The 57,671-nt window shown below is 70.1% G+C and carries 51 protein-coding genes (1 of these 51 running past the window's edge); 27 read left to right on the forward strand and 24 right to left on the reverse strand.

Features of this window, described 5'->3' with window-relative positions; translation table 11 throughout:
- The 4 genes from NS3_RS20200 to NS3_RS20215 form a co-directional block, all read left to right on the forward strand.
- Nucleotides 1-711, forward strand: a 711-nt coding sequence (locus NS3_RS20200; protein ID WP_067862104.1) for an SDR family NAD(P)-dependent oxidoreductase, incomplete at its 5' end; no start/stop codon positions are given.
- A 25-nt stretch (nt 712-736) separates the two neighbouring features.
- A complete protein-coding gene (locus NS3_RS20205; protein ID WP_067862106.1) occupies nt 737-1,825 on the forward strand; it encodes a phosphotransferase family protein in 1,089 nt (362 codons plus the stop codon).
- A 1-nt stretch (nt 1,826) separates the two neighbouring features.
- Nucleotides 1,827-2,237 carry a hypothetical protein gene (locus NS3_RS20210; protein WP_067862109.1) on the forward strand — a complete coding sequence of 137 codons (411 nt, stop codon included), beginning with the start codon at nt 1,827-1,829 and terminating at the stop codon, nt 2,235-2,237.
- 147 nt (nt 2,238-2,384) lie between these two features.
- Entirely contained in the window at nt 2,385-3,920 is a 1,536-nt protein-coding gene (locus NS3_RS20215) for a long-chain-fatty-acid--CoA ligase (protein ID WP_067862111.1), read from the forward strand.
- A gap of 108 nt (nt 3,921-4,028) precedes the next feature.
- On the opposite strand, the gene NS3_RS20220 is transcribed toward NS3_RS20215, so the two are convergent.
- On the reverse strand, nt 4,029-5,963 hold the full coding sequence (locus NS3_RS20220; protein WP_067862113.1) for a flavin-containing monooxygenase: 1,935 nt from the start codon (nt 5,961-5,963) through the stop codon (nt 4,029-4,031).
- 29 nt (nt 5,964-5,992) lie between these two features.
- Nucleotides 5,993-7,033 carry an LLM class F420-dependent oxidoreductase gene (locus tag NS3_RS20225; protein WP_067862115.1) on the reverse strand — a complete coding sequence of 347 codons (1,041 nt, stop codon included), beginning with the start codon at nt 7,031-7,033 and terminating at the stop codon, nt 5,993-5,995.
- Between the two features lie 639 nt (nt 7,034-7,672).
- Here NS3_RS20225 and NS3_RS20230 point away from each other — a divergent pair.
- Both NS3_RS20230 and NS3_RS20235 read left to right on the forward strand, forming a co-directional pair.
- Nucleotides 7,673-8,872 (forward strand): acyl-CoA dehydrogenase family protein, encoded by a 1,200-nt coding sequence (locus tag NS3_RS20230; RefSeq protein WP_067862258.1) that lies wholly within the window; start codon nt 7,673-7,675, stop codon nt 8,870-8,872.
- Between the two features lie 178 nt (nt 8,873-9,050).
- The gene (locus NS3_RS20235) at nt 9,051-10,913 is read left to right on the forward strand and encodes an acyl-CoA dehydrogenase (protein WP_067862117.1); all 1,863 of its coding nucleotides are present in this window, start codon (nt 9,051-9,053) and stop codon (nt 10,911-10,913) included.
- A gap of 254 nt (nt 10,914-11,167) precedes the next feature.
- On the opposite strand, the gene NS3_RS20240 is transcribed toward NS3_RS20235, so the two are convergent.
- Complete coding sequence (locus NS3_RS20240) at nt 11,168-13,318, reverse strand: acetate--CoA ligase family protein (protein WP_067862119.1); 2,151 nt, start codon at nt 13,316-13,318, stop codon at nt 11,168-11,170.
- A gap of 318 nt (nt 13,319-13,636) precedes the next feature.
- Between NS3_RS20240 and NS3_RS20245 the strand changes: the two genes are divergently transcribed.
- The 7 genes from NS3_RS20245 to NS3_RS20275 all read left to right on the forward strand — a co-directional run bounded on the left by NS3_RS20245 (nt 13,637) and on the right by NS3_RS20275 (nt 20,485).
- Nucleotides 13,637-14,533 (forward strand): alpha/beta hydrolase fold domain-containing protein, encoded by an 897-nt coding sequence (locus NS3_RS20245; protein WP_067862122.1) that lies wholly within the window; start codon nt 13,637-13,639, stop codon nt 14,531-14,533.
- A gap of 104 nt (nt 14,534-14,637) precedes the next feature.
- Nucleotides 14,638-15,126 carry a flavin reductase family protein gene (locus NS3_RS20250; protein ID WP_067862123.1) on the forward strand — a complete coding sequence of 163 codons (489 nt, stop codon included), beginning with the start codon at nt 14,638-14,640 and terminating at the stop codon, nt 15,124-15,126.
- Nucleotides 15,127-15,162: 36 nt separating this feature from the next.
- Nucleotides 15,163-16,083 (forward strand): alpha/beta hydrolase fold domain-containing protein, encoded by a 921-nt coding sequence (locus NS3_RS20255; protein WP_157101441.1) that lies wholly within the window; start codon nt 15,163-15,165, stop codon nt 16,081-16,083.
- Complete coding sequence (locus tag NS3_RS20260) at nt 16,080-16,877, forward strand: enoyl-CoA hydratase (RefSeq protein ID WP_067862126.1); 798 nt, start codon at nt 16,080-16,082, stop codon at nt 16,875-16,877. Before NS3_RS20255 ends, NS3_RS20260 begins: the two co-directional genes overlap by 4 nt.
- Nucleotides 16,864-17,502, forward strand: a complete 639-nt coding sequence (locus tag NS3_RS20265; protein WP_084495771.1) for a 3,4-dihydroxy-2-butanone-4-phosphate synthase — start codon at nt 16,864-16,866, stop codon at nt 17,500-17,502. The genes NS3_RS20260 and NS3_RS20265 overlap by 14 nt, the downstream gene beginning before the upstream one ends.
- Before the next feature lie 63 nt (nt 17,503-17,565).
- A complete protein-coding gene (locus NS3_RS20270; protein ID WP_084495772.1) occupies nt 17,566-19,260 on the forward strand; it encodes an FAD-dependent oxidoreductase in 1,695 nt (564 codons plus the stop codon).
- A gap of 187 nt (nt 19,261-19,447) precedes the next feature.
- Nucleotides 19,448-20,485, forward strand: a complete 1,038-nt coding sequence (locus tag NS3_RS20275; RefSeq protein ID WP_084495780.1) for a porin PorA family protein — start codon at nt 19,448-19,450, stop codon at nt 20,483-20,485.
- 79 nt (nt 20,486-20,564) lie between these two features.
- Here NS3_RS20275 and NS3_RS29210 read toward each other — a convergent pair whose 3' ends face one another.
- From NS3_RS29210 to NS3_RS20320, 10 genes are all read right to left on the reverse strand, one after another.
- Nucleotides 20,565-20,702: a hypothetical protein gene (locus NS3_RS29210; protein WP_157101442.1), complete on the reverse strand. Its 138-nt coding sequence runs from the start codon at nt 20,700-20,702 to the stop codon at nt 20,565-20,567.
- A 379-nt stretch (nt 20,703-21,081) separates the two neighbouring features.
- The gene (locus NS3_RS20280; RefSeq protein WP_245649713.1) at nt 21,082-21,849 is read right to left on the reverse strand and encodes a PaaI family thioesterase; all 768 of its coding nucleotides are present in this window, start codon (nt 21,847-21,849) and stop codon (nt 21,082-21,084) included.
- A 103-nt stretch (nt 21,850-21,952) separates the two neighbouring features.
- Nucleotides 21,953-22,585 (reverse strand): DUF305 domain-containing protein, encoded by a 633-nt coding sequence (locus NS3_RS20285; protein WP_373865328.1) that lies wholly within the window; start codon nt 22,583-22,585, stop codon nt 21,953-21,955.
- Nucleotides 22,582-24,156, reverse strand: coding sequence for an LVIVD repeat-containing protein (locus NS3_RS20290; RefSeq protein WP_067862262.1), 1,575 nt, complete (start codon nt 24,154-24,156; stop codon nt 22,582-22,584). The genes NS3_RS20285 and NS3_RS20290 overlap by 4 nt, the downstream gene beginning before the upstream one ends.
- Before the next feature lie 83 nt (nt 24,157-24,239).
- Nucleotides 24,240-25,226 carry a 3-methyladenine DNA glycosylase gene (locus tag NS3_RS20295; RefSeq protein ID WP_245649714.1) on the reverse strand — a complete coding sequence of 329 codons (987 nt, stop codon included), beginning with the start codon at nt 25,224-25,226 and terminating at the stop codon, nt 24,240-24,242.
- A 90-nt stretch (nt 25,227-25,316) separates the two neighbouring features.
- On the reverse strand, nt 25,317-26,381 hold the full coding sequence (locus tag NS3_RS20300; protein ID WP_067862136.1) for a hemolysin family protein: 1,065 nt from the start codon (nt 26,379-26,381) through the stop codon (nt 25,317-25,319).
- Nucleotides 26,374-27,768 (reverse strand): hemolysin family protein, encoded by a 1,395-nt coding sequence (locus NS3_RS20305; protein WP_067862266.1) that lies wholly within the window; start codon nt 27,766-27,768, stop codon nt 26,374-26,376. Before NS3_RS20305 ends, NS3_RS20300 begins: the two co-directional genes overlap by 8 nt.
- A 229-nt stretch (nt 27,769-27,997) precedes the next feature.
- Entirely contained in the window at nt 27,998-29,434 is a 1,437-nt protein-coding gene (locus NS3_RS20310) for a GuaB1 family IMP dehydrogenase-related protein (protein WP_067862138.1), read from the reverse strand.
- Between the two features lie 86 nt (nt 29,435-29,520).
- The gene (locus NS3_RS20315) at nt 29,521-30,381 is read right to left on the reverse strand and encodes a DMT family transporter (protein ID WP_169811664.1); all 861 of its coding nucleotides are present in this window, start codon (nt 30,379-30,381) and stop codon (nt 29,521-29,523) included.
- A gap of 16 nt (nt 30,382-30,397) precedes the next feature.
- Complete coding sequence (locus NS3_RS20320) at nt 30,398-31,882, reverse strand: FAD-dependent oxidoreductase (RefSeq protein WP_067862140.1); 1,485 nt, start codon at nt 31,880-31,882, stop codon at nt 30,398-30,400.
- Between the two features lie 145 nt (nt 31,883-32,027).
- Between NS3_RS20320 and NS3_RS20325 the strand changes: the two genes are divergently transcribed.
- Nucleotides 32,028-36,659, forward strand: a complete 4,632-nt coding sequence (locus NS3_RS20325; RefSeq protein ID WP_067862142.1) for a cation-translocating P-type ATPase — start codon at nt 32,028-32,030, stop codon at nt 36,657-36,659.
- Nucleotides 36,660-36,670: 11 nt separating this feature from the next.
- On the opposite strand, the gene NS3_RS20330 is transcribed toward NS3_RS20325, so the two are convergent.
- The 6 genes from NS3_RS20330 to NS3_RS20355 form a co-directional block, all read right to left on the reverse strand.
- Nucleotides 36,671-38,188: a DEAD/DEAH box helicase gene (locus tag NS3_RS20330; RefSeq protein WP_245649715.1), complete on the reverse strand. Its 1,518-nt coding sequence runs from the start codon at nt 38,186-38,188 to the stop codon at nt 36,671-36,673.
- 297 nt (nt 38,189-38,485) lie between these two features.
- Entirely contained in the window at nt 38,486-39,430 is a 945-nt protein-coding gene (locus NS3_RS20335) for a M56 family metallopeptidase (RefSeq protein WP_067862146.1), read from the reverse strand.
- Nucleotides 39,431-39,527: 97 nt separating this feature from the next.
- A complete protein-coding gene (locus NS3_RS20340) occupies nt 39,528-39,920 on the reverse strand; it encodes a BlaI/MecI/CopY family transcriptional regulator (protein ID WP_067862148.1) in 393 nt (130 codons plus the stop codon).
- A 52-nt stretch (nt 39,921-39,972) separates the two neighbouring features.
- Nucleotides 39,973-40,896 carry an ABC transporter ATP-binding protein gene (locus NS3_RS20345; RefSeq protein ID WP_084495773.1) on the reverse strand — a complete coding sequence of 308 codons (924 nt, stop codon included), beginning with the start codon at nt 40,894-40,896 and terminating at the stop codon, nt 39,973-39,975.
- Nucleotides 40,893-42,020, reverse strand: coding sequence for a FecCD family ABC transporter permease (locus tag NS3_RS20350; protein ID WP_373865329.1), 1,128 nt, complete (start codon nt 42,018-42,020; stop codon nt 40,893-40,895). The genes NS3_RS20345 and NS3_RS20350 overlap by 4 nt, the downstream gene beginning before the upstream one ends.
- Nucleotides 42,017-43,063, reverse strand: coding sequence for a FecCD family ABC transporter permease (locus NS3_RS20355; RefSeq protein WP_067862150.1), 1,047 nt, complete (start codon nt 43,061-43,063; stop codon nt 42,017-42,019). Before NS3_RS20355 ends, NS3_RS20350 begins: the two co-directional genes overlap by 4 nt.
- Nucleotides 43,064-43,192: 129 nt before the next feature.
- Between NS3_RS20355 and NS3_RS20360 the strand changes: the two genes are divergently transcribed.
- The 7 genes from NS3_RS20360 to NS3_RS20390 all read left to right on the forward strand — a co-directional run bounded on the left by NS3_RS20360 (nt 43,193) and on the right by NS3_RS20390 (nt 48,709).
- Nucleotides 43,193-43,906 (forward strand): hypothetical protein, encoded by a 714-nt coding sequence (locus NS3_RS20360; protein WP_067862152.1) that lies wholly within the window; start codon nt 43,193-43,195, stop codon nt 43,904-43,906.
- Nucleotides 43,907-44,089: 183 nt separating this feature from the next.
- Nucleotides 44,090-44,524, forward strand: a complete 435-nt coding sequence (locus tag NS3_RS20365) for a PaaI family thioesterase (RefSeq protein ID WP_067862154.1) — start codon at nt 44,090-44,092, stop codon at nt 44,522-44,524.
- Between the two features lie 81 nt (nt 44,525-44,605).
- On the forward strand, nt 44,606-44,908 hold the full coding sequence (locus NS3_RS20370; protein ID WP_067862156.1) for an urease subunit gamma: 303 nt from the start codon (nt 44,606-44,608) through the stop codon (nt 44,906-44,908).
- Between the two features lie 13 nt (nt 44,909-44,921).
- Nucleotides 44,922-45,260: an urease subunit beta gene (locus NS3_RS20375; RefSeq protein ID WP_067862158.1), complete on the forward strand. Its 339-nt coding sequence runs from the start codon at nt 44,922-44,924 to the stop codon at nt 45,258-45,260.
- Entirely contained in the window at nt 45,257-46,978 is a 1,722-nt protein-coding gene (locus tag NS3_RS20380; protein WP_067862160.1) for an urease subunit alpha, read from the forward strand. Before NS3_RS20375 ends, NS3_RS20380 begins: the two co-directional genes overlap by 4 nt.
- Before the next feature lie 64 nt (nt 46,979-47,042).
- On the forward strand, nt 47,043-47,831 hold the full coding sequence (locus NS3_RS20385) for a MerR family transcriptional regulator (RefSeq protein WP_067862163.1): 789 nt from the start codon (nt 47,043-47,045) through the stop codon (nt 47,829-47,831).
- The gene (locus NS3_RS20390) at nt 47,831-48,709 is read left to right on the forward strand and encodes a hypothetical protein (protein ID WP_174550496.1); all 879 of its coding nucleotides are present in this window, start codon (nt 47,831-47,833) and stop codon (nt 48,707-48,709) included. The genes NS3_RS20385 and NS3_RS20390 overlap by 1 nt, the downstream gene beginning before the upstream one ends.
- A 102-nt stretch (nt 48,710-48,811) precedes the next feature.
- Here NS3_RS20390 and NS3_RS20395 read toward each other — a convergent pair whose 3' ends face one another.
- The 3 genes from NS3_RS20395 to NS3_RS20405 all read right to left on the reverse strand — a co-directional run bounded on the left by NS3_RS20395 (nt 48,812) and on the right by NS3_RS20405 (nt 51,103).
- Nucleotides 48,812-49,825, reverse strand: coding sequence for an aldo/keto reductase (locus NS3_RS20395; protein ID WP_067862165.1), 1,014 nt, complete (start codon nt 49,823-49,825; stop codon nt 48,812-48,814).
- A gap of 28 nt (nt 49,826-49,853) precedes the next feature.
- Nucleotides 49,854-50,255: a MerR family transcriptional regulator gene (locus NS3_RS20400; RefSeq protein ID WP_067862166.1), complete on the reverse strand. Its 402-nt coding sequence runs from the start codon at nt 50,253-50,255 to the stop codon at nt 49,854-49,856.
- A 68-nt stretch (nt 50,256-50,323) separates the two neighbouring features.
- Complete coding sequence (locus tag NS3_RS20405; RefSeq protein ID WP_067862168.1) at nt 50,324-51,103, reverse strand: VOC family protein; 780 nt, start codon at nt 51,101-51,103, stop codon at nt 50,324-50,326.
- Between the two features lie 58 nt (nt 51,104-51,161).
- On the opposite strand from NS3_RS20405, the gene NS3_RS20410 reads away from it, so the two are divergent.
- Together NS3_RS20410 and NS3_RS20415 are read left to right on the forward strand one after the other, a co-directional pair.
- The gene (locus tag NS3_RS20410) at nt 51,162-51,533 is read left to right on the forward strand and encodes a hypothetical protein (protein ID WP_067862170.1); all 372 of its coding nucleotides are present in this window, start codon (nt 51,162-51,164) and stop codon (nt 51,531-51,533) included.
- 61 nt (nt 51,534-51,594) lie between these two features.
- On the forward strand, nt 51,595-52,257 hold the full coding sequence (locus tag NS3_RS20415; protein ID WP_067862172.1) for an O-methyltransferase: 663 nt from the start codon (nt 51,595-51,597) through the stop codon (nt 52,255-52,257).
- Between the two features lie 82 nt (nt 52,258-52,339).
- Here NS3_RS20415 and NS3_RS20420 read toward each other — a convergent pair whose 3' ends face one another.
- Nucleotides 52,340-53,041 (reverse strand): TetR/AcrR family transcriptional regulator, encoded by a 702-nt coding sequence (locus tag NS3_RS20420; protein WP_067862174.1) that lies wholly within the window; start codon nt 53,039-53,041, stop codon nt 52,340-52,342.
- Nucleotides 53,042-53,125: 84 nt separating this feature from the next.
- Between NS3_RS20420 and NS3_RS20425 the strand changes: the two genes are divergently transcribed.
- Complete coding sequence (locus NS3_RS20425) at nt 53,126-54,634, forward strand: MFS transporter (protein ID WP_067862176.1); 1,509 nt, start codon at nt 53,126-53,128, stop codon at nt 54,632-54,634.
- A 170-nt stretch (nt 54,635-54,804) separates the two neighbouring features.
- On the opposite strand, the gene NS3_RS20430 is transcribed toward NS3_RS20425, so the two are convergent.
- Entirely contained in the window at nt 54,805-55,581 is a 777-nt protein-coding gene (locus NS3_RS20430) for a hypothetical protein (RefSeq protein ID WP_157101443.1), read from the reverse strand.
- 154 nt (nt 55,582-55,735) lie between these two features.
- On the opposite strand from NS3_RS20430, the gene NS3_RS20435 reads away from it, so the two are divergent.
- The 3 genes from NS3_RS20435 to NS3_RS20445 form a co-directional block, all read left to right on the forward strand.
- Nucleotides 55,736-56,413, forward strand: coding sequence for an urease accessory protein UreF (locus NS3_RS20435; RefSeq protein WP_067862180.1), 678 nt, complete (start codon nt 55,736-55,738; stop codon nt 56,411-56,413).
- 27 nt (nt 56,414-56,440) lie between these two features.
- Nucleotides 56,441-57,160, forward strand: coding sequence for an urease accessory protein UreG (ureG, locus tag NS3_RS20440; protein WP_067862182.1), 720 nt, complete (start codon nt 56,441-56,443; stop codon nt 57,158-57,160).
- Between the two features lie 193 nt (nt 57,161-57,353).
- Nucleotides 57,354-57,671: the beginning of an urease accessory protein UreD gene (locus NS3_RS20445; protein ID WP_067862275.1), read on the forward strand. It continues 345 nt past the right edge of the window; the window shows 318 of its 663 coding nt (coding positions 1-318); its start codon is at nt 57,354-57,356; the stop codon falls past the right edge of the window.

Genomic DNA, 57,671 nt, shown 5'->3' on the forward strand with positions numbered 1-57,671 from the left:
GCCCGCGACGGCGCCGCGGTGGCCGTGAATTACCGGCGCGACGCGGCGGCCGCCGACGAGGTGGTCGAGCAGATCGTCGCCGCAGGTGGTCGCGCGGCGGCCTATTGCGCCTCGATCGACGACGAGGCGGCGGTCGCTCAGATGGTGACCGCGATCCGGGCCGAGCTGGGCCCGGTGGATCTGATCGTCAGCAATGCCGGCTCGGCCAGTCGCGGTCAGGACGTCGCCTCGACGCCGCGCGCCGACTACCTGCAGCTGATGCAGGTGCACGCCTTCGGCCCGATCGCGCTCATCCAGCAAGTGCTGCCGGACATGCGCAAGGCCGCGGCGGGGGAGGCGGGCCGCGGTGACATCGTGATGATCTCCTCCAACACCACGCTGTCCGCGCCCCCGAATTCCGCGCCCTACACCATGGCCAAGGCTGCGATGGAGACCTGCGTGCGCACCATCGCGCGCGAGGAGCGCCGCTACGGCATCCATGCCAATATCGTCGCGCCCGGTCTGATCGCCACCGAGATGGGTAAACGACTCGTCTCCGCGGCGCGCGGCGCCGACATCGGCGATCTCGACGCCGACTCGCCGTTCGGGCGGGTCTGCCGTCCGGAGGATGTCGCGGGCACCGTGGCGTTCCTGGTCTCGCCGGACTCCGGCTACGTGACCGGACAGCGGCTGGTCGTCGACGGCGGCGGCCCGAACCCGACGATTTTCTGACGACCGAGAAACAAGGGAGGCTTCCGTGACGACCGTGGCCGAGGCAGACACCCCAGGCACCACCGGCACCATCGCTACCGAGCACGACGATTTCTTCGCCGAGCTGACCGCATCGCTGGACACCGCGCTGTCCGCGGACGGGACACTGCGTTTGATCGACATCGACCAGCGCGGGGAGGGCAACTCCTGGGAGACCTACCTGGTCACCGCCGAGTGGACCAGGGGCGCCGATCGACGCACCGCGACGTACGCGGTCAAGCGCCAGCCGGTCAGCGGCATCACCGGCGACTACGACGTGAGCCGTGAAGTCGCGCTGCTGACCGCCGCCGACCGGGCCGGAATGCGGGTCCCCGCCGTGCTCGCACACCGCGGCGAGCACGACGGCGCACGCGGGTTCTTCGTGATGGAGAAGGTGCCGGGCTTCATCCCGATGCCGGGCACCGTCTCCCGCCTGATCCCCGACGCCGACCTGCGCGCGGAGCTCGGGCGGCAGGTCGCCAGGGAGATGGCCCGCCTGCACAGCGTCGATCCGGCCTCGATGGGATTGGACATGCTCGGGCCGGTGCCCGACGGCGCCGACACCGGCCGGATCGAGAACGACAAGTGGGCCGGCGCGTACCGCGAGGTCGCCGACATCCCGATCCCCGTGCTCGACCTGGCCTGCGCCTGGCTCGACCACCGCGCCGACGCCGTCTCCGGACGGGTGAGCCTGGTGCACAACGATTTCCGGATCGGCAATCTGGTGATCGAGGACGGATCCATCTCCGGCGTGCTGGATTGGGAGACCGCGCACTTCTCCGATCCGGTGGCCGATATCGCCTGGTTCGCGCAGCGCACCTCGCGTGGCCGGTCGCCGCTGCTGTGCAAGCTGATCGAGCTCGAGCCGTTCCTCGACGAGTACGAGCGGGCAGGCGGCTGGCGGCCGAGCCCCGAAACGCTCACCTGGTGGTCGGTCCAATCCCTGGTCAAGACCGCTGTGGGCTGTCTGCAGGCCGTGGATGTCTACAAACGCGGGGACCGCGACGAACTGCGGTACTCCAACATGGCCCACAGCGTCTACTACAGCGTCGGCTGGCTGACGAAGATGCTCCGCGACAGAGAATGGGGACTCTGACATGACCGTCTACTCGACCGACCTCACCGGCCTGCTGAACACGATCAAGGACACGCTGGGCCACCGCGTCGCGCCCGCGCTGCCGGACGGCACCGCCCGCCAGGAACTCGCCGCGGTGCTCGAGCAGCTCGACAACCTCACCCAGCGGGTCGCTTGGGACCAGGCGCGGCTCGCCCAGGACTGCGCACGCACCGAGGAACTGGCGATGCGCCTCGGGCTCGCGCCCGCCGCCGACAGCAGTGCCGATGTCGACACCCTTCGCACTCGCCGACGCGAAATCTCCGAGCTCCTTCATGAGGCCTATCGCGACGGCGCGCCGCGCGCCGGGCTCGTCGACTCGGTTCTGGAGTTCTCGGGAACGGATGTCGCCGAACAGATCTCGGTGGGCCTGCGCGCCGGACTACCGATCTGACCCGGAATATCCGGCGCGCAGAGCCCAGCCCTTCATGGCCGGGCCGACGCATCGACGGTTGGGTGTCAAACCCCACGTGATCTGATCACCTACCGCCGGGCCACCCCACGGGGCGGCCCGGCTTTCGACTATCGGAGGAGGGCGCAGATGCGCGTCCACGAACTACTGGACCACTGGGCCGACCGCTTCCCGGACGAGATCTATCTGACCGACGGCAGCCGCAGTCTCACCTGGGACGAGATGCGCCGGTGGACACACCGGGTCGGCAACTGGCTGGCGGGCACACTCCAGCCCGGCGAGCGCTTCTGCATGCTCGACCGCAACTCGCTGGAGATGATCGCGCTGTACTTCGGCGCGTCGCGGGCCGGTGTGGTGCCGGTGCCGCTCAACTTCCGTCTGGCACCCCAGGAATGGAAATACATCGCCGAGGACGCGGGTTGCCGCCTGGCCGTCGTCCACGAGGACTACGCGCAGGCACTGACCTCGACCGTCCCCGGCATCACAGCGTCGGTCATCCGCGACGGCAGCGCATCGCGTCTGAGATTCGCCGACGAGGTGGCGGCGACCTCCGCCGACGCGATCGACCGGGACGTCCCCGCCGACGCGATCTACCACCAGATGTACACCAGCGGCACCACCGGAAAGCCCAAGGGCGCGATGGTGTCCCACCGGTCGGCCTGCGCGAACGCCCTACAGATCCAGCTGGCGCTGGGTTCGGTGCGCCGCGCCACGCTATGCGTCATGCCCCTGTTCCACGCCGGCGCCGCGCTACAGATCTTGGCGTACACCTCGGGCGGGTGTTCGGTGCACGTGGTCCGGGATTTCGACCGGACCGATGTGCTGCGGGAGATGTCCGAGCGCGGAATCCAGCTCCTCACGCTTGCCCCGGCGATGATCCAGAGCATGATCGACGACCCACTGGCCGCCGAACTGGACTTCTCTGCCCTGGAGCTGATGGTCTACGGCTCGGCGCCGATGGCGGTCGAGCTCGTGAAGAGAGCGATGGACGTGTTCGGCTGCGACTTCGCGCAGGCGTATGGGATGACCGAAACCTGCGCGGTGGCCACCATTCTCACCCCGGAGGACCATCACCGGGCGCTGGCGGGCCGTCCGGAGATCCTGGCCTCGGCGGGACGTCCGGTCCTCGGATCCTCGGTGCACGTGGTCGGACGCGACGGCGCGACGCTTCCGAGCGGCGCCGTCGGCGAGATCGTGGTCCGCGGACCGCAACTCATGGATGGCTACTGGGGACTCCCGGACGCGACCCGAGCCGCGCTCGAGGGCGGGTGGATGCACACCGGCGACGCCGGTTACCTCGATGCCGAGGGCTTCCTGTTCATCTCCGATCGCGTCAAGGACATGATCGTCTCGGGCGGCGAGAACATCTACCCGCGGGAGATCGAGGAGATCCTGTTCGAGATGGCAGGTATCGCCGACGTGGCGGTCATCGGCGTGCCGAGCGAACGGTGGGGTGAGAGTCCCATCGCCGTGGTCGTGCCCGCCGCGGGTGCGACGGTCACCGAGCAGATGGTTCTGGACCACTGCCGGGCTCACCTCGCGAAGTTCAAATGCCCTGTGTCCGTGACATTTGTCGACGCGCTGCCGCGCAGCGCGGTCGGTAAGGTCCTCAAACGCGATCTGCGCGAACCCTATTGGCAGGGCCGGGATCGTCGCATCAACTGAGCGCAGCCGCCGCCGTCGACCGCGCCTCGGCAGTCCTCGCAAACGAGTTCGCCGGATCCCGTAGGACCCGGCGAACTCGTCTGGCGTTCCGGCGGCTCGCCGCGAGCGTCAGCCCGTCTTCTGCGGCGTCGCCACGAAGTCGGCGGGTTCGGGCTGCTGTGTCCGCGTCCAGTATTCGATCACCGGCCACGGCGAATTGGTCACCACTCGTCCGCTGGAGTTGCGGTAGTAGCTGGTCACGCCGTCCATGGCGTACACCATGCGGGAGTTCGCCTCGTCGAGTTCGTCGTTGTACCGGTCGTAGGCTTCCTGGCGGCATTCCAGGGTCGCCAGGTCGTCGGTCACCAGGCGGCTGATCGCCTCGACGACATAACGGACCTGCGCCTCGCCGATAGTGATGAAACTTCCGCCCGGCGGATTGGTGTTCGGGCCGTAGAGGAAGAACAGGTTCGGATAGCCCGGCGTGGTGATGCCCAGATGGGCGCGCCCGTTGTCGTCGTCCCAGTGCTCGCGCAGCGCGATGCCGTCACGGCCGCGGATGTCCATCGGGTACAGGTAGCGCTGCTGCTGGAAGCCCGTGCACAGGATCAGCACGTCGATCTCGCGTTCCTCACCGCCCGCGGTGACGAGCCCGGCCGGCGTCAGCCGCTCGACACTGTCGGTGAGCAGTTCGACATGCGGCTTCACCAGCGTGGTGAACCAGCCGTTGTCGATCAGCAGCCGCTTGCCGAACGGCGGGTAGGTGGGCAGCGTCTGCTCACGCAGCTGCTCGTGCCCGGCCAGCTGCTGTTCCAGATACTGGGTGAGGTAAGCGCGGTACGCGTCGTTGAGCGAGCTGACGAGCTTGCCCTTCGCCTCGCGCTGCGGGTCGACCGGCAGGGCGGCGTAGGTGCGTTCGGTGTAGAGCCAGTACAGCCGGAACCGGTACCAGCCGCGGTAGAAGGGAATGTTGTCGAACAGCCAGTGCTTGGACTGCGGCGAGGGCTGGAAATAGTTCTCGTTGGGCGCGATCCATTGCGGCTGACGCTGCAGCACGACCATGCTCTGCACCTGGTCGGCGATGGCCACGACCAGCTGCATGGCGGCGGCGCCGCTGCCCACGACCGCCACCCGCTTGCCGGTGAGGTCGATGTCCTCGGGCCAGCGCGCCGCATGCACGATTCGGCCGCGGAAATCCTCCGTGCCGGGGAACTCCGGGACATTGGGGGTGCTGTGCAGGCCGGCCGCGGTCACCAGCGCGGTGGCGCGCAGTTCCTGTCGCTCGCCGTCGGGTCCGGTCACCGAGATCACCCACTGCCGGGCCTGGTCGTCCCAGACCGCGCTGTCGACGGAGTGGCGCAGCCGGATCTTGTCGAGCACGCCGGATTCGCGGGCGACATCCTCGAGGTAGGCGAAGATCTCGTCGCGGCGGGCGAAGTTTTCGGTCCAGTTCTTGGGCCGGAACGAGTAGGAGTACAGATCGCTGGGGATGTCGACGCGCGCGCCGGGATAGGTGTTCTCCCACCAGGTGCCGCCGATGCGGTCGTTGCGCTCGAACACGGTGTAGGGAATGCCCGCCTTGTCGAGGTGGATGGCGCAGGCCAGGCCGGAGATACCCGCGCCGACGATGACGACGCCGAAGCCGGGCCGGTCGTGTTCGATGAGCGCCCCGATGTCGGCGGGTTCGAACGGGGTGAAGCCGAGTTGTTCGGCGATCATGGGGGAGTAGGTCTCCGGAATCGGCTCGCCCATGACGGTGCTCATCAGGCGAGCGAGTTCGCCACCGGTCGGTGCGGGCCGCGCGATCGGCTTGCCCTTGCTCCAATCGAGGATGGCGTCGGTGGCCGCGTCGTGGATCTCGGCTTGGATGGCCGGATCGAGTCCGCCCGAGTTCAGTTCCTCGTACCCCTTGGGGGCGGCGGGGAGGTAGGGCGCCGACAGCCACTTCTCCTCGCCGGTCAGCTGGTAGATCACCGGCAGCAGGCAGGGGATGTTGGCCGCGGTGACGGCGGCGTGCACGGTGGCGCGGTCGAGATGGGGGTTCGGTGGGATGGTCGGGCTCATATCGTGTCCTTCGGGAGTGGATCGGATGGTCAGTCGGTCAGTGAGCGCAGGAGTTCGATCGTCGAGAGCCGCTCGGCGTGGGTCGGGGCCATCGGGCTGACATCGAGCAGCCCGACGCCGATCTCGCGGAGCATCGCGACCCGCTCGGCGACATAGGAGGCCGGACCGATCAGCGAGGTCGCGCGCACGAGCTCGTCGGGGACGGCGGCGGCCGCCTCACGGTGCTTGCCCGAGAGGAACAAGTCCTGGATCGCCTCGGCCTCCTCGACGAATCCGTATCGCTTGGCCAGGTCGTTGTAGAAGTTGCGGGTGCGCGAACCCATGCCGCCGATGTAGAGGGCGAGCTGGGGACGGGCCCGGTCGAGCCACGGCGCGGGATCCTCGACGACAGCCAGGGGAACCCGCACGATGATGTTCAGCTCGCCCAGTTCGGGGGCGCGCTTGGCCTTGCCGCGGCGCAGCGCCTCGCCCCACACCGCTTCCAGCTTCTCCGGGTGGAAGAAGATGGGCTCCCACCCCTCGGCGACTTCGGCGGTGAGTTCGACCATCTTCTCGCCCAGGGCGGCGATGGAGACCGGAATCCGGTCGCGCACCGGATGGTTGATCAGCTTCAGCGGCTTGCCCAGTCCGGTTCCGCGACCGGCGGGCAGGGGGATCTGGAAGTGCCTGCCCTCGTGACGCAGCGCTTCACGCCGCCACACGGTCCGGCAGATCTCGATGGTCTCCCTGGTCTTGCCCAGCGTGTGCCCGAAGGCGACGCCGTGGAAGCCCTCGACCACCTGCGGTCCCGAGGCGCCGAGGCCGAGCCGGAATCTTCCCTTCGACACATAGTCGAGGCCGGCGGCGGTCATGGCCAGGGTGGTCGGGGTGCGGGAGTCGATCGGGAGGATGCCGGTGGCGAGTTCGATCGTGGAGGTCCTGGCCGCGAGATAGCCGAGCTGGCTGACCGCGTCGAACGTGTAGGCCTCGCCCATCGTCACCGAGTCGAGCCCGGCGGCTTCGTAATCGACTATCTGTGCGGCGATCTCGTCGAACGGTGGACCGAAGTCCAGCACGGTGCCGATACGCATGTGCTTTCCTGCTTTCCGCAAGTCGCAGCCCGCGCTGCGATCGGATGATGTTGCGGCCGACCGTGCCGATCGGCCACGGAAGCCGCGGCCGAGGCTCGCCGTCGATGTGTTGTTAATGCTAACTATGGCTTTGATTGCCAGTCAATGGCGCATAAAGTCGTAAATTAGGGCACAAAGTTAGTTACTACTATGGTCTGACGAGAGTCCTCAATCGGCGAGAGGTCGAGATCGTAGGTGGCGATCCGTCGACCTGGACCTCCGCGAGCCCCATGGTTGTGATGCTCGGGTTCGCGACAACGTGCAGTGCCTGCCCCTTCCGGCGCGAACGCGGCAACGCGAGAGGCGGCCGGCCCGCCGGGCGTCTCGCTCGCGGGGTGCGCGAGCCGTGGAGGCAGCGCGCGAAGCCGGCCGATCGAACCGAGTGTGAACGAGCATTTCGGATTGACACTGAACGAAACACTACTCTGGCCTGCGGGATTTAGTCTTGACATTAGTAGTAACTATGTTACGTTGCTCACAACAGCGCCTATTCGAGCCGGCCTTGGCGGGCGCTGCAGGGGGCAGGGAAGACCGGATGCGTGGGAGCCACTCGACTGCCGAGCGCGCCTCCGGATGGACATCCGTACGAAAGGCATGAACATGACTGAGACGCTGACCCGTGAGGCAGCTACCGGCAGCGACCGGGTGACCGACTATGTGCAGCGCGCTCGTTCGATCGCGCCGCTGATCAGGGAGGAGGCCGCCGCCATCGAGCGTGATCGCACGATCACGAAGCCGGTCGCGGACGCGCTGGTCGAACTGGGTCTGCACCGGATGCTGGAGCCCGAGGAACTCGGCGGCGGCGGTCTCCTGCCCAGCGAGGGCATGCGGGTGTACGAAGAGCTCGCCAAGGCCGACGGCTCGACCGGATGGGCCGTGATGGCCAGTACCTGGGGCACCGCAGGCGTGATCGGCCATCTCGCGCCCGAGGTCATGGACGCGTTGCTGAGCAAGGACGAACCCTTCATCGCCGCGGGGCAGCTTCTCCCGAGGCATCCCGGTGTCCAGGTCGAGGGTGGATACATCATCGACGGCGGCTACTCCTTCGCGAGCGGTTCGGATCACGCGACCTGGATCGGTGCGGGTTTCTACGTCGCCGACGAACAGGGCAATCCGATCCTGGGCGCCAACGGTCAGCCGCAGGCACGTATCGCCTTGCTGCCCAAGGATCAGGTCGAGTTCAAGAACAACTGGGATGTCTGGGGGCTGGCAGGCACCGGCAGCCACGACTACACGGTCTCGAAGAAGTTCGTGCCCGCGGAGTACACCACGCAGACCTTCGGCGGCACGCCGACGCGCTCCGAGACCCTGTACAAGCTGGGCAACGAGTTCGTCGGCGGCATCTGCCACGCGCCGATCGTGCTCGGAATCGCCACTCGCGCCCTGGAACTGGTAGCGAAGATCACCGACGGCAAAGTCCGTCCCACCTATTCGGTTCCGGTCGGCGAGGCCGATATCTTCCGGGTCGATTTCGCTCGCAAGGAAGCCGAGCTGCAGGCCGCACGCCTCTACTGCTACGACGTCGTCGAGTCGGCCGAAGCCGCGGTGAACGCCGGGCAGCCGGTGACCCCCGAACAGATCGCCCGCGCGGCGCAGATGCTGTCGTGGGTGCACGAGGTCACCGCCGACATCGTGATGTTCGCGCATCGCTGGGGCGGCAGCCAGAGCATCGGCCGGACCAGCACGCTGGGCCGCTTCGTGCGGGACATGAACGTGGCGACTCAGCACCTGCTCGTCGACCCGAAGATGTTCGTCGACGCCGCCGCGGTCCTGCTGCCGATCTACGCCGCCGAGGCGTGAACATCTGACGAGGCCGGACCCGGTCGCCGCACATCGCACGATGGGCATGCCGCGTGAGCGCGGCATGCCCTTCGGCCGTGGCCGACGCCTCCCGTAGATCCCGCCGTCGAGCCACGAAGTGCACGAAACAGTTCTCGACCTGCCGTGGGTGGGTCGACAAGCGTGAGAGGCACCCACGATGGGCCATTACAAGAGCAATCTCCGCGATGTGGAGTTCAATCTGTTCGAGCTGCTCGAACGCGACCGGGTGCTGGGGACCGGGCCGTTCGAGGAAGTCGACGTGGACACCGCGAAGATCGCACTGCGCGAGGTCGACCGCCTCGCCCGCGAGGACCTCGCCGAATCCTTCGAAGAGGCGGACCGCCATCCGCCCGTCTTCGACGCCGCCGCGCACACGGTCGTGATCCCGCCCGCGTATGCGGCCATGTACAAGACCTGGATGGACGCCGAGTGGTGGCGGCTGCGGGTCCTGCCGGAACTCGGCGGGACGAACGCGCCGAGCTCGCTGAACTGGGCGCTCGCCGAATTCGTGCTCGGAGCCAACCCCACGCTGTGGACCTACGTCGGATTCCCGACGGCGACCAGGGTCGTGTACCGCAACGGCACCGAACGGGACAAGAGGATCGCGCAGATCGCCGCCGAGAAGCAGTGGGGCGCGACGATGATGCTCACCGAACCCGACGCCGGCTCCGATGTCGGCGCGGGCCGCACCAAGGCGATCTCGAACGAGGACGGCACCTGGAACATCGTCGGCGTCAAGCGCTTCATCACCGCCGGAGAGCACGATCTGTCCGACAACATCATCCATCTCGTGCTCGCCCGGCCGGTGGGCGTCGAAGGCGCGGGCGGGCCGGGTACCAAGGGGCTCAGCCTCTTCCTGGTCCCGAAGTTCCACTTCGACCTCGAGACCGGTGAACTCACCGGCGAGCGCAACGGCGTCTACGTCACCAATGTCGAGAAGAAGATGGGCGTGAAGGTCTCGGCGACCTGCGAGATGACCCTCGGCGAGAACGAGCCCGCCCGCGGCTGGCTGCTCGGCGAGGTGCACGACGGCATCAACCAGATGTTCGAGGTCATCGAGGACGCTCGAATGATGGTGGGCTCCAAAGCGATCGCGACCCTGTCCAGCGGATACCTCAACGCCCTCGACTACGCCAAGATGCGCGTGCAGGGCGCCGATCTGACCCGCTCCGCCGACAAATCCGCGCCCCGGGTCACCATCACCGCCCATCCGGACATCCGCAGGTCGCTGCTCACCCAGAAGTCCTACGCCGAAGGGCTGCGCTCGCTGGTCCTCTACACCGCCTCCTGGCAGGACGAGATCGCCCTCGGCGGTGCGACGGGTGCGGACACGGCGCTTGCCGAGGCCGTCAACGAACTGCTGCTGCCCGTGGTCAAGGGCTACGGGTCCGAGCGCTCGTGGACGGTGCTGGGCACCGAATCCCTGCAGACCTTCGGCGGCTCGGGCTACCTCCAGGACTATCCGCTCGAGCAGTACGTGCGCGACGCGAAGATCGACACCGTCTACGAGGGCACGACCGCCATCCAGGCCCAGGACCTGTTCTTCCGCAAGATCGCCAGAAACTCCGGGGCCGCCTTCGGGCATCTCGTCCGGGAGATCTCGTCGTTCGCCGATGATCCGGCCGCGGGCGCCGAGCTGGCGTTCGAGCGCGATCTGCTGCTCGAGGCGGTCGGCAGCGTCTCGGCGGTCGTGGAGAAGATGACCGCCGACCTCCTCGCCGCGCACCCGAAGGCCGAGGGCGGCGACGAGAAGAACATCTACAAGGTGGGGTTGAACGCGACGCGCCTGCTCTACATCCTGGGTGACGTCCTGGTGGCCTGGTTGCTGCTGCGCAGCGCCGCGATCGCCCTGCGCGCCCTGGATTCCGATATCCCGACCGACGACAAGGCGTTCTACGAGGGCAAGGTCGCCGCGGCACGGTTCTTCGCCCGCAATGTGCTGCCGGGAGTCGCCGCCGAGAGCGCAATCGCCATTGCGGTGGACGATTCCGTCATGGACCTGGACGAAGCGGCCTTCTGAGGCCTGCCGCACTGCCGCACAACCAACGGCGCGCTCGACCTTCGAGGTCGAGCGCGCCGTTGTCGTTTCCGCCTACACCCGCCTTGCGCGCTGCCTGCTGTCCGGCGGCGGCGACCCGACCGGCATCCAGCACGGCCGTGAACTCGCGCCGCGCGGTCGGGGCGAGCGGCGATCGCCGACGCCGCGCGGCGGAGACGACCAGCGGTCGCACCCCACGAGCCGGCGAACTCGCCGCCGACCGTGCGGCGCGCAACTCATCCGCGCACGTCGTCGATCCCGTCGCGTACGATGAACAGCGCGTCGACCGCCAGAAGACCGTCGGCGGTGACCAGCAGTGGATTGACGTCCAGCGACTCGAGCCAGTCGTGGCAGGCAGCGGCAAGTCGTCCCAACCCGACGAGGAGCTCGGTGAGCTGCGCCAAGTGCCATGGCTCGGAACCCCGGTAGCCGTGCATGATCCGCAGCTCGCGGAACTCCTCGATGAGCGCCTCGGCGTCGGCACCGGTCAGCGGCGCCGGACGGCCACCGACGCGTTCGAGGACCTCGACGAGGATGCCGCCGATGCCGAGGACCACCATCGGCCCGAGCTCGCTGCCGCCCTCGACGCCGACGAGCAGCTCACCGCGCGCGGACGCCATCGGCTGCACGGCGACGGCCTCGGACAAACCGTGCCGGGTCGCGAGCGCGCGCATATCGGCCACCGCGCGGTCGAGGTCCGCCCGTGCGACGTTCAGCGCGACCGCGCCGAGTTCGGTGCGGTGCGGCACGTCGGCGAGTTTCACCGCGTACGGGCCGTCGAAGTCCGGTGTCGCCCGCTCGTCCGCGCCGACGACGCAGTGCGGCGCGGTGGGAATGCCGAACTGCGCCAACAGGTCCATGGCCTGCGCGAACGGCAGGAACCGGCGACCGTCGGAGGTGCGGGTGACCGGTCCGGCCGGGCAGGGCAGGGCCGCCACGGGTTCGGCCTGCGGTCGTGGCCTGGCGCGGTCCCGGACGAAGGCCCCCATCGTCCGGAGTCCGCGCAGGGTTCCGCGCAGTCCGTGTCCGAGCGCCACACTGCCGTCCGTGCCGATCACCTCCTGTGCGTAGGAGCCGACCGGGCCCGCGCCCGCGGCGATCGCGACCGGCTTGCCGAACCGGCGCGCGGCGGCGGCGACATCGTCGATGAGGCGGCGGTACACGGGGGAGTCGTCGCCCTCGCCCCACATGTTGACGAACACGACCGCGTCGAGGTCGGGCGAACCGACGTAGCGGTCGACGATGTCGGTCCAGAAACTCGCGCCGAATCCGGTGGTGTCCAAGGGGTTCGGGACCGTGATACCGGGGATGGTCGAGGCGACCCAGTCGGCGAGGGCGTCCAGCGGCGGCAGGGTGAGCCCTTCGGCCTCGGCGATGTCGTAGGCCAGGGAGGCGAAGCCGCCGGTTCCGGCGACCACGCCGAGCCGCTCGACGGAGTTCCACTTCGCCGGGTCGAGCTGATCGACGACCGAGAGCCGGTCGACGAGTTCCTCGAGGTCGTGGGCGAGCTGGATGCCCGCGTGCCGGAAGGCGACGTCGTAGGCCCAGGAATTCCCGGCCAGTGCGCCGGTGTGGGAGGCCGCCATCTGCTGGGTGCGGCTGTTGCGCGCCAGTTTGACCGCGACGATCGGCTTACCCGCGTCGAGACAGCGGCGCGCCGCGAGGAAGAAGGACTCGGGCCTGCGGATGCCCTCGATGATCAGGCCGACGGCGGTGGTTTCCGGGTCCTCGGCCAGGAAGTCCAGGTAGTCGGCGATGTCGGTGACGGCTTCGTTGCCCGCCGAGATCAGCCGTGAGATGCCCACCCCGGTTCGCCTGGCCGCGGTGATGGCGACGCCGCCGATCATGGCGCCGCTGTGGGAGACGATGGACACCCCGCCCGCGGGCGGGTGGTAGTTCGCCGACGCGGTCAGATTGAGGCTGCGGGGAACGCTGATGTAGCCCAGGCTGTTCGGGCCGACCACTGCCATCCCGCCTCGCTGTGCCGCAGCCGTCAGTCTGCGCTGCAACCCCTCGCCGTCCGCGCCGAGTTCGGAGAAGCCCGCGGCGTAGATGATCAGTCCGCCGCAGCCCAGCGTCGCGCATTCCTCGGCCAGCGCCACGGTCCGTTCGGCGGACATCACCGACAGCACGGCGTCGATCGGACCGGGAACCTCGGAGATCGAGGGGTAGGTCGCGGCGCCGAAGACGGTGGCCGCGGTGGGGTGGACGAAGTGCACCCGCGCGCCGCTGTCGAGGGTCGGCCGGATGAACGGCGCGACGGGGGACTTGTCGCTCAGTCCGACGATGGCGATCGTCGACGGGTTCAGCACGCGGTCGAGGGCGGACCTCGGGTTCGCGTGGGATTCCTGCGTGCGCGGGGAGCCGTCGTCCGCTAGGAGGGTCATGAGTTGTCCTTCTGGTCGATGGTCGGGCGCCCGTCGAGCGCCTGTGCGGTATTGCGAGCTGGGGGATCGGGTGCAGAGCAGGGGACCGAGCCGTGCCTGCGGAGGTGTGCTTGCGCTCGCGGTGCGATCCACCGGGCGCCGAGCCGCTGATCGAATGCGTCGAAATCTACCACCGTGAACAGCGGTTATGGTCTGTTCTGTGGCTAAATCGGAAAAACTCCTGAGAAACTGGTTCAAAAGTTAGTGGTAACTATGTAAGCTCGCTCACATGCCCCGGCGAAGAGGTTGCGCCGGGATTCGAAGACCCCCGGAGGACCCATGGCCAGGACCGACGCACTCGTACGCGCCGAGAAGATGTATCTCGAAGGTTTTCCCGACCCGGCGACGGCGACGATCGAGGATCTGCGCGAGGCGTACGACCAGCTGATGCTGCAGTTCGCCCTGCCCGAGAACATCGAGCCGGTGGAAGGCGAGGCAGGCGGCGTTCCCGTGCTGTTCGTCACCGCGGAGGGCGCCACGCGCGACAAGGTGTTCGTGTGGTTCCACGGCGGCGGCTACTCGATGGGTAGCGCCCGGGGCTTCCAGGACCTCGGCCACACCCTCTCGCGTGCCGCCGGCGTGACCGTCGTGCTGCCCGATTACCGGCGCTCGCCGGAGCACAAGTTCCCCGCCGCTGTCGACGACGGCGCCGCTGTCCTGTCTGCCCTGGTGTCGCAGTACGGTGCGGGCAACACCGCCGTCGGAGGCGACTCCGCGGGCGGCGGCCTCGCCCTCGCCGCGCTCACCATCCTGCGCGACAGGGGCGAATCACTGCCCACCTCGGCGGTTTTCATCTCCCCGCTGCTCGACCTCACGGCCAGTGGCGCCAGTGTGGACGAGTTCGACGGCAAGGACATCGCCGTCTCCCGGGGATCGATCCTCAACATCGGCGGCGCCTACCTACAGGGACACGACCCGAAGGACCCGCTGGTGTCGCCGTTGTTCGGCACACTCGGTGACTTGCCGCCCGCGCTGTTCATGGTCGGGTCCGGCGAGGTGCTCCTCGACGACTCCCGCCGTGCGGCGGCCGCGATCACCGCCGCGGGCGGGTCGGCGACGGTGTCGGTCTACGACGACATGGTCCACGTGTGGCCGTTGTTCTCCGCGTTCCTGCCGGAGGGCATCCAGGCCGCCGACGAGGCCGGATCGTTCGTTCGCAAGAACCTGGGGCTCTGAACGTGGGGGCCCGTAGCCCCCACGAAGCGAGCCACCGCGGGCGTCACGTGCATTCGCGACGCGACGCCCGCGGTCAGACCTCCACGCACGGAAGGAAACCCGAGATGTCCGATCAGCAGTCGGCCGACATCACCGCACGATTCCGCGACGCGATGGCCACGGTGTGCACGCCGGTCGCGGTCGTGACCGCCATGGACGGCCGACGCCCGCACGGCACGACCGTGAGCGCCTTCGCCTCCCTGTCGATGTCACCACCTTCCCTGCTGGTGTCACTGGACCAGGGCTCGGAACTGTTGGGCCTGATCGTGGAATCGGGGATCTTCGGCATCAATGTCCTCGGCAGCGTGCAGTCCGCGCTCGCCGCGCAGTTCGCGCGCAAGGGCAAGGACAAATTCGGCGATGTCGCCTGGCAGCTCGACCACGGCGTGCCCCGCATCGCGGGCGTCCCGCACTGGGTGGCCGCCGAGGTGATGGACACCGCGACGGCTGCCGACCACACGATCGTGTTCGGCCGCGCACTCGCCGTGGAGAGCGAGATCGTGCCGCCGCTGACCTATCACGACCGGGTGTTCGGCACCCATGCCGCACTGTAGGCGCGGTCGACGCTTTCCGACGAAGGACGCATGGACATGACATACGTGGAACACCAGGGAACCGAGCTCCGTCGTGGCGAAGCCCTGACCCGGGCTCGGGAGTCGTTCGCCTCGGTGTTCGGCGACGGCAAACTGTCGCTGGCGCAGTTGCGCGGCAACCTCGACGCGATGATGCTCGAACCCCCACTGGCCGAGGATGTTTCGGTGCGGCAGGCCCGCATCGATGGGGTCCCTGCGCTCCGTGTCTCGGCGGGCCCGGACATCGGCGAGGACGTGCTGGTGTGGTTGCACGGCGGCGGATACGTGATGGGCAGCGCCTACGGGTATCGGCACGCCGCAGCGGCGCTGTCGCGAGCCATGGGTGCCCTGGTCATCGTGCCCGACTATCGGCTCGCCCCCGAGTTCCCGTTCCCCGCGGCGCTGGATGACTCGACCCGGGTACTGGGCGCTGTCATCGCGGAGTTCGGCGCCGAGCACACCGTTCTCGGTGGTGACTCCGCCGGCGGCGGTCTGACCGTCGCCACTCTGATGGCGTCACGTGACAGCGGTAGCCCCTTGCCCGCGGCTGCGGCTGTCGTCTCACCCCTCGCGGACTTCACGGTGTCCGGAGCCAGCGTCGTGGCCAATCGCGACACCGACCCGATCATCACCGAACGCGACCTCGGATTGCTGGCAGCCACCTATCTCCAGGGCCACGACCGGCTCGACCCGTTCGCCTCCCCGGTCTTCGGCGAGCTGGGCGGGCTGCCGCCGATCCTGCTGCTGGCCAGCGACAGCGAGATCCTGCTCGACGACGCCGTGCGCATCCACGAGGCGGTGCAGGCCGCGGGCGGATCGAGCACGCTGTCCATACATCCCGAGACCTGCCACGCCTGGACGCTGTTCACCGACTTCCTCCCGCAGGCGCGCGAAGGCGTCGCCGAAATCTCCGACTTCTTCGGGAAGGTTCTCCCATGAGCGTGCGCATCACCGACGACGCCGCGGTGCGGCACATCCTCATCGATCGTCCCGACCGCATGAACGCGGTCGACAAGGACACACTGCGCCGACTCGCCGACGCGATCGAAAGCGCGGGCGCGGACCCCGACGTGCGGACGATCGTGCTCTCGGGAACGGGTCGAGCCTTCTGCGCCGGTGGCGACCTCGATGTCGAGGACCCGCTGTCGGTCGAGAACACCGCGAACACCTCCGACGCCGCAACCCGCTGCGTTTCGGCGATCGTCGGCGTGCCTCGTCCGGTCGTCGCCGCGGTGCGCGGGCCGGCTGTGGGGGTGGGCGTATCACTCGCGCTGGCAGCCGATCTCACCGTCGTCCGTTCGGACGCCTTCTTCTCCATGCCGTTCACCTCGATCGGTTTGATGCCCGACGGCGGCGCCACGGCACTGGTCGCGGCCTCTGTCGGGCGCGCGGTGGCGATGCGGATGTCGCTGCTCGGCGAGCGCTTGAGCGCGGCCGACGCGGCGCGGATGGGCCTGGTGGCGGCGATGCACGAACCCGATGTCTTCGAAACCGAACTCGCGAAGCTCACCGCACGACTGAGCAGGATCTCCGCCGAATCGCTCGCCGTGACCAAACGCGCGGTCAACGATTCGAGCCTGACCGAACTCGACGACGCCTTCGCCCGCGAGCGCGCCGGCCAGATCCGGCTGACGACGACGGACAGCTTCCGCGACGCCATCGCCGCATTCACCGCAAAACGCACCCGGCCGGAGACCGGAGAAAGAACTGGGAGTGACCATGTCGGTAGCTGAGATCAAGCCCATGTCCCCGATCGATGCACGACAGACCGGGCGCGCTCGCCTCGAGCAGGCCGCGGCCGATCTCGCCGCGGGCCGGTCGATCGTGTTGTTCGACCCCGCCTGCGGGGAGGCGAGTTTGGTCGCCGCCGCCGAATTCGTCACCACCGATTCGGTGTCGTTCATGGTCCGGCACACCTCGGGCTTCGTGAAAGTCGCCGTCCCGGAGGAAGACTGCGTGCGGCTGCTGCTTCCGCCGATGTGGCAGTTCGGCGGCTTCGACGCCAGTTCTGTTCCCGCCGTGACCGTGGACGCCGTGGAAGGCACCGGCACCGGCATCTCCGCGGCCGACCGCGCGCGGACGATCAGGACCATCGCCGACCCGCGCACCGTCCCGACCGCCCTGTCCAGGCCGGGACACGTCGCTCCGATCATCGCCCGGCGCGGCGGTAGCGGCGTGGCCGAATCGGTCGTGCGACTGATGCGCGTCGCCGGACTGCGCCCGATGGCAGCCCTGTGCGAACTGGTCTCCCCGACGGACCCGACCAGGATGGCCGACGAGCAGGAGAGCGTCGATTTCGCGCGTGATCACGCGCTGACCTTCGTCTCGGTATTCGATGCGGTGATCTTCACGCATTGATTCCGGATTCCGAACCGCCGACCGCCGGATGCGGCCGGGCGGCACTCGTCCGAGGAGTTTGCTTTGTCTTTCGTGGTGACCCAACCATGCTGTAACGACGCCGCCTGCGTGCAGGTGTGCCCCGTGAACTGCATCCGCCCGACCCCGGACGACCCGGATTTCCGCTCCACCGAGATGCTCTACATCGATCCGCAGACCTGCATCGACTGTGGCGCCTGCATGGAGGCCTGCCCTGTCGAGGCCATCCACCCCGAGGACGAACTGCCCGACGATCAACTGCGCTATCGAGAGATCAACGCGGAGTATTTCCGCCGCCATCCACTCGACGCGGGCACGGTGCCGGATCACCGGCCCCCGGTGAAGGTGCCCAAGCCCGATTCGCCCCTGCGGGTCGCGGTGGTCGGCTCCGGCCCCGCCGGTGTCTACGCCGCGGCCGAACTGATGGCCCGGATGCCCAGCGGCGGAATCGACATCGAGATGTTCGACCGGCTGCCCACCCCGTGGGGGCTCGTGCGCGCCGGGGTCGCCCCCGACCACCTCGGGACGAAAGCCATCACCGAGGTGTTCCGCCGGATCGCCGCCAAACCCGGATTCCGGTTCCACCTGAATGTCGAGATCGGCCGCCACCTCACCCACGACGAACTGCTCGCGCACCACCACGCCGTGATCTACGCCGTCGGCGCGCTCGAGGATCGCAAACTCGACATCCCCGGCGCGGACCTGCCCGGCAGCGTGGCCGCCACCGAGTTCGTCGCCTGGTACAACGGCCACCCCGACTACGCGAACCGCGCCTTCGACCTGACCGGTGAGCGCGCGGTGATCGTCGGCAACGGCAATGTCGCCCTCGACGTCGCCCGGCTGCTCGTCTCCGACCCGGACGGTCTCGTGCGCAGCGACATGGCCGAGCACGCACTGGACGCGCTGCGGCAGAGCAATATTCGCGAGGTGGTCGTCCTCGGGCGCCGCGGTGTGGCGCAAGCCGCCTACACGACACCCGAACTGCTGGCGCTCGGCCGCCTTCCGGGAGTCGATGTGGTCGTCGACCCACGCGAACTCGATCTCGGCCTCGGGGGCGAGGACCTGCCCTTCTCGACCGATCTGAAGACACGGGTCGCCCTCGAATACGCCGACAGCACACCGACTCCGGGCGACAAGCGCATCGTCCTGCGGTACCTGGCCTCACCGGTCCGGCTGCTCGGCGCCGATCGCGTCCAGGGCGTGGAAATCGTCCACAACGAACTGGTCCGCACCGAGCACGGCACGCTCGAGGCCCGCCCCACCGGCACGACCGAGATCCTCGACGCCGGTCTCGTCCTGCGCTCGATCGGATACCGCGGCACGGCGGTCCCGGGTGTGCCCTTCGACGCGTCCGCGGGCCGGATTCCCAACATCGACGGCCGGGTCCTCGATCCCGACACCGGCGCGGCACTCGTCGGCGTCTACACGACCGGCTGGGTCAAACGCGGTCCCTCCGGCGTGATCGGCACCAACAAACTGTGCGCCCAGAACACCGTCGCCGCACTGATCGACGACATGCTCGCAGACCGCCTGCCGCAGCCGGAGTCCGGCCGCGATCGGGATGCGCTGTCCGCCTTGGTCGTCGAGCGCTGCCCCGAGGTCGTGGACGGGAAGGGCTGGCTGGCCATCGACGCGGCCGAGCGCAAGGGTGGCCGCGACCGCGGGCGTCCCCGCGTGAAGATCACCGATACCGCAGAGATGGTCGACATCGCCAGGGCCGCGATGCACCCGGTGGGATAGAAGCCCGGCCGAGCAGTGCCGATCGCTGTCGGCACTCGCCCGTCTGTTCGTCCCGACGCAATCGGCGCTGCGATCTCGCAGGCCCGATGGCAGGGCCTGAACAGCGATTTCGTCGTAGCGCGTGGCCCCCTCGTGGCCCGCGCGACTCGATGCTGTCCGTTCGTCATCCAAAGCAAAGGAGCTCGTGATGTCTGTTCGCAAGTCGTCGGTGGTGTGGACGGTATCGGGGGTCGTGCTGATAGTCGGCGCGGTGATCATCAGGTTCGCGGTGCTGCCCGCCATGACGAAACTGCCGGACGATCTCAGTCAGTCGCAGCGGTACGACGGCACGATGCAGGCACTGAACTCGCAGGCCTTCGCGGCAGGTGACTTCGCCGCCCTGCTGACTCCTCAGATGCCGATCACCGCCGACCGCAGCCTCACTGTCGATGCGGTCGACGGCGACACCGCCGTCGTGACCAGCAACTCCGTGGTCACCCTGCCGGATTCCTCGACCCAGGACGACGTGCACACCTACGCGGTCGACCGCGTCGACTACTCACCCGTCGAACTCACCGATCCACAGAGGGACTCACTGGTCCCGGCCGCCAGGCAGGCCACCTTCGAGGCCCACAGCGGTCTCACCTTCAGCTGGCCGATGGACCCGGCCGCATCCGACACCATGCTCTACGACCCGGTGACCCGTACCGCCCAGCGGGCGACCTTCGTCGACGAGAGCGAAGTGCAGGGCCGAAAGGTCTACAACTACCGCGTCGACGCCGCGGGCCCGATCGGCAACCCGGCGCTGCTCGCCGGCTTCCAGGACTTCCCGGCGCAACTGCCCAAGGCCATGCTCGAGGGACTGCTGCAGGCCGGCGTCGTCCCGGAGAAGTCACGCGAGGCCCTCACGGCCGCCCTGCCATCGCTGGCCGACCCGGTCAGCATCGGATTCGGCAGCATCAACGAGGTCGCCGCCGCCGTCGACGCGGAGTTCGGCGCACCGCTGAAGGTCGAGCAGACCCAGGGCATGTATGTCACCGTCTCCGCCGACGGCCGCGACATCCCGGCCCTGCCGCTGTCGATCGTGAGCATCCACACCGCCGACAACGAGGTGGTCTCCAGCGCGGACACCCTCTCGAAGAACTCGACGATGCTGTCGATCCTCGGCCTGTGGCTGCCGGTGGCCATGGTCGTGATCGGCATCGCGCTCCTGGCGCTCGGCATCGTCCGGCGCCGGGCCGCCTGAGCTGAACGATGAAGCCGGTTCCGCCTTTCGGGAGGCGGAACCGGCTTCGGTCGTGCTACGCGCGGGTGCGCCCCCCCGCTCACAAGGTCGGCAGCGGTGGTGAAGGCGCGTCGAGCAGGATCGGCTGCTTCGGGTAGGCGACACTGGCATTCGGCGAAGGCGGATCGCGGAACAGCACTTCGTCGATCGCGTCCCGGGTCGTGAGTGTGCCGCCCACGATCTCACCGACAGAGTCATGAGGCTACACCGAGCCGATCTGCACCGCCGTCGCCGCGAGGCCAAGGCGCTCGCGCGGGGCTGCCCGGGTTTTGGAGGGGCCTGATCCGGATACCGGACTCGACCGTACGTGCGAGGCCGGGGCGCGGTGGTACGACTGGTGCCGCTACCCTTGGCCTCGCACGTGCACAATCGAGAGTTAGGTATTCATGGGAAGCGTCGTCCTCGACATCGTCGCCTTGGTCACCAACCGCGCCGCTGAGTTCTGGAACTGGCTCGCGACCGGATCCGCGGGTTTCCCGCCGGTGTAACCATCGCTGATTCCAGCGAGATCAACCCCCGCCCTTTCCGGCCGGGGGTTGATTCGTTTTCGGGGAGCTCTATACGAGAGTGGGCGACACGGGTTCGCGCGGCTCGATCCACAGTGCCTCGGCGACCGCGCACAGCTCACCGGCGGCGGTGGCCAGGGCGACTCCGACGGTGTGCTTGCGACCTTCCGCCGAGCGTGGCCAGGCGTAACTGATGTGCGCGACACCGGCTTCCACCGGCGCCAGCACCGTCGTGGTGAGGGCGGCGGTCACCGCGCCCGTCGCCATCCGGTGGTAGGCGAAGCCTGCTACGCCGCCGGGGCAGTCCAGCGCCGACCAGACGTTCTCGATCGAGAGGGTGCCGTCGGGTCCGGCCAGTGCCGGGTCGGGGGTCCACGCCGAGACGATCAGGCCGCGCTCCCGCAGGGTGCAGGGAAACAGCCGGAGACCCTTTCCGGGCTCGCAGCCCTGGCCGCAGCCGTAGCAGCGGGTGACCTCGCGCTTGCCGGATCGCAGTCCCCGTTCGGTGGCGGTCTGGACCTGCGCCCATTCCGGGCATTGCGGGACATCGAGATCCAGCGTCGCCGAGTGCGCCTCGGTGAGGATCCTGCCCGCGGCATCGGTGAGCGCGACGCCGCCTCGCTCGGTCCGCGCGATCGTCAGGGGCGTGCCGACGGGCACCGTGCCGCGGAAGTCGACGCGCTGGGTCACGGCGGGCGAGCGTCCGGCCAGCGCGCCGGCGACATACCCGCCGAAGGCGACCTCCGGGTAACCGAACACGTGCTCGGGGATGGTGATCTCGTCCAGCCGGATCATCTGCGCCTCGTCGTCCTTCCACACCGGCGGGTGAGCGCGCCGCTCGGTCCGACAATACCGCTCGGCCGGTTCGGGCCCGATCCGGCGTGCGCGACAGCCACGGATCCTCCGGGGCGCCTCCCGGATCTCACGACAGCGGCTGTCCGCCCCGCTGGGCCAGCAGCACGCCGAGCACGCCGATCTCCTGGCCCTGCTGCTGCACCATCGACCGCGCCGACTCCTTCACCGGCCCGTTGGTGAGCAGCGCGTCGGCGGCCCGCGCCATCGCCACACCGCCCTGGTGGTGACGAATCATCAACTGCAGAAACAGGATTTCGGCGTCCTTGCCGCGCGCGGCGGACAGTGCGTCGAGTTCCGCGACGGTCGCCGTGCCCGGCATGAGGGCCGAAGCGTGTGACGGCTGGTCATGATGAGGACCGGCGGGTAGCCACGTCATGTGCTGAGCGGGCATCGGTGTCGCGCCTGCCATCCGCAGCCAGCCCAGCAGGGTGCCGATCTCCATCCGCTGCGTGTCGGCCATCCGGTCGGCGAGCCCGCGCACCGCGGGCGCGGCCCCGGGATCGAGGCGCTCCGCCATGGTCAACGCCTGTTGATGGTGCACGCTCATGTCCTGGGCGAAGCCGATCTCGACCGCGTTCAGCACCGGCGCGTCGCTGTGCCGCTCGGGCAGCAGAGCCGGCCGCAACGCCGCCCCGAGCACCAGCAGCGTCAGCGCGGCCGAGGCGAACCCGGCGATCCGCATCCACGCCGGCATGGTCACGATCCGACGATCGAATGCTGGTCGGCCGGTGGGGTGTACACCCCGTTCTCGAGTCGCAGCACCATGAAGCCGTTGTCCGAGCAGGCCACATACAGTTGGTCGCCGCGCCACTCCGGCGGGGACAGGCACCAGTCGGTGGAGAGGTCGCCGAACGCGAGTCTGCCGGTGCGTGGGGTCAACGCGTCCATCGGATCGAACTCGCCCTCGAGCGCCGCGCGCAATGCCGTCGGCGCGCTCATCAGCGGCACGCCGATGATCGAGGCCAGGGCATGCGCCGAGTTCCACAGCTCGAGATTGCGACCGGTGCGCGCCGGCGGATTGAAGTAGGCGATCTCACGCATCGCGAGCGGGTCGCGCACGTCGAACACCCGGATGCCCGACGAGATCCAGCCGCAGGCCAGCGCTGTCGGATTCTGCTGCCGGTCGGCGGCGCAGTAGTGCGATTCGTAGGCGAATGCCGAACCGCCCATCGACGAGCCGATATTGCTGTCGATATGGTGCGGCAGGTTGATCTCCAGCTTCAGCTTCGCGGCCACCTTCGGCGCGGTGTCGTCGGAGATGTCGATGAGCTTCACCCCGCCCGAGCCGCCCTCGTCCACTGTGAACAGGTAGGGCGCGCCGTCGTAGCTGACCGGGATGCTGTGCTGGGTGGCCCAGCCGTCGGTCCAGAAGGTGCGCCCGATGTGGTGCACCGCCGGGTTCGGTTCGCGGCGCTGGACGGCGCTGACGTCGAGCACGGTGAACCCGCCCAATGCCGACAGGTACAGCCGGGTGCCGTCGGGACTGACGCCGAAACCGTGCGCCTCGATGCCTGTCAGGCCCTGCCAGATCACCCTCGGGGCGGCCGGATCGGTCAGGTCGACCGCGCTCAGGAAGCCGGGCGTGATGCCCGAGGCCCAGTAGGTGCGGCCGTCGGGGGAGAAGCCGCCTTCGTGGGTGGTGATCGGTAGCGGCATCAGCGGATTCGTGCCGGGGCCCGGGTTGAGCAGCCGCGGGTGCGCGCAGTCGGAGATGTCGTACACCGACAGGAAACCGGCGCCGGTCAACGCGGGTACACCGGTGCCGACCAGCAACTTGCGTTCGGTGTTGACCTTCAGGCTCTCCCACGTGCCCGCCATCATCGCGGGCTCGGTGAGGTTCGCGGTCGGGCGCGGGGCGGCCGGATCGGATACGTCGAGCACCTGCACGCCTCGACCCTCGCCGAACAGACTGCTCGGAAAAGTGGAGCCGAGGTACGCGCAGTGCTCGAAACTGGTGGAGGTGATGCCCGCACCGCGTCCGGGGAACTGGCCGACCAGCGAGATGTTGCAGCTGTACCCGAGGGTGCTGCGGCCGCTGTCGCGGTCGGCGGCGGTCACGTCGCCCTGCAGTCCGGGTTCGGGCATGGACCCGGGCCCACAATCGGCCCGTGGCACCGAATTGCGCCCCACCTCGAAGAATTCGTGTACCGCGGTCTCGATGTCCGAGCGCAGGTCCGCGGCGGCCCCGACCGGCACCATCATCGCGGCGGCGACCCCCGCGGTCAACAGCGCCAGCGGCCTGGCACGGGATATCCGGGTCAGAGAACGCATCATCGCATCCCCCCAACTTCTCTGTCAGGTTCCGCCTGCGACAGCGGCGTGAACTGACTGAATGGTAGGGCGACGGGGTTGTCTCAGAAGACGGTTTCCGGGGATTCGACCGCGCCCGCCCGCCGGGCGTGCCGGGACGGTCGGGCGGCCGGTGCGGCGTCGGAAGTGCCGACGGGGCGCTCCAGGAGCCGTTCGCACACCTCCAGCAGCCGGGCGCGAAGCCCGTCCGCGCGGTCGGCGATCGCGGCTTGGGCCCGGACGTATTCCGCACGGCCCGCTGCTGTTTCGACGGGCACCGGCGGATAGCCGTAGTCGCTCAGGTCGTAGGGACTCGCGCGCATATCCAGCTCGCGTGCGGTGCAGGCAGATTCGAAGCAATCCAGCAGCAGGTCGGAGCCGACGAGCGGGACCAGTTTGCCACCCCACTTGTAGAGGTCCATGTTCGCGTGCAGGCAGCCGGGCTGCTCGGCGGCGATCTGGTCCTCGCGGGTGAGGACGGCGGCGTTGCGGCCGACCGCGTCAGGGGTGAAGAACCGGTAGGCGTCGAAATGCGTGCAACGCAGCGACTGGGACTCCACCACCGCGTCGGTGGCCGCGCGGCCGAGCCGCAGCGGCACCCGACTGTGCCGGATGTCGTCGGTGCGGTAGACCATCGCCCATTCGTGCAGGCCGAAGCAGGACAGCTGCGCGGGCCGGGCGGCGGTGGCGCGCAGCAGTCGCGCGACGAAGGCCACGGTGTCGCGGCGACGAGCCAGGAACGCGGGATCGGCCGTGAACACCGGGCCGTCGGCGCCGTCGACCCGGTGGTAGCCGCGGGATCCGTGGTACTCGTGCGCCGCGGCCATGCCGATCCCGAAACCCGGATGCCAGCGCCGCAATTGCCCGGGCTTCTGGCCGTAGTAGGTGAACAGGAAGTCGATGACGGGGTGGGATTCCCCGGCCGCGCGCCGTTCGAGGTACGGCCCGGCGAGCTCGTCGAACCGCGCGCGATGCGCGGCCGCCCGCGCGCGCCATTCCGTTTCGGGCAGCACGATCACCGCGCCCTGCTCCCTTCCCTCACTGCTGGACATCCTGTCGATCATCTCGCACCCGCGCGGGTCGAACTCCTCGCCCTCCGCCGGGCGGGCAGCACAGTCTCGACCCGCGCGGATGCCGTCGGATCACTCCGCGTTGCGGTGGGTGGTGTCGCGGACGGTGCCGACGAATTCCTCCACCAGATCCTCCAGCGCGACGATGCCGCAGGTGTTGCCCCGGCTGTCGACCACTCGGCCCAGGTGACTGTTGGTGCGGCGCAGCCGGGCCAGCGCCTCGACCAGCGGGGTGCCGATGGTCAGGGCGGGCAACGGACGGATGTCGGTGCGCGGGATCGGTGTGCCCGGCCCGGCGGATTCGTCGGCGACCTTGTCCAGCACGTCCTTGACGTGCAGGTAGCCGACCAGCGAGCCGTCGCCCGCGCGGACCGGGTAGCGCGAGTACCCGGTCTCGGCGACCGCGGTCTCGATATCGCCGAGGGTGCTGCCGCTGCCGCGCAACGGGATCGACCTGGTGGCGGCCAGCGGCACCATGACGTCGGCGACGGTGCGCTCGGAGGTGCCCAGCGCCTGGGTCAGCCGCCGGTGCTCCTCCTCGTCGAGCAGGCCCTCCGACCGCGACTCGCCGATCATCTCGGCCAGTTCGACACTGGACACCGTGGCGTCCAGCTCGTCCTTCGGCTCGATGCGCAGCATCCGCAGCGTCAGGTTGGCGGCCAGGTTGTAGAGCGCGATGAGCGGGCGGGCCAGCCGCAGGAACACCAGGTGGATCGGCACCAGTAGCAGCGCGCTGCGTTCCGGGCCTGCCAGCGCGATGTTCTTCGGGATCATCTCGCCGAGCAGGATGTGCAGGACCACCACGATGGCCAGCGCGATCGCGAAGGACACCGGATGCAGCAGCTGATCGGGCATGCCCAGCGCGTGGAACGGTTTCTCCAGCAGATGCGCGACCGCCGGTTCGCCGACCCGGCCGAGCAGGATCGAGCAGATCGTGATGCCCAGCTGCGCCGCGGCCAGCATCATCGACAGGTTCTCACCGGCCTTGATGACGGTCGTGGCGTTGCGCTTGCCCTGGGCGACCATCGCCTCGAGCCGGTCCCGGCGCGCCGAGATCAGCGCGAATTCGGCGGCGACGAAGAAGGCGTTGCCCGCCAGCAGCACGAAGGTCAGCACCACTCCGAACAGATCACCCATGGTTGTTCTCCTGGAGTGTGCGCGGCAGCAGGTCTTCGGCGGGCACCGGGATGAGGCGGACGCGGTCGATGCGCCTGCCGTCCATCCGTTCCACCCGGGCGATCCAGCCGCCGTGGCCCGATTCCTCGTCGGCCGGTCGATGATGCGCGGCGCCCGCGTTCGGCAGCACGACTTGGTCGTCGACCTCGGGCATGCGGCCGAGCATGGTCAGCACCAGCCCGCCGAGCGTCTCGTACTCGCCTTCGGGCGCCTCGTAGCCGGTGGCCCGGCCGATCTCGTCGATGCGCAGCAGGCCCGAGCAGTCCCAGCCGTCGGAGGTGCGGCGCACGTCGAGTTCCTCCTCGTCGTGCTCGTCGCGCACGTCGCCAAGGATCTCCTCGATCAGATCCTCCATCGAGACCAGGCCCGCGGTGCCGCCGTACTCGTCGACGACCAGCGCCACCTGCATACCGTGCGCGCGCACCCGCTCGAGCAGTTCGTCACCGTCGAGACTGGCGGGCACGGCGGGCACCGGCGTGGCCAGCTGGTGCAGCGGAATGGTTCGCCGCCGGCTCGCCGGATGGGTGAACGCCTGCTTGACGTGCACGACGCCGAGGGTGTTGTCCAGGTCGCCGTCGATCACCGGGAAGCGGGAGTAGCCGGTGCGTTCGGCCGCGGCGATCAGATCCGCGATGGTGTCGTCCTTGTCGAGCGACTCCACCTTCACCCGGGGGGTCATCAGTTCCTCGGCGATGCGCTCGCCGAACCGCAGCGAGCGGTCCACGACCAGGGCGGTGCGCTGGTCGAGCGATCCGCGCTGGGCGGAGGTGCGCACCAGCGAACCCAGCTCCTGCGGGGAACGCGCCGAGCGCAGCTCTTCGGCGGGTTCGACGCCGAGCCTGCGCACCACCCAGTTGGCGGTGTTGTTGAGGAAGTGGATCATCGGCTTGAACACCACCGAGAAGCCGACCATCGGAGCCGCCGTCGCGCGGGCGGTGGCCATCGGCTTGGCGATCGCGATGTTCTTGGGCACCAGCTCGCCGTAGATCATCGACAGCGAGGTGGCGATGATCAGCGCCAGGGCCAGGGACAGACCGCTCGCGGCGCCCTCGGGCAGGCCGATCGTGGTGAGCAGCGGACCCAGCAGCCGCGCGATCACCGGTTCGGCGATGTAGCCGGTGATCAGGGTGGTGATGGTGATACCGAGCTGCGCGCCGGAGAGCTGGAACGACAGGGTGCGATGGGCCTGGCGGACCATCCGCGAGCGCACGTCACCCGAGCGGGCGGCGGCTTCGACGGTGCTGCGTTCCAGGGCGGTCAGGGAGAATTCCGCGGCGACGAACAAGGCCGTGCCCGCGGTCAGGGCGATGAAGCCGAGAATGCTGAGGATCGTCAGGACGGTGGCCAAGGTCAGCACCGTCCAGGGGGAGCGTTATCGGGGAGTGCGCCGGGTTTGTCACCCGGCTCGGTAGAGGAGCCCTCCTGAGTGGCGCCCTCGGACGCGGGTGGCAACGTGTTCCCTTTCGACGTGGCAGCGCTGTGCCGTGGTACGTGAGGCCGGGGAGACCCCGGCAACCATCATGTTACCGGGCTGTCCCTGCAGCGCCGCACCGTAGCGTCGGCGGGTTCGGGCAGGCTCACCACCCGCCGGGCAGCGGCCGTCCTTCCGCGAAACCCGCCGCCGACTGCACGCCGAGCACCGCACGCTCGTGAAACTCCGGCAGGGTTCGGGCGCCCGCGTAGGTGCACGCGCTGCGTACACCGGAGCAGATGTGGTCGATGAGATCTTCGACACCGGGGCGCTCGGGGTCCAGCCGCATCCGCGAACGGGAGATGCCCTCCTCGAACAGCGCCTTGCGGGCCCGATCGAAGCCGCTGTCGGTGGCGGTGCGGGCGGCCACGGCCCGCTTGGAGGCCATGCCGAAGCTCTCCTTGTAGGCGTTGCCGTCGCGGTCCACCCGGAGGTCGCCGGGGGATTCGTAGGTGCCGGCGAACCAGGAACCGATCATCACGTTGGAAGCTCCGGCGGCGAGCGCGAGTGCGACGTCACGGGGATGGCGGACACCACCGTCGGCCCACACATGCACGCCGAGTTCCTTTGCGGCGGCGGCGCATTCGGCCACCGCGGAGAACTGGGGCCGGCCGACGCCGGTCATCATCCTGGTGGTGCACATGGCGCCGGGGCCGACACCGACCTTGATGATGTCCGCACCCGCCTCGGCCAGATCGCGGGTGCCCTCGGCGGAGACGACATTGCCCGCGACCAGCGGCACGCCGAGGCCGAGCCCGGCGACAGCCGCCAGCGATTCGAGCATCTTCGCCTGGTGACCGTGCGCGGTGTCGATGACCAGCAGGTCGGCGCCGGAGTCGACCAGGGATTTCGCCTTGGCCGCCACATCGCCGTTGATGCCGACCGCCGCCGCGACGCGCAACGCGCCGTCGGCGTCGACGGCAGGCTGGTAGATACCGTCGCGGATGGCGCCGGTGCGGGTCATCACCCCGGCCAGTGAGCCGTCGTCGTGGGTGAGCACGGCCAGGTGCGCGTGCTGGGACTCGAGCAGATCGAACAGTTCTCGCGGGGAAGTACTGGCCGGAGCCCGCACGAAGTCGCCGTTGGCGATCTCGCCGATCCTGGCGAACCGGTCGACGTCGGCGCAGGCCGCCTCGGTCACCACACCCACCGGCTTGCCCGCTTCGATCACCACGATCGCGCCGTGCGCGCGCTTGTGCATCAGCGCCACCGCCTCGGAGACCGAGTGGTCCGGCTCGAGCGCCACCGGGGTATCGGCGGTGAGCGAGCGGCTCTTGACGAAGGCGATGGTGTCGGCGGCCGCGCCGAGCGGGAGATCCTGCGGCAGCACGACGATGCCGCCGCGCCGGGCGACGGTCTCGGCCATGCGCCTGCCCGCCACGGCGGTCATGTTCGCCACGACGATCGGGATGGTGGTGCCCGACCCGTCGACGGTCGACAGATCCACGTCGAACCGTGACGCCACATCCGTCCGGTTCGGGACGAGGAAGAGGTCGTCGTAGGTCAGGTCGTAGGGCGGCTGGTGTCCGGGGAGGAACTGCACTCGACCGATAGTAACGACGAGCGGGCGGGCGCGCCGTGTTCCTCGAGGAGTGCGCGCACAGCGGGAGAAGATGGGGCGGGACGGCCTCATTCGGCGGCTTCGGCGCGCGCCAGGGCGACCGCGGCGGCGCACAGGACGATCACCGTCAGCGGCACCACGACCAGCGCGAGGCCGTCGGTGCGCAGGCTCTCGTCGAGCACGGTGAGACCGAGGAACGCGGCCGCCAGCGGTTCGGCCACGGTGGCCGCAGGCAGCGCGGCGGTGAGGCTGCCCGCTTGGAAAGCGCGTTGTTGCAGGTAGACACCGGCGAGGCCGGCGGCGATCAGTGCCCAGGTCTGCCAGCTGCTCACGACCGCGTCGAGGCCGTGGGCGAACCGGCCCGCCACGAAATCGGTCAGGGCGGCGGTCACACCGAACAGCGCGCCGCCTGCCGCGCCGAACAGCAGTGCGGCGCGGGCGCCCGTGCCGTCGGAAGTCCGGCGCGCGGCGCTCGCGAGGAGCACCGCCACCAGGATGCCGCCGAGCAGGACGGCCAGGGGCGCCAGCCAATCGCGCAGCGGCGCAGACGGATTGCCCGCGGTGGGCGCGCCGACGAGCAGGAAGGCGGCCAGCGCGACGATGAGCAGAACGGCCCAGCACCAGGTGCGGGCCGCTACGCGCCGCCCGTCGATGCGGGCCGAGAGCGGGAGCGCGAACACCAGTGCGGTCACCAACAGCGGTTGCACGATCAGCACCGGACCGAGCGCGAGCGCGGCCACCTGCAATCCGTAGCCGCCCGCGTCCGCGCCGATTCCGGCCAGCCACCGCGGATTACGCACCAGGGAGCCGACGAGCGGCTCGTCGTCGGCGATCGCGGCCGCGGCCCGTTGCTGGGCCACCGCCGCCACCGCGAACATCGCGGCCGCGGCGAGGGCCGCGACGATCGACCAGACCGGATGATCGCTCACCGCGCGATCCGGCGCACTACGGCATGAGCGATCGGGTGGCGGGCCCCTCGAGGACGCTGCCGTCCGCGGCGAATCGGGACCCGTGCAACGGGCAATCCCAGGACTTCTCCGCCGAATTCCATCGAACGACGCCGTACAGGTGCGGGCAGACCGCAGACACCGAAGTAGTGACCCCGTCCACCGTCGCGGTGGCGACCGGCCGCAGCCCCTGCCTGCGCACCCGTCCGCACCCTTCGGCGGGCCGGTCATCGGGTTCGTCACCGCGCATGCCGCTCAGCCACCCCGCGGTGAGGTATTGCAGCACAGCGGTATTGGCCGAGGCAGTCGAGGTGATCGCGTGCAGGGCGGGCGGTCGCCATGTCGTGAAGACGGGCGCCCAGGCAGGCGTCGCGCCGGTGATGTGCCCGGCCAGTGCCAGCGCGGCGGCCACGCCGTTGGTCAGCCCCCACTTGGCGTAGCCGGTCGCGATCAGGATGCGATCGCTCCCGGGTAACAGCGGTCCGGCATAGGGCAGTTCGCCGACCGGTGTGTAATCCTGCGCGGACCAGTGCGCGATCGGTTCGGCGGTGGGCAGCACGCGCTGTGTCCAATCGACCAGGTCCTCGACCAGTTCGGTCGTGTTCTCGGCGCGCCCCACCTCGTGACCGTTGCCGCCGACGAGAAGCAGTTCCCCGTCCTCGGCCGGGACCGTGCGCAGCGACCGGGTCGGCGAGTCCGCGCTGATGAACATCTCGCCCGGTATCGGTTCGCCGACACGGAACGCGCTGAGATAGGAGCGCTGGGCGGTCAGGCGCGCGAAGAAGCCGCCGCGATCGAGGATGGGGGCGCCGGTCGCCAGGATCACCGTTCCGGCGCGCAGGTCGGCCTGATCGGTGCGGACGAGGTGGTCGCCCCGAGGTTCCCACCCCACGCCTTGCACTCGGGTCGACTCGTAGATCGGGATCGACCGAGCATCCAGGTCGGCGGCCAATGCGAGCAGAACGGCCATCGGGTCCAGCTGGGCCTGGTCCGGCAGGCGCACCCCGCCGAAGGACGGGAACGGCGTGTCGAGTTCGTGGACGTATTCCGTCGGCAGACCGGCCGCGCGGGTGATCTCGTGCTCGGCGCGGATGTCGTCGCCGGCGGCCGCGGTCTGCGCGTAGGTGATCGCGGCCCGGTGTTGCACGTCGACCGCGTGCGACGCGCAGTAGTCGAGCAGCCAGCGCTGGCCGGCCCGATTGGCGTCCAGGTAGGTGCGCAGCGCGTCGAGGGAGCAGTGTTCGGCGATCCGGCCGGCCCGGGTGCTCTGCAGCAGACTCACCTTGCCGGTGCTGAGGCCGGTGGTGCCGACCCCGATCCGCCTGCCTTCCACGACGACCACGTCTCTGCCTGCCTCGGCGAGCAGCAGTGCCGTGACGAGACCGGTCAGGCCCGCGCCGACCACGACGACATCGTGCCGCTGCCCTGGCGGCAGCGGCGGGCGCGTCACGGTGTCATCGGCTGTCGACCAGATGGATGTCATGCGGGGCCCATCCCTTTCGCTGTCATCGGATTCCTCGGGTAGGTGGCACAGCGCAAGCTCCGGTCGCCTACCCGCAGGTCGCGGACCGAAACACCTGATCCCGGTGAACCCGTTTTGCCCTCGACGGCCGGGGTAGGCGCCCATCATGGCTTTCACATTGCGCGATGCGGTCTCGTCCTGGTGGTTCGAGGCACCGCGCACAGTCGTGACAGATCTGGCCCGCGCCGGCGTGCGAATCGCCGCGCAGGCGACGGTGACCGCGGTAGACGCACCGATACGGGTGGTGGAGGCGGGTGCCAGGGCGGGGGCCTCGGTCGTGGAGTTCGGTCGCGGTGTGGGGTTGGGTCACGAATTCGGCGCCCTGCTCGATCCGCATGCGCGCCGCTCGCAGCGCCGGGTGGCGCTGCACAGGGACCGGGCGACGGTCGAGGTACGGGGGCTGGCGAGCGACAAGGGCGAGGCGGTCGTGCGCGCGCTGGCCGAGCATCTGTCCCGGCGGGACGCGGTGCGGTGGTGGCGGGTGAACGCGGTCACCGGTCATGTCGTCGTGGCACTCGCCGAAGGTGCGGAGGATGTGCCCGAGCTGCTGTCGGCCATCGAATCGGTGGAGGCCGACGCCGAGGTCGACGATCTGGACTGGAACCGCACCGTCGAGCACCCCGACGACCGGGAACCGGTGCTGTCGGCCGGAATCCAGGTCGCGGGCGACGTGTGCGCGATGGCTGTCTCGGGGGCAGGCGCGCTGCTGCCGCTGCGCGGCCCCGCACGCGCGCTGCGCGCGGCGGCGGCGTTCACCGATACCCAGCCGCGCGTGCGCAGGCGGCTGGAACAACGGCTGGGACGTCCCCGGACCGATCTGCTGCTCACCACGACCAGCGCCCTGGGAAACGCCCTCGGCGACCGGGCGGCGCGCGGGGTCGCCGACCTGATGGTCGACACGGTGCAACGAAGTCTGGTGTTCACCGAGGCGCTGGCGCGCTATGCCCGGTGGCAGCAATGGGAAGCCGAGATGGGCAGCCGCCCACCCGCGGTGCCCGTCGCGCTCGCGTCACGCGCCAGGCCGGCGGACGCGCCCCTCGGTCCGGTGGAGCGCGTCGCGGACGAAGTCGCGGCGGGCTCGATGGCCGGGGCGCTGGCCACGATTCTGGGCGGGCGCGGTGTCCTCGGTACCACGGGCGCGCTGGAACTCGGCGCTCCCAAGGCGGCGCGTGCCTGCCGCGAGGCGTACGGCTCCACCGTGTCGGTGATGATGTCGCGAGCGGGCGCGCTGACCCTGCATCCGGGGATCTGGCGGCGCCTGGATCGGCTGTCCGCCCTGGTCGTCGACGGAGAGACATTGCTGACCTCTCGACGGTTGGTGCTCGCCGCGGAACCTGCCGACACGGCACCCGCGGGCGAGCGGTGGACGCGCACGAAGGTGTGGAGCGCCGCCCAACGACTGCTGTGGCACAGCGACACACAGGACGACGCCGCCCTGATGCTGGTCCATGTCGGGACCGGGCACCCCGATCGGGGACTGACCTCGCGTCCGGTGTGGCGAGAACTGCGCGAGGCCGGAGAGCCGGTCGGAAAAGTGCTCATCGGACGAGAACTCGACGAGCGGGCGCATCTGCTGCTGCAACAGGCGCGCGCCGCCGGGCTGCGGGTGGTGCTCACCGGACGCGCCGACACAGCCGATCTGCGTTCACTGTCCGATCAGTTCGTCGATCGCTCGCGGTCGATGAGCAAGATCGTGCGCGAGCTGCAACGAGACGGGCACATGGTCGCGGTTCTGAGCCCGCGCGCTCACAAGGCCATGGCCGCTGCCGATGTCGCGATCGGGCTGGCGCGCCGCGACCACGGAACATGGCAGATCCCGTGGGCCGCCGACGTGGTCTGCCGGGACATGACCCAGGTGCATCGAGTGCTCGCCGCGGTCGCCCCGGCCCGCCGGATGAGCGAACGCGGCCGTTCGCTGGCCCTGTCCGCGGCGGCGCTGGGCGGACTGCTGCTGGCCGTGGCGCCCGAGCGGGAGAACAGCACGGTGCCGATGACCGCGGCGCATTCCACGGCGCTGATCACCGGCGCTTTCACCGGGTGGCGCGCGGTGCGCGCCGAACCGGAGATCACGCTCGCACCGTCGCTGCCCTGGCACTCGCTCGAACCCGACGAGGTACTGGCTCGGTTGCCGGAGCCGGTGCCGGTACCCGAGCGGAGCACCGGGGGCGCGCGGAGCCTTCCGGTGCTGTCGTCGTCGGCGTCGTTCGCGCGGCATCTGCGCGGCGAACTGGCCGATCCGTTGACGCCGATCCTCGGGGTGGGTGCGATCGCGACCGCGATTCTCGGCTCCTTGTCGGACGCCATGCTGCTGTCGTCGGTCCTGGCCGTCAACGCGGTCGTCTCCGCGCGGCAGCGTCAGCGCGCCGAGCGGGCGCTGCACCGGCTGCTGGAAACCGAGCGTCTCACCGGCCGGCTGGTGGAACGCGGCGGTGAGAACGCCGCGGTGGCTTACTCGGCGCCCGCGCAGGACGGCGAGGTGCCCGCGGCGTTGCTGACGATCGGGGACGTCATCGTCGTGCGGCCGGGTGAGGTGGTCCCGGCGGATGCCCGGCTGCTCCGGGCGGACGACCTCGAGATGGACGAATCCGGACTGACCGGTGAGTCGGTGACCGTCGAGAAGCACGTGGCCGCGGCGCCCGGCGCGGCGGTGGCCGATCGGACATGCATGCTCTTCGAAGGCACCACGGTGGTCAACGGGACCGGACGCGCGGTCGTCGTCGCCGTCGGCGCGGAAACCCAGGCCGGGCGCGCCGCGTCCGGCGCCGTGCCGCCCGAAAAGGGCGGTGTGCAGGCGCAATTGCGGCAGTTGACCGATCGGGCGTTGCCGCTGACGCTCACCGGCGGCAGTGTGGTCACGATCCTCGGCGTGCTGCGTGGCAGGGTTTTGCGCACCGCGATCGCCGACGGTGTGGCGGTGGCGGTCGCCGCGGTGCCCGAAGGGCTGCCGTTGGTGGCGACCGTCGCCCAGTTGGCCGCGGCCCGCCGGCTGTCGCGCTACGGGGTGCTGGTCCGGGCCAGTCGCACCGTGGAGGCCCTCGGACGAGTCGACACCCTGTGTTTCGACAAGACCGGCACGCTGACCGAAGGACGGCTGCGTCTGGCCGCCTTGGCGGACGTGGACGAACAGTGGTCCCCGGCTGCCGACTCCGAGGACGCGCGCAGGCTACTGCGGACCGCCGCCAGGGCATGCCCGGATCCCGACGACGGCCCGGTCGTGCACGCCACCGACCGCGCGGTGCTCGACGCCGCCGCGGTTCTCGGCGGCGACGATCGGTGGGATTCGATCGAGGAGATCCCGTTCGAGTCCAATCGCGGCTACGCGGCCGCGCTCGGCCGCATCACCCGCAAGTTGCGACTGATCGTGAAGGGCGCCCCCGAGATCGTCCTCGCCCGGTGCACCCGGGTGCGCGCGGCGGACGGCGGCACGGAACCCTTCGACGACGAGCGGCGCGAACGCGCCGAACGGATGGTGCGCGAGCTGGCCGAGCAGGGCCTGCGCGTGCTGGTGGTCGCCCGTCGCGACCTCTCCCGGGAACCCGACGATGTCGAACGCATGGTCGGTGAACTCACCCTGCTCGGCTTCCTCGGCCTCGCCGACATCCCGCGCCCGCAGTCCAGGGCCATGGTGCACGCGTTGCTGCGCAACGGGATCAGCGTCCGGATGATCACCGGCGATCATCCGGTGACGGCGCAGGCCGTCGCCGGGCAGCTGGGCATCGAAGCGGTCGAGGTCACCACCGGAGCCGACCTGGACGGACTGGACGAGACCGCGCAGAGCGAGTTGATCGAACGCAGTACCGTCTTCGCTCGCATCGATCCCGCGCAGAAGGTCCGGATCGTGGACGCGCTGCGCCGTGCGGGCCACGTGGTCGGGATGACCGGCGACGGCAGCAACGACGCCGCGGCCATTCGGACGGCCGACATCGGAATCGGCGTCGCCGCACACGGATCGGTGGCCGCGCGCAATGCCGCCGATCTGGTGCTGACCAGGCCCGATCCGCTGGCACTTCTGCACGCGATCGTGGAGGGGCGTGGGATGTGGCGACGGGTGACCGATGCCGTGGGCGTGCTGGTGGGCGGTAACGCGGGTGAAGTGGCCTTCACTCTCTACGGCACCGCGCTCAGCGGCAGGGCGCCGCTGGGCACTCGCCAATTCCTGCTGGTGAACATGCTGACCGACATGTTCCCCGCGATGGCGCTGGCACTTTCGCCCGATCGCGACACCACCGACCCGGAGGGCGCCGACGATCCGGAAGCGCTGGCTCGCCTGGCGTCGGATCGGCTGGCCGAAACCGCTCCCGCCGGACTCGGGGCCGACCTCATGCGGACCCTTTCGGTGCGTGGTATCGCCACTGCCTCGGGAGCATCGGTCGCCTGGACGATCGGGCGCTACACCGGCACCCGGCGTCGCGCCGCGACGATCGGCCTGGTGGCCCTCATCGGCACCCAGCTCGGTCAGACACTGGTCTCCGGCTATCGCAGCCCCATGGTCTGGGTGACCATCGCCGCGAGCGGGGCGGTTCTCGGCACCGTCGTCATGACCCCGGTGGTGTGCACCTACTTCGGATGCCGCCCGCTGGGGCCCGTCGGCTGGGCCGTCGCAGGCGCCTCGGCGGCGACCGCGACCGCGACCGCCGCGTTGGCGCCCGCCTTGCTCACCGGGAGGCAGGAGCAGCCGAGCATCGAGCAGAACGCCGCCGGGATGGTGCCGGTTACCGATACCCGCGGGAGTCGGTAACCGGCACAGGATCAGCCCTGCGCCCGGCGGCGTCCGCCCACGGGAGCGCCCGCGCTCCGTACGGCGCGCGGGTTGCGGCCGGTGTGGCCGCCCTCGCCGGTACGCGGTGCGCGTCGCTCGCCACCCACCGCGGCCTCGCCGCGGCGGGCACGCGGCGTGCCCGCCGACCCGTCGGTACGGGCGGAGGCGGGCTTGCCGCCGGATCGGCCCGCCGACGCGGGGCGGTCGGCATGGCTGCCCGCGGCCGCGCCTGCCCGGCCACCGGACCGGCCGCGACGCGACGGCGCGCGGCGCTGTCCGGCGCCGTCACCACGGCTCGCGCCGCTGCCCGCGTGCGGGTTGCCGGGCGGGGTGGGGGCGGGGATGGCGATGCCCGACGGCGTACGCGCGCCGGTGATGTCGCGCAGCGCGGGATGTCCCGCGCGGACCTCGACCCCGACGACCTCGACGCCGGCCTTGCGGGTCATCTTGGTGACGTCGGCGCGTTCGTCCTCGGTCACCAGGGTGACCACCACGCCGTCCTCGCCCGCCCGCGCGGTGCGGCCCGCGCGGTGCAGGTAGGCCTTGGCTTCGGCGGGCGGGTCGACGTGCACGACCAGCGAGATCCCGTCGACATGGATGCCGCGGGCGGCGACGTCGGTGGTGACCAGTACCGGAACCGAGCCGTCGGCGAAGGCCGCCAGCGTGCGGGTGCGGTTGTTCTGCGCCTTGCCGCCGTGCAGGGCGCCGGAGGCGATGCCCGCCGCGCGCAGCTGCTTGGCGAGCCGGTCCGCGCCGTGCTTGGTGCGCACGAACAGGATCGTCAGGCCCTCGCGGGCGGCGATCTCGGTGATCACGTCGCGCTTGTCGGCTTTACGCACGAACAACAGGTGATGGGACATGGTCGACACCGAAGCCGCGGGCGGCGCGGTGGAGTGGGTGACCGGGCTGTGCAGGTAGCGCTTGACCAGCTTGTCGACCTCCCCGTCGAGGGTGGCCGAGAAGAGCAGCCGCTGGCCGTTCCTCGGGGTCTGGTCGAGCAGCCGGGTGACCTGGGGCAGGAAGCCCATGTCGGCCATGTGATCGGCCTCGTCGAGCGCGGTGATCAGCACGTCGTCGAGGGCGGCCGCGCCCTGGGAGATCAGGTCGGACAGCCGGCCGGGGGTGGCGATCAGCAGATCGACACCGCGCGCCAGGCGGTCGGCCTGCCGCTTGATCGGCGCGCCGCCGACCACGGAGGCGACCCGCAGACCGAGGGAGAGGGCGGGTTCGTCGAGCGCGCGCTCGATCTGGGCGGCCAGCTCCCTGGTCGGAACCAGCACCAGGCCGCGGGGGCGGCGCGGCGCGGCGGCATTGCCCGCCAGTCGCACGAGCATGGGCAGGCCGAAGGCCAGCGTCTTGCCGGAGCCGGTGGGACCGCGGCCGAGCACGTCCTTGCCCGCGAGCGCGTCGGGGACGGTCGCGGCCTGGATGGGGAAGGGTGCGTCGATGCCGCCGCGGCGTAGCGCTTGCACGAGCACGGCGGGCAGGCCCAGTGACGCGAAGGACACGGTGGGCGTCGCGGCGTCGGGCGTAGTGGTTACGGAGATGGGTGAAGCCTTTCTCGGTGCGGTGCCCTCGGGCGCCGCTCGGGTCGGCCACGCCGGGGAGCGGGGCCGTGCGCGCGCCGGACCGTTGCGATCGTCGCTGCGGAGGGTGCGCCCGCGGGTGGCCGGTGGATATCAGGCCTCGCGGTGAGAAACCGTTCGTTGCTCGGGCGGTGGATCCGCTCGGCGAACAGTCGTCGGGGTGTCGGTTCGGTCGTCGGACGGTCCGTGAACAACGTTCAGGACCCAGGGTCCAACAGTTCAGTGACCGAACAATCGACTCAGTTCGACTAGCCAGGGTACCGCGACCGCGAGGGTCGGCACCACCAGGATGGCCATCGAACCGAGATATGCGGCAGTGGCGATGCGCACATCGCCACCGTTGACGCGATCACCGAGCCGCTGCACGCGGATCAGCGTGGTCGGCCCGCCCGCGGCCAGAGCGCCCTGCGGGGCGGTGGATTTCGCGCATGCCACCAGCGCGCGGGCCAGCGGGGTGGGGCCGGTGACCTTGACCGCGGAATCGTCGGCGAGCAACTCGATGAGCAGCTTCACCGATCCGAGTGCGGCCTTGCTGCGCACCACCCGGGGGAAGGCCTCGTGCACCGCGGTGAACGCCTCGAGGACGAGGTCGTGGCGGGCGCGCAGATGGGAGCGCTCATGGCTGACGATCGCGGTGATCTCCGGGCCGTCCATCTTGGTCAGGGTGCCTTCGCTGAGCACGACGCGCCTGCGCAGGCCGGGCAGGCAGTAGGCGATGGGCTCGGTGGCGGCCAGGACACGGATGTCGTGGGCGTGGCGGCGAGGTCCGCTCTGGTCGAGCAGGTCGACCAGCATCCGGTGCCGGGCGCGGCGGCGCCGGGTGTGCACGGCGACGCGGACGATTGAGAACACCAGCCGCGCGCCGACCATCAGGGTCAGCGCGAAGACCAGCACGTAGGCCAGCCACAGTGGCAGCCCTAGGGCATCGATCTCACGCGTCGGGGACGTGGTGGGACGCCCGTCCGGGCCGGGCACGAGCAGTTCCGCGGCGATGGCCAAGCCGGAACCGAAGGCGCTGAGCACGGCGGCCAGGGCGATGGCCTGCCAGAGCACCAGCGCGGCGCGGGGTGTGCGGTACGGCCATGTCGCACGGCTGAGCAACGCGGGCGCGGGGCCCGCGAGAAGCAAGGCGAGTCCGGCGAAGACCGGCGCGGTTGCGTTCATCGACTCAGCTCACTGCGTTGTGGGGACCGGGAACGCACCTCGTTGTGCGTCCCAGGGCGGTTGGCCGACCACATCCTAACCCGGTCGGCTCGCCGCTTCAGTCGAGCGGCGGTGAGGTACCTTCGGCGGCCTCGAGCCTGGCCAGGGCTTCTCGCAGCGCATCGGCCTCGTCGGGACCGACCTGCTCGACGAAGTGCACCAGCGCGGCGGCGCGGCTGCCCGCCTCGTCGGCCTGCTGGAGAGCGTCGAACATCAGGCTCGCGACCAGTTCGTCGCGGGTGTGCACGGGCGCGTAGCGGTGCGCTCGATCGTCGCGCCGCTGGACCACCAGATTCTTCTTCGCCAGGCGCTGTAGCACGGTCATGACCGTGGTGTACGCGAGTTCGCGGCGCGCGGCCAGTGCCTCGTGCACCTGCCGGACGGTTTGCGGTTGGTCGCTGGACCACAACTGGTCCATGACCGCCTTCTCGAGTTCACCAAGACCTGCCATCCTTCGAGTTTACGGACTCAACGACGCAAATGCGTACTACACCCTGTCGTAACTATCTGGTTACCGGTATGGTATTCGTCATATCCGCCGGCGGAACCGGCGATGGTGAGTCCGCGCCGTCTGTGCCCGCCGGGGTCCGGCCGATACCGGGCAGGACATTGCGCGCGCCGATCGGGACGACCATCGGCCGACCCGAGACCGGATCCTCGAGCACTCTCGCCCGCAGGGCGAAGACCTCGCGCAACAAGTCGGTGGTGATGATCTCGGTGGGGGAGCCCTGTGTGATGATCCGGCCCTGGCGCATGACCACCAGCCGGTCGCTGTAGCGGATGGCCAGGTTGAGATCGTGCAGGACCATCACCACGGTGCGGCCCAGCTCTTCGTGCAGGCGGTCGACCAGGTCGAGCACCTCGAGCGCGTGGGCCAGATCCAGGTAGGTGGTCGGCTCGTCGAGCAGCAGGATGTCGGTGCCCTGGGCCAGCGCCATCGAGATCCACGCGCGCTGGCGCTGGCCGCCGGAGAGTTCGTCGAGCGGCCGGTCGGCCAGGTCGGCGATGCCGGTCTGATCGAGTGCCGCCATGACCTCGGTCTCGTCGTCGGCCGACCACTGCCGCAGCCAGGACTGGTGCGGATGCCTGCCGCGAGCGACGAGATCGGCCACCGTCAGGCCCTCGGGGGCGACCGGGGTCTGGGGCAGCATGCCCACGATCCGGGCGACGTCCTTGGTCTTCATCGACGAGATGGCCTTGCCGTCGAGGACGACCCGGCCCGCGCTCGGGCGCAGCAGCCTGCCCAGCGAACGCAGCAGCGTGGACTTGCCGCAGCCGTTGGGTCCGATGACGGTGGTGACCACGCCCGGCTCGATGTCGAGGCTGAGCCCGTCGACGATGATCCGATCGCCGTAGCCGAGGCGGACGTCCTCGGCGCCCAGCCGATGCGGCCGATGCGCTCGCGCCGTGGTGGGGATCTCGGTCATGACAGCGTCGCCTTCCGATTCATGCGCACGAGCAGGTAGAGCAGGAACGGTCCGCCCGCGCCCGCGGTGACCACACCCACCGGCAGATCGACCGGAAACAGCGTCCGCGAGGCCACATCGGCCCCCGCCACCAGGACCGCGCCGATCAACAGCGACCCGATCAGCGGCTCGCCCGGCGTGCGCAACACCCGCCGGGCGATCTGCGGCGCGGCCAGTGCCACGAAGCCGACCGGACCGACCGCCGCGGTCGCCACCGAGGCGGCGACCACCGCCGCGCCGATGAGGATCGCCTGCTGGGTCTGGACGCGCACGCCCAGCACCCGGGTGGTGTCCTCGCCCATGCGCATGGCGGCCAGAGTGCGCGCCGAGCAAAGCGCGACCACGGTGACCACGCCGAGCGCCAGCGCGGCGGGGACCAGCGCCCTGGAGTCGGCGAAGTTCAGCGATCCGGCCAGCCACTGCTGGGCGCGGGCCGCGTCCTCGGTGTCCGCCTGGGCGACCAGCCAGCTCAGGCAAGCCGCGAGCAGCGCGTTCACGCCGATGCCGATCAGCACGAACCGCAGTCCGGTGGCGCCGTGCCCGTTGCCCGCGGTGCGTCCCCATGCCAGCAGATAGATCAGCACGGCGGTGAGCAGGCCGCAGGCGAGCGCGGCCAGCGGCGCGCCGACCGTGGCCGCCAGGCCCGTCGACCCGATGCCCGCGAAGACCAGGACCGCGACCGCGCCGAGGCTCGCTCCGGTGGTCACCCCGAGGAGATCGGGACTGGCCAGCGGATTGTGCAGGATCGACTGGGTGATCGCGCCCGCCAGTCCCAGCGCCGCGCCCACCACGACAGCGGTGAGCGCGCGCGGTAGTCGCGAATCCAGGATGATGTAGCGCTGCGACCGCGTGCCGCCGCCGGCGAGCACGTCGAGCACCCGCCCCAGCGGCACAGTGGTCTCGCCGAAGGCGACGTCCAGGCAGAACAACACGAACACCAGCGCGGCCAGCAGCATGACGATCACGACCATGCGTGGGCGCAGCACCAGCGACACCGGTCCGACCCGAAGCGCCGGGCGAACCGCGCGCAGGGGCTGCGACTCCGCCTCGGCGAGGACGACGGGATCCGCGACGCGGCCGTTCACAAGCTCACCATCTTCTTGCGACGCACCAGCGCGATGAAGTACGGCGCGCCGAGGATCGCCAGCATCACTCCGGCCTGGATCTCCCCGGTCCGGGTGACCACCCGGCCGAGCGTGTCGGCGAACAACAGCAGCACGGCGCCGATCAACGCCGAGTAGGGGATGAGCCACCGGTGATCCGGTCCGGTGAAACGCCGCGCGATATGCGGGACGACCAGGCCCAGGAACGCGATCGGCCCGACCGCCGCCGTGGCCGCGCCGCACAGCAGCACGACCGCGGCGAGTCCGAAGGCCCGGCTGCGCTCGACGTTCACCCCCAGCCCGCGCGCCACGTCGTCGCCGAGTCCCAGCAGATCGAGCCCGGGCGCGGCGGCCAGTGCCATGACCGCGCCGATCGTGATGAACGGCAGCACCTGCCAGAACACCGCGGCGTCGCGTCCGGCCACCGTGCCCACCACCCAGAACCGGTAGGTGTCGAGCACGGACGCGTCGAACAGCACCACCGCCTGCGTCATCGCCTGCAGGAACGCCGTGACCGCCGCGCCCGCCAGTACCAGGCTCAGCGGTCCGGCCCTGCCGCCTCCGATCGAGGACGCGCCGAACACGATCAGGCCGGCGATCAGCGCACCGGTCATCGCGAACCAGATGTATTGCCCGGGATCGGTGAAGCCGAAGAGACAGACGCTGAGCGCGCCGAAGAAGGCCGCGCCCGCGTTGAGTCCCAGCAGGCCGGAGTCGGCCAGCGGATTGCGGGTGTAGCCCTGGATCAGCGCGCCGGTCGCCCCGAGCGCGAGCCCGGCGATCAGGGCGAGCGCGGTCCGCGGAATCCGGTAGCCGCGCACGATCTCCTCGATCGAGGACTCCGCGGGACAGGCGAAGGGCCCGCCCGCGCAGCCGAGGGCGTGGACCAGGGCGTCGTAGATCTCGGCCGGGGCGATGGCGCGCGCACCGACGGCGACACCGGCGAGCGCGCTCAGCGCCATGAGAGCGAACAGGACCAGCAGTCCGGTACGGCGGCGTCGCCGCACAGTGGCCAGTGTTGTCACGGCGACGACGTGCTCCTGTTGATTCTTCGGGTGTGTATCGACTCTGGTGCCTCGCGGTCAGGTCTGGTAAGCCTAACCTATCTTTTCTGCTCCGACTCCCTCATTCCGGAGCCGACCCGAGGAGCTTCGATGACCGAGACCCTGACCGGTTTCTCCGCTCACTACGCCGACTCGGTGTTCGAGCGCACGAGTGCGCGGCTGCGTGCCCTGCAGCCGGATCATCCCCGCGTTTACGCCGTGGCCGCGGTCGCCGAGCACGGTCGTCGGCGCTGGTGGAAGCTGTCGGAGGGGGTGCGCGAGGGCCGCATCGAGATGATGTACCGCAGGCACGCCGCCGAGATGCGCAGCGCCGACATCGCCGCCGAGGTGGTCGCGACCGCGCTCGTGCACGCGATCGTCGGCCGGGTGGCCGCGCTGTGGGTGATGGACGGCCGTGCCTGGGATCCCGGGCTGGAGAACCTGTGGGTGCACAACGACAACGACGGCGGCCTGGACTGGGCGGGCCTCGAGGACACCATGCTGCGCGTGCTCGACGGCGACCCGATGGCGGGCCGTCCGGGCGTCGTCGCGCTGCCGTGCGAGCGGGCCGTGGCGGTCTGGCTGGCGCATCGCTGCGAAGCGTCGCTGACGCTGGTCTACGACGGGTTGGCGCGCTGCTCGCGACTGAGTGGCCGCCGATTCCGGTCGCTGGTCGGCGAATCCGTGGTCGGCGCGGCCACTTATGTTCCGGATCTGGCGCGCACGGACTCGATGCTGGGCGCTCGGCGCGGTCAGGCGCTGCTGACAGCGCTCGGGGATCGTGGTCTGGCGGCGCGAGGCAGTGCGTGCGCTCTTGAAAGTTAGGTAAGCCTGCCCTATAGTTCGTGGTGGCGTAAGGATCGCGTGCGAGTCCTGAGGGCTGCAGTGACCCCCGATCCATGCCGCGGCGGGTCCCACGAGGTGGGGCCCGCCGCTTCGTTCCGGTCGACCCGCGGCCCGGGCGGCCCCCTCCGCGCCGCGGTTTCGTGTGGTGTAAAGCTGGACCGCATGACAGAGCAGAGTTTCACCACCCTGACGCCGGAGGCGCTGAACAAGGTCGACGCCGAACTGGGCACCTTCACCGACCTGATCGGCTTGCGCTACACCGAGGTCGGTCCCGACCGCGTGGCGGGCGAGTGGACCGTCAAGTCGCACCTGTACCAGCCCGCGGGCATCGTCAACGGCGGCGTCTACTGCACCGTCGTGGAAAGTCTCGCCAGCGTGGCGGGTTCGGTCTGGTACGGCGAGCGGGGGACCGTGGTCGGCGTCAACAACAACACCGATTTCCTGCGCTCGGTGCGCGAGGGCGTGCTGCGCGGTGAGGCGACCCCGCTGCATCGCGGCCGCACCCAGCAGCTGTGGCAGGTAGTCATCACCGACGAGCAGGAGCGGGTCGTCGCGCGCGGTCAGGTGCGGTTGGCGAACCTGCCCAAGCGGGACTGACCCGCCCGCGCTCGACCGGCGGCAGCGGCGCGGGCGTGCCAGAATGTCCGTCATTCTTCGGCCGACCGGTGAGGAGCCCGGATGCGATTGTCGCCGCACGAGCAGGAACGACTGCTGCTGAGCTACGCGGCCGAGCTGGCGCGGCGCAGGAAGGCCCGCGGCCTGGCGCTGAATCACCCCGAGGCGGTCGCGATCATCACCGACCACGTGCTCGAAGGCGCGCGCGACGGACGCACCGTCGCCGAGCTGATGTCCTCGGGCCGCACGGTACTCACCCGCGCGGACGTGATGGACGGCGTGCCGGAGATGATCCACGACGTCCAGGTGGAGGCCACGTTCCCGGACGGCACCAAGCTCGTCACCGTCCATCGGCCGATCGCGTGAAGGGGACAGCAGCGTGATCCCGGGCGAATATCTCTGCGCCGAGGGCGTGATCGAGCTCAACGCGGGCCGCGAACGCCTCGAACTGGACGTCGTCAATACCGGCGATCGCCCGGTGCAGGTCGGCAGCCACGTCCATTTCCCGCAGGCCAACGCCGCGCTCGACTTCGATCGCGTCGCCGCGCACGGTCACCGCCTCGACATCCCGGCGGGCACCGCTGTGCGATTCGAACCGGGCCTGGGACACCGCGTTGCCCTGGTCCCGCTGGCGGGCACGCGCGAGGTGTACGGCATCGGCCCGAATCCGCCTGGCCGCCTCGACGATTCGAACCATCCCGAGGGGGAGCAGCAGTGAGCGAACTGAGCCGGGCCCGCTACGCGCAGCTGTTCGGACCCACCACCGGTGACCGCGTGCGCCTGGCCGACACCGACCTGCTGATCGAGATCACCGAGGACCGCAGCGGCGGGCCGGGACTGGCCGGTGACGAAGCTGTCTTCGGTGGTGGCAAGGTGCTGCGCGAGTCGATGGGCCAGTCCCGCGCCACCCGTGCCGAGGGCGCCCCCGACACCGTGATCACCGGCGCGATCATCATCGACCACTGGGGAATCATCAAGGCCGACATCGGTATCCGCGACGGCCGCATCAGCGCCATCGGCAAGGCGGGCAACCCCGACATCATGTCCGGTGTGCACCCGGATCTGGTGGTCGGTCCCTCCACCGAGATCATCGCGGGCAACGGCCGCATCGTCACCGCGGGCGCGATCGACTGTCACGTCCACTTCATCTGCCCGCAGTTGATGGACGAGGCGCTCGGCGGCGGCATCACCACCCTGATCGGCGGCGGCACCGGCCCTGCCGAAGGCAGCAAGGCCACCACCGTCACTCCGGGTGCCTGGCATCTGGCCCGCATGCTCGAGGCCACCGACCACTGGCCGTTGAACATCGCCCTGCTCGGCAAGGGCAACACCGTGAGCGAAGCCGCCATGTGGGAGCAGTTGCGCGCGGGCGCCTCGGGTTTCAAGCTGCACGAGGACTGGGGCTCGACTCCCGCCGCGATCGACGCCTGCCTGCGCGTGGCCGACGCCTCCGGCGTGCAGGTCGCCCTGCATTCGGACACCCTGAACGAGATCGGCTTCGTAGAGGACACCCTCGCCGCCATCGCCGGGCGCGGCATCCACGCCTATCACACCGAAGGCGCGGGCGGCGGTCACGCACCCGACATCATCACCGTCGCCTCGCACCCGAACGTCCTGCCCAGTTCCACCAACCCCACCCGCCCGCACACCGTCAACACCCTCGACGAGCACCTCGACATGCTCATGGTGTGCCACCATCTCAGCTCCGCCATCCCCGAGGATCTGGCTTTCGCCGAGAGCCGCATCCGCCCGTCGACCATCGCCGCCGAGGATCTGCTGCACGATCTGGGCGCGATCTCCATGATCGGCAGCGACTCCCAGGCCATGGGCCGCATCGGCGAAGTGGTGATGCGCACCTGGCAGACCGCGCACGTCATGAAGCGCCGCCGTGGCGCCCTGCCCGGCGACGGCGCCGCCGACAACAACCGCGTCCGCCGCTACGTCGCCAAGTACACGATCTGCCCGGCCGTCGCGCACGGCCTCGACGACGAGATCGGCTCGGTCGAACCCGGCAAACTCGCCGACCTGGTGCTCTGGGATCCCGCCTTCTTCGGCGTTCGCCCGCACGCCGTCCTCAAGGGCGGCGCGATCGCCTGGGCCGCCATGGGCGACGCCAACGCCTCCATCCCCACCCCGCAGCCCGTCCTGCCGCGCCCGATGTTCGGCGCCGCCGCCCCGGTCGCCGCCGCGACCTCACTGCATTTCGTCTCCGCCCACGCCATCGACGACGGCCTGGCCGATCGCATCGCGGTCCGCCGCCGCCTGACCCCGGTCAAGGACGTCCGCGCGGTGACCAAATCGGATATGCCCGGCAACGACGCCATGCCCCGCATCGAGGTCGACGCGGACACCTTCACCGTCCGCGTCGACGGCGAGGTGTGGGCCGAGGAACCCGCCACCGAACTCCCTATGGCCCAGCGCTACTTCCTGTTCTGACCCGTCGGTCTGTCGCGAGACCGGACTTGACCTCGACGCGACGTCATGGTCGAGACTGGGGCACATGAGGATAGGGCAACTCGCCGAGGCCGCTGGGACGACGACACGGACGGTGCGGCACTATCATCGGCTCGGTCTGCTGGCCGAGCCGCGCCGGCTGGCCAACGGTTATCGCGAGTACGCGATGGGTGACCTCGTACGGCTGATGCGGATCCGGTGGCTGGCCTCGAGCGGGGTGCCGCTCGGCTCGGTCGCCGCCGTTCTGGCCGAGGAGAGGTCGAGTGCGGACCAGCGCGATGTGCTGGCGGATCTGCGGGCGCTGCTCGCGGTCGTCGAGAGCGAGCAGGCCCTGCTCGCCCGGCGTCACGCCCGGCTGACCGCCATGCTGGCCGAAGCCGAACAGGGGCAACCGATCTCGGCCCTGCCCCGGGAACTCGCGACCGCGTTGAACGGCGCCGTCGACTCCGCGTCCTCGCCGGCGGTCGGTGCGATGCTGCGGCTCGAGCGGGATCTGCTCGAAGCCGCCGTGCTGTCGGGCGCGGAGCCGGAGTTCGTGACCGGCTTCGCGGAGATGCTGGCCGATGCCGAATCGCGCGCGGGGTATCTGGCATTGCTGTCGGAATGGGTGGAACTCGAAGGGCGAGAACCGGATTCGGCCACCACGCAGATCGATGCGCTCGTACGGCGGATGCTCGAATCCCATCGCCGCGGGCTTGTCGAGTTCGACATGCCGGAGGCGGCCGGTGTCGAGTCCGGCGCGTTCTCGCTGGAGGAGGTCGTTCCCGACCGAGCGCAACGGGAAGTCGTGCGGCGGTTTCTGGAACAGGTCTCCGCTCGTTCCGGGACGTCGTGATGACGATGCGAGGGTTTCGGCGATTCCAGCACATCGCGCAGGTGCTGACGGTGCTCGTCGTACTCGTCGACGCGGTTCTGCTGGCGACCGGAATCATCACCGCAGGCCAGGCGCTGTCACTGTTCGCCGTGCTGGAGATACCGCTGACGGGGGCTGTCGCCACGGCGTTCGTGATGGTGATCGTAGTCCGGATGCGCCGGGGCGATGGATTCCGGACGGCGGTGGGGCAGGCGCTGGGGCAGTCTCCTTTCCTACCGGTGATCCGGGCCGAGATCCGGGGGTATCGGGCGCTGTGGCGGGCGATTCGCGGTCGCGACTGTGGTGTCGAGCCGGGGGCCGTCGTTTTTCACGCGCGCCGGGGGACGCTGGCGCTGCCGGTGGCCTTCGCGATCGCGACCGCGGTCGAGATCGGGGTGCTGCATCTGCTGCTGCCGTGGGTGTGGCTGCGCGTGACGCTGGCTCTCGTGTCGATCTGGTCCCTGATCACCCTGTTCGGATACCTGTCGGTGCATCGAACACACCCGCACTATCTGACCGGTACGTCGCTGGTCCTTCGGCAGTCCGGAGCCGTGGTGGCCGTGATCGATTGCGCGACGATCGAATCCCTCTCGCTTCGAAGCAGATTCAGCGAAACCGCGCCCACGGTCGTCGAGGGCCGGTTGTTCCTCCCCAGCGCGGACGGCACCACGGTCGATCTGACGCTGACCTCGCCGGTCACCGCCACGCTTCCCGCGCTCGTGCCCGCGCGAAGGAAGATCGCGCGGGTCGATCACATCAGCCTGTACGTCGACGAACCGGAGCGGTTGCTCGCGGCTTCGAGAACCGCCGCGAGGCCCGTCGCCCGTCCGGAATCGGCTTCGGCTGATACGTCGGGCTGATCGGTGCGGACGACGGAGGTCGCCACCCGGGGATGTGGAGGCGGACGGCGACCTCCGATGCGACGGTTCTCGAAGCCGTCGGTCGATGCAGCCTCGACGGCGTCAGGCGTCGATCGAGGACAGGTCGCTGTAGCGCTCTCCCGCGACAGCGTCGCGCGGGACGGCCTCGGCGAGCCGGGCGAGGTCCTTGTCGTCGAGGGACACGCCCGCGGCGGCGACGTTCTCCTCGAGGTATTTCACACGTTTGGTACCCGGGATCGGAACCACGTCGTCGCCTTGCGCGAGCACCCAGGCGAGAGCGAGTTGGCCCGGCGTCACGCCCTTGTCCGCGGCGATCTCGGTGATCCGGGCGACGAGCGCGAGATTGGCTTCCAGCGCGTCACCCTGGAACCGGGGGAAGCGGCCCTGGCGGCGCGAATCGGCCTCGGCCAAGTCGCCCGCCGAAGTGATCGCCCCGGTCAGCATGCCGCGCCCGAGCGGGGAGTAGGGGACCAGGCCGATGCCGAGTTCGCGTAGTACCGGCAGGATCTCGTCCTCGAGATGCCGGGTGAACAATGAGTATTCGGACTGCAGCGCGGTGATCGGGTGGACGGCGTGCGCGCGCCGGATGGTGCCCGCGGCGGCCTCGGACAGTCCGAGGTGGCGCACCTTGCCCGCCTCGACGAGTTCCTTCATCGCCCCGACGGTGTCCTCGATCGGGACCGTCTTGTCGACGCGATGCTGGTAGTAGAGGTCGATGTGGTCGACGCCGAGGCGCCGCAGCGAGGCGTCGGCGGCCTTGCGGACGTAGTCGGGATGTCCGCTGACACCCAGGAATTCGCCGTTCTCGCCCCGCATATTGCCGAACTTGGTGGCCAGCTGGACCTCGTCGCGGCGGCCGGCGATCGCCCGCCCGACGAGTTGTTCGTTGGTGAACGGGCCGTACATGTCCGCGGTGTCGAGGAAGGTGACGCCCAGGTCCAGGGCGCGCCGGATGGTGTCGATGCCGGTCGCCTGGTCGGCGGCGCCGTAGAACTCCGACATGCCCATGCAGCCCAGCCCCAGGGCGGAGACAACGAGGGCATGGTCGCCCGCGCCGAGAGTGCGGTTGTCGAGGGAAGCGTGTGTTTCGGTCATGAACTCATCCAATCCCTTCGAGCGCGCTCTAGGTCAAGCCCCGGCTTTCCAGGCGGTCGACGTAGATGCCGATCTTGCGGTCGATCGCCCCGAGATGGTTCTGGACCTCGGCGAGCTGGTCGAGCACCAGCTGCCGGTGGTCGCGCAGCAGCGCCAGCCGCTCGGCCTCGTTGCCGTCGCCCGCACGGACCAGTTCGGCGTAGCGCTTGATGTCGCGGATCGGCATCCCGGTGGCCCGCAGGCGGGTGACCAGCTCGATCCAGATCAGGTCACGGTCGCTGTAGCGGCGGTGTCCACTGGCCGAGCGGCCGACCCGCCGCAACATCAGCCCGTCGCGCTCGTAGTAGCGCAGGGTGTGCGCGGACAGACCGGTCCGCTCGGCGGTCTCGGCGATGGAGTAGGTACTAGTGTTGGTGTCGACGGGCGTCACCCTGCCAGTGTCGTCCTTCGAGTGCGCTCGAAGTCAACACCTACGCTCGGAGTCGGTGTCGACCGGGCTCAGCCGAACGACATGGTCGCGAAGGCCGCGCCCGCCGGATCGGCGACGACGCCCACTCGCGACGGTCCGGGCAGATCCTTCGCGGGCTCGATGATCGCGCCGCCGAGTTCGGCCGCGCGCGCGGCCGCCTTGTCGGAGTCGTCGACGCGGAAGGTGACCGACCAGCACGGCGCGGGTTCGCCCTCGCCCGCGGCGTGCGCGCCGCCGAACTCACGCCCGCCCGTGCTCGGCGCCAGAGCCTGATAGGGGTCGACGGTGGCGGTTTCCCATGCCGCGTTCGCGTGATGCCAGCCGAGCACGGTGCGGTAGTGGGACATCGCGTCGGCGGGGGAGCCGGATGCGGCGTACTCCACCCAGCACGGGTTGTCCTGCTCGGCCCAGTTCGCCGTGCCGGGATGGGTGATCAGCTGGGCGATCGCGTACGACGCGCCCGCCGGATCGGTCAGCACCGCGAAACGCAGCTGCCCGAAGACATCGACCGGCTCGAGCTCCACCCGCGCGCCCGCCGCACGTGCCGCCGCCACCGTGGCGTCGATGTCCTCGACGGCGAAGTACACCGTCCACACCGGCGGGGCGGTGCTGCCGTCGGGTGCGGTGGCGGGCGCGATGCCCGCGACGGGGACGCCGTTCTGGTGCAGGATCGTATAGTGGCCCGCTTCGGGGCCGAGATCCTGTGCCTGCCAGCCGAATACGCCGGTGTAGAACGCGGCGGCGGCCGGGATGTCGGGTGCGGTCACGTCGAACCAGCACGGTGCGCCCGGAGCGAAAGCGGATGTCATCGGAGTCTCCCTGTGAGTAGGTGGCCGGTGGTTCGGCCCGAAGGCCGATACGACCGTGATGACGGGCCCGGCCGCCGGAATTCATCGCCGCGTCCGCCGATTCGTGCACGATCCCGGGGTTTCGCCATGCCCGGGGATCACCCGCGGGATCGGGGCACGGAGCGCGCGCTGGCCGGGCAGCCCCGGCATCCTCACCGCGCTGGCGGAAGTGCTCGTGGAGGTCACCATCATCCTGCCGGCCACCGCGGGCACCGGAGCGGTGGCCGCGACGGCCCGGGCGATGTTCGGCATCACCTCCGCGAGCCTGAAGGTCTCGACGGGATCGGCCGATCTCGCCAAGGCCGTCTTCGATCTGAAGGCGCTGGCGACGGCGGCGGCCCAGGCCGTCGCCACGATCGCGAAGATCGAGCAGATCGCCTGGATCGCCTGAGCCACAGCGACGTCCGGGCACGTCACGGCGGTGGCGTCCGGGGCGGTGGCAGACTTGCGTCATGACGACTTCCGATTGGTCCGATGTCGACGCCTACGTCGTGGAGCACCTGGTCGCCGACGACTCCTCGGCGGCCACCCTCGACGCCAATGCGGCCGCGGGTCTGCCCGCGATCGACGTGTCCGCGGCGCAGGCGAAGTTCCTCTACCTGCTCGGCAAGTCGGTGCGGGCGCGCCGCGTGCTCGAGATCGGCACCCTCGGCGGGTTCAGCACGCTGTGGCTGGCGCGCGCGGTGGGGGAGCGGGGGCGGGTTGTCACCCTCGAGTACGAGCCGCGCCACGCCGAGGTCGCCCGCGCGAATCTGGATGTGGCCGGGGTCGGTGAACGCGTCGAGATCCGGGTCGGCGCGGCGCTGGACACCCTCGCGGCGCTCGGGGCCGAACAGGGAGAGCCGTTCGATCTGGTCTTCATCGACGCCGACAAGGTGAACAACCCCGTGTATGTCGACTGGGCCGTGCGCTTGGGGCGTTCGGGCACGGTGATCGTGGTCGACAATGTCGTGCGCCACGGCGCGCTCGCCGACGCGAACACGGTCGACCCGTCGGCGCGGGCCGGCCGCGAACTGGTGGAACTGCTCGGCAAGGACACCCGGCTCGAAGCGACCGTGCTGCAGACCGTCGGCGCCAAGGGCTGGGACGGTTTCGCCTTCGCCCTCGTCGTCTAGCAGTCCGGCGTCGTCCAGCAGTCCGGCGGGGCGTCGGGAGGCAGCACCTTCCCCCGCTTCACCGGTGTGCCGCCGATGTCGCCTACGGCTTCGTCGCGGTCGCGCGCTCGATCGGCACGGCGATCCCGAGCCGCGCCTGGAAACCGTCGCAGATCGTCTCCAACCCGTCGTGCAGGGATTGCTGGGCGGTGAGCTGATCGCTGCCCGCGCCGTGCAGCTCGGCGAGCGCTGCGGGCGTATCCCACAGCGGCCGCCCCTCGAGCAGCGCGCGCAAACCGTTGTTCTCGTCGGGGTCGGCGCGTTTGCGCCGCAGCAGTGCGGTGCTCACATTCGGCAGGCTCGCCCCGGAGATGTAGTTCCACACGGTGAACGCCATCCGGGTGGCCTCGCGCACCGGCACCCCGAGTTCGCCGAAGCCCTCGACCAGCCAGCCCAGGCAGGCCAGGCTCTGCGGGCCGAAGCTGTACCGGGGTGTGGCGAAGGTGAGCAGTACCCACGGATGTTCCTGGTAGAGCTGCCAATCGACGTCCGCGGCGATGTGCACCCGGTCGCGCCAGCTCCAGCCGCGACCTTCGGCAGGCGGATAGGGATAGCGGCGGGCGATCTCATCGGTCATGGCCGCGACCAGCTCGTCCTTGCCCGGCACGTGCCGGTACAGCGACATCGCGCCGACACCCATCCGCTCGGCGATGCGACGCATGGACAGCGCGTCCAGGCCTTCGGTGTCGGCGAGCGTGATCGCCGTGTCGACGATCGCCTCGCGACTGAGCTTCGCCTCTGTCATAACCACTCGCTTTCCGGAGACCCCGCTGCGTACACTGTACCCGCACCCGGCGTACAGTGTACGCGTGACACGGAAGGTTCGGACATGACACAGGCACAAACGCAGCGGCCCGCCGGCATCGGAGCGGACGCGGGCGGCTCCCGTCGCGCCTGGCTGGGGCTGGCCGTTCTGCTGCTGCCGGTGCTGCTGGTGTCGATGGATGTCTCGGTGCTGTTCCTCGCCCTGCCGACGCTGTCGGCGGACCTGCATCCCTCGGCGACCGAACAACTCTGGATCCTCGATGTCTACGGCTTCCTGATCGCGGGCCTGCTCATCACGATGGGCAATCTCGGCGACCGCGTCGGACGGCGCGCCATCCTGCTCGTCGGCGCGGCCGTGTTCGGCGTCGGCTCGGTAGTGGCCGCCTTCGCCCCGACCGCCGCCGTGCTCATCGCGGCGCGGGCGCTGATGGGCATCGGCGGCGCGACCCTGCTGCCGTCCAGTCTGGCGCTGATCACCAGCCTGTTCGCCGACGCGCGGGAGCGGGCCACCGCCATCGGCGTCTGGACCGCGTTCTTCGCGGGTGGCTCGGCGGTCGGCCCCATCATCGGCGGCTTGCTGCTGCACCACTTCTGGTGGGGTTCGGTCTTCCTGATCAACGTCCCGGTGCTGCTGGTGCTGCTCGTGCTCGGGCCGATCCTGTTGCCCGAGCAGCGTTCCGGTCTGCTCGGCCCGCTGGATCTGCCCAGTGTCGGGCTCTCGATCTCGGGCATCCTGCCGGTGATCTACGCGATCAAGCACGCCGCCGCCGAAGGCGTGGATGCCGAGGCGATAGTCGTCGGCGTGATCGGCGCGCTGATCCTGATCGTGTTCGTCCGCCGCCAGAAGGTGCTCGACGAGCCGCTGCTGGACCTGAGCCTGTTCACCCGCCCGCAGTTCCGGCTGGCGATCGGCTCGAGCCTGACCGGCATGATGTCGCTGGCCGCGCTGGGCTATCTCACCAGCGTCTACCTGCAGTCGGTCACCGGCCGCGATCCACTGGCGGCGGCGCTGCTCGGCATCCCGATGGCGGTGGCGGTGTTCGTCTGCTCGATGAGCGGGGCCAGGGTGAGCAGGTTGCTCGGGGTGCGGGCGAGCTTCGTCGTCGCCCTGCTGGCCGCCGCGGTCGGTAATCTGATGGTGCTCGGCGTCGGCGTGGACGGGGGCATCGCCTGGTACCTGGCGGGCTCGACCATCGCGGGTGTCGGTTACGGCGTGGCCTTCACCCTCGTCTCGGAGGTCGCCGTCGCTTCGGTGCCGCCCGAGCGCGCGGGCTCGGCGGTGGGCATCTCGGAGACCAGCTTCGAACTGGGCAATGCCCTCGGCCTGGCCTTGCTGGGTTCGCTGGCGGCGCTGGTGTTCCGCTCCGGCGGCGACTACGCGGGCACGCTGGGCGAAACACTCGCGCAGTACGGCGCGGATTCACCGCCGGCCGATGCCGCACGGGCATCGTTCGTCGACGGCATGCACGTCGCACTGGCCGCCGGCGCCGCGATCCTGGTGCTCATGGCCGTGCTCACCTGGAGTTCGGCCGATCGAGGGCACGACGACGCGAAGACCGCGTCCAGGCGCTGACCGCCGTGCAGGGATCGCCGCGCCGTGCGGGGATCGAGCCGCCACGCAGGGATCGCCGTGCCACGCAGGGATCGCCGTGCCACGCAGGGATCGGGGCGGCGTACGGACCGAAGCCGGGTGCGGTGGACGAAACCCTCCGCATCCGGCGAGGCGAGTCCGCGTACGAGCGGTCAGCGTCCGAACACGGCGCCGAGCATGTCCGCGGCGAACCGGTTCATCGGCATCAGGACGGTCCGGTGCACCCAGCTCACCGGCGCGACCACGCACACCCGCCACACCGTGGCGAGCGCGGCCAGCACCGGACGCAGCACATACCGGTAGAGATAGGCGCACGGCACGACGACGAGCACCCGGACGATCGCGCTCGCCCCCCGCCAGCCGAAGTACAGGATCGCGGCAAGTGCGATCCACAGCGGGCGCAGGACCCACCGCCACAGCAGCACGAGCGGCCCGACCACGCACCAGGTCCAGAGCCATCGCAGGCTCACCGCGATCGCGTACGACACCGGGCCGAGCAGCCACTTCCACGACCACTTCGCGACCGGGACGAGGACGTGGTGCACGAGTGCGGTCAGCGCGGGCCGCAGAATCGACTGCCACAGCCACTCCTCGATCACCCGCAGCAGCGGCCGCAGCAGCCAGTTCAGCAGCGCCGCGCCCAGCGGCGTGAGCACCATGCCCCACAGCACCTGCTGGATGGCCCAGCCCCACACCATGTCCTTCAGGAAGCCCCACACCGGCCGGATCACCCAGTCACGGACGAACCGGCCCACCGGCGCCAGCACGTGCTCGAGCACGAAGACCAGGACGGCGACGAGCACTCGCCCGCACCACTTCACGCCTTCCCAGACCAGTCGCACCGGCACGAGCAGCACGACCGCGATCGCGCGCGCCACCCATTCGCCGATGCCCACCCGCCGCGGTCCTGCCGTATTCCTCGCGTTCATCGAATCCTCCTCCTGCACAGCATCGTCGCACCCACGCGCGGCCAGGTCTCGTGTGCTTCCCCGTGATCGGTCCGGGTAGAAACCCCTACCCGGCGGTGTGCGGCGCAGCGGACTCGCCCGGCGCGCAGGACACGCCCGACATAGGATCGTGCGAATGGACACGAGCGTGAACGCCGGGGCGATCTTGTACGCCCTCGCCGATTCGCGCCTGCCGATCGGCGGTCACGTCCATTCCGGTGGGGTGGAGGAGGCGGTCGCCTCCGGACTGGTCCGCGATCTCGCGACCGTCGAGGCCTACCTGCGCCGTCGGATCACCACCTCCGGGCTGGTGGCCGCGTCGCTGGCCGCCGCGGTGTGCGCGGGGGAACTCACCGAGTCGCGCGCCGACGCCGAAGCCGACGCCCGCATCCTGGCTCCGGCCGCCCGCGCGGCCTCCCGAGCGCAGGGGCGTGGCCTGTTGCGGTTGGCCAAACAGATCTGGCCGCAACAGGATCGGCCGCAACAGGATCGGCCGCAGCAGGATTGGACGCGCCTGTCGCCGCGCCCGCACCTGTCCACGGCCTTCGGCGCGGTCGGCGCGGTCGCGGGCATCGCACCCGCCGATCTCGCGGGCATCGTCGTCTACACCACCCTGACCGGCGCCGCCACGGCCGCCCAGCGCCTGCTCGCGCTCGATCCCGCCGATGTGGCCGCGTGCACGGTGCGCTTGGCCCAGCTGTGCGACCGCACCGCCGCCGAGGCCGCGACCGGCCCGGCCGCTCTGTCCGACCCGCTGCAGGATGTGCTGGCACAGCGCCATCCGCTACGCGACATGCCGCTGTTCGCCAGCTGACATCCGACCGAGAAGAAGGAGCCCGAGATGCCGCCGCACCTGATCGACGGTGAACCCCACGACCATTCGCACGATCGCCCGAAGCGCGAGCGGACCCCCGGTGAACCGCTGCGCATCGGCATCGGCGGGCCGGTCGGCTCCGGCAAGACCGCGCTGGTGGCGGCGCTGTGCAGACAGCTGCGCGAGGAACTGTCGCTGGCTGTGCTGACCAACGACATCTACACCACCGAGGACGCCGACTTCTTGCGCAGGCACGCGGTGCTGCCCGACGAGCGGATCACCGCCGTGCAGACCGGCGGCTGCCCGCACACCGCCATCCGCGACGACATCACCGCCAATCTCGACGCCATCGACGACCTGATCGCCGCCAACCCGCCGCTGGACCTGATCCTGGTCGAATCCGGCGGCGACAATCTCACCGCCACCTTCTCCTCCGGCCTGATCGACGTGCAGATATTCGTCATCGACGTGGCAGGTGGCGACAAGGTGCCCCGTAAGGGCGGCCCGGGCGTCACTTTCTCGGACCTGCTGGTGGTCAACAAGACCGACCTGGCCCCGCTGGTCGGCGCGGACCTCGGCGTCATGGAACGCGACGCCGCCAAGGTGCGCGCGGGCCGCCCGACCGCGCTGATCTCGCTCACCGAAGACCCTGCCGCGACCCCCGTACTGGCCTGGGTACGCGCGCACCTGGCGGAGGCGGCCGAAGCGGATCGGCGGGCAGAGCTCGACTCCTCCATTGCGCACTGATCTCCCGGCGCGGGGAAACCCGGGCGCGGACATCGGCCGAGGCGCGGCCGTGGAGCCGAACACGGCGACTCGGAACGGCGTGGTCGGGGAGCCGACCGCGGCATCCGTCGGCGCGACAGAGCCGAGCGTGGAACGCGTCGCGGCGGCGGCACCCGAGCGGCACCGGGAAGCGACGGCCGGGCGCGGCGGCGCGCTGCGCACCGAACTCCGCATCGTCGCCGAGGCGGGCCGGGTCGCACACATCGACGCGCGCGGAGGGCTGACCGCACGGCACACCGGCGGTGATCGTGTGCACCTGATCGGCGCCGCCGCCACCCCGCTGGGCGGTGACCACATCGGTGTCACGGTGGTCGTGGGACCGCGCGCGCGCCTGACTCTGCGCGGCGTGGCCGCCACCCTCGCCCTGCCGGGCCGCGGCACCATCGAGTCCTCCGCGCACTGGCACTTCGAGGTCGCCGAGGGGGGCGATCTCGACGTCGACACCCCGGCGATGATCGTCGCGGGCGGGGCC

The sequence above is a fragment of the Nocardia shimofusensis NBRC 100134 genome (assembly GCF_001613125.1).
Classification (GTDB): Bacteria; Actinomycetota; Actinomycetes; order Mycobacteriales; family Mycobacteriaceae; genus Nocardia; species Nocardia shimofusensis.

Bases quoted from the DNA above. Each gene is read 5' to 3' on its own strand.
- NS3_RS20210 (WP_067862109.1), top strand. From the start codon at position 1,827: ATGACCGTCTACTCGACCGACCTCACCGGCCTGCTGAACACGATCAAG.
- NS3_RS20215 (WP_067862111.1), top strand. From the start codon at position 2,385: ATGCGCGTCCACGAACTACTGGACCACTGGGCCGACCGCTTCCCGGAC.
- NS3_RS20220 (WP_067862113.1), bottom strand. From the start codon at position 5,963: ATGAGCCCGACCATCCCACCGAACCCCCATCTCGACCGCGCCACCGTG.
- NS3_RS20225 (WP_067862115.1), bottom strand. From the start codon at position 7,033: ATGCGTATCGGCACCGTGCTGGACTTCGGTCCACCGTTCGACGAGATC.
- NS3_RS20230 (WP_067862258.1), top strand. From the start codon at position 7,673: ATGACTGAGACGCTGACCCGTGAGGCAGCTACCGGCAGCGACCGGGTG.
- NS3_RS20235 (WP_067862117.1), top strand. From the start codon at position 9,051: ATGGGCCATTACAAGAGCAATCTCCGCGATGTGGAGTTCAATCTGTTC.
- NS3_RS20240 (WP_067862119.1), bottom strand. From the start codon at position 13,318: ATGACCCTCCTAGCGGACGACGGCTCCCCGCGCACGCAGGAATCCCAC.
- NS3_RS20245 (WP_067862122.1), top strand. From the start codon at position 13,637: ATGGCCAGGACCGACGCACTCGTACGCGCCGAGAAGATGTATCTCGAA.
- NS3_RS20250 (WP_067862123.1), top strand. From the start codon at position 14,638: ATGTCCGATCAGCAGTCGGCCGACATCACCGCACGATTCCGCGACGCG.
- NS3_RS20255 (WP_157101441.1), top strand. From the start codon at position 15,163: ATGACATACGTGGAACACCAGGGAACCGAGCTCCGTCGTGGCGAAGCC.
- NS3_RS20260 (WP_067862126.1), top strand. From the start codon at position 16,080: ATGAGCGTGCGCATCACCGACGACGCCGCGGTGCGGCACATCCTCATC.
- NS3_RS20265 (WP_084495771.1), top strand. From the start codon at position 16,864: ATGTCGGTAGCTGAGATCAAGCCCATGTCCCCGATCGATGCACGACAG.
- NS3_RS20275 (WP_084495780.1), top strand. From the start codon at position 19,448: ATGTCTGTTCGCAAGTCGTCGGTGGTGTGGACGGTATCGGGGGTCGTG.
- NS3_RS20290 (WP_067862262.1), bottom strand. From the start codon at position 24,156: ATGCGTTCTCTGACCCGGATATCCCGTGCCAGGCCGCTGGCGCTGTTG.
- NS3_RS20295 (WP_245649714.1), bottom strand. From the start codon at position 25,226: ATGTCCAGCAGTGAGGGAAGGGAGCAGGGCGCGGTGATCGTGCTGCCC.
- NS3_RS20300 (WP_067862136.1), bottom strand. From the start codon at position 26,381: ATGGGTGATCTGTTCGGAGTGGTGCTGACCTTCGTGCTGCTGGCGGGC.
- NS3_RS20320 (WP_067862140.1), bottom strand. From the start codon at position 31,882: ATGACATCCATCTGGTCGACAGCCGATGACACCGTGACGCGCCCGCCG.
- NS3_RS20325 (WP_067862142.1), top strand. From the start codon at position 32,028: ATGGCTTTCACATTGCGCGATGCGGTCTCGTCCTGGTGGTTCGAGGCA.
- NS3_RS20335 (WP_067862146.1), bottom strand. From the start codon at position 39,430: ATGAACGCAACCGCGCCGGTCTTCGCCGGACTCGCCTTGCTTCTCGCG.
- NS3_RS20340 (WP_067862148.1), bottom strand. From the start codon at position 39,920: ATGGCAGGTCTTGGTGAACTCGAGAAGGCGGTCATGGACCAGTTGTGG.
- NS3_RS20345 (WP_084495773.1), bottom strand. From the start codon at position 40,896: ATGACCGAGATCCCCACCACGGCGCGAGCGCATCGGCCGCATCGGCTG.
- NS3_RS20360 (WP_067862152.1), top strand. From the start codon at position 43,193: ATGACCGAGACCCTGACCGGTTTCTCCGCTCACTACGCCGACTCGGTG.
- NS3_RS20365 (WP_067862154.1), top strand. From the start codon at position 44,090: ATGACAGAGCAGAGTTTCACCACCCTGACGCCGGAGGCGCTGAACAAG.
- NS3_RS20370 (WP_067862156.1), top strand. From the start codon at position 44,606: ATGCGATTGTCGCCGCACGAGCAGGAACGACTGCTGCTGAGCTACGCG.
- NS3_RS20385 (WP_067862163.1), top strand. From the start codon at position 47,043: ATGAGGATAGGGCAACTCGCCGAGGCCGCTGGGACGACGACACGGACG.
- NS3_RS20390 (WP_174550496.1), top strand. From the start codon at position 47,831: ATGACGATGCGAGGGTTTCGGCGATTCCAGCACATCGCGCAGGTGCTG.
- NS3_RS20395 (WP_067862165.1), bottom strand. From the start codon at position 49,825: ATGACCGAAACACACGCTTCCCTCGACAACCGCACTCTCGGCGCGGGC.
- NS3_RS20405 (WP_067862168.1), bottom strand. From the start codon at position 51,103: ATGACATCCGCTTTCGCTCCGGGCGCACCGTGCTGGTTCGACGTGACC.
- NS3_RS20410 (WP_067862170.1), top strand. From the start codon at position 51,162: ATGACGGGCCCGGCCGCCGGAATTCATCGCCGCGTCCGCCGATTCGTG.
- NS3_RS20415 (WP_067862172.1), top strand. From the start codon at position 51,595: ATGACGACTTCCGATTGGTCCGATGTCGACGCCTACGTCGTGGAGCAC.
- NS3_RS20420 (WP_067862174.1), bottom strand. From the start codon at position 53,041: ATGACAGAGGCGAAGCTCAGTCGCGAGGCGATCGTCGACACGGCGATC.
- NS3_RS20425 (WP_067862176.1), top strand. From the start codon at position 53,126: ATGACACAGGCACAAACGCAGCGGCCCGCCGGCATCGGAGCGGACGCG.
- NS3_RS20430 (WP_157101443.1), bottom strand. From the start codon at position 55,581: ATGAACGCGAGGAATACGGCAGGACCGCGGCGGGTGGGCATCGGCGAA.
- NS3_RS20435 (WP_067862180.1), top strand. From the start codon at position 55,736: ATGGACACGAGCGTGAACGCCGGGGCGATCTTGTACGCCCTCGCCGAT.
- ureG (WP_067862182.1), top strand. From the start codon at position 56,441: ATGCCGCCGCACCTGATCGACGGTGAACCCCACGACCATTCGCACGAT.